The following is a 56,541-nucleotide window of genomic DNA, read 5'->3' on the forward strand; positions in this document are numbered from 1 at the left end:
GCCGCGGGCGTGAACACCCGCGGCGAAGCTCGTCCAGGTACCACGGCTGCCACTCCGGCGCAGCTGGCGGGCGATCTCGCCGCCCCTCGTCTTGGGCCGAGGCCACATGTTCTCGGTCGCGGTAGCGGGGTCCGCATCGACCGGATGTCCCTTTCGCATATCCGACCTCGGCCCAGACTCGAGGTGATCAGTGGTGGCTCTGTCGTCCACTAACGGACCGTCCTCGCGGATGTCTCGGGGGCGGAGCAACTTCGACCGTGTTCTCGAAACCGACGGAGTGCTCACGAGCATCTACGAGAATCTGATCGTCGTGGCGGCCGCCGACGAGCAGTCTCCACTGCTCGAACATGAGTCGGCTGCTTTGGCGGAACGGCGCTATATCGACCGCACATTGGCCAAGGACCTTGCGGAATTGCTGTCGGAAACTCGGCGGCTCGAGGATCAGGTTGGTTCCAAACTCGTTCTGCCGCTCGGAGTTCGGCAAACTCGGGTGGCCTCAGCGCTGGCCGTGGAGGCACGGCGGACGGCCCGCACCGATATGGTCGACGTTGCCGCTGGAGCGAATTACCGGGCTGGCCAGCAGCCGTTCGATGAGTCGACCAGCGAACCTGTGGTTCCTGACCGGGTCACGCGCAGCCGGAGTTGAGCTTGTACAGGTGGATCTTGCCGATGTAGTCGTGAACGAACAACAGCCACGGCGAATCTTCGCACGCGCGCGCCGACCGGTCCACGGCGAAAGGCAGCGGCCATCGCCGATCCGACGGCTGGGGACCGCCGTATCGCTCGACCAGACGTTGATACGGCTCGCTGCCCTCGGGCGCGGAATCGACTCGGCTGTAGGTGACGTCGTCGATGCGCGGGGGCGGTGTCAGCATCCAGGTCAGCGAATCGTAGCGGGATAGGAAGAACAGCCAATCCACGACGAGAGCTGCGACAAGAACGGCTATCACCACAACCGCGGCTGTAAGCCATCTCTTGGTGCGCGTGCGTGCTTCAGTCACCGGGATACTTCACCTTGATCATGTGATAGGTCAGCGGGAAAGAACTTCCACTGCCCTGCTGGAGCGACCAGGGCACCTGCTTGTTCTCTTTCGAATGGTAGTCGACGACATCTGCCATCACCGTCTCGCCGTTCGGCATCGTCACCGGCTTCTGACCGACGTAAATCGCAGTGTGGTTGATGGTTCCGGCATTGGCGCCGTCGTTCAACTCGTACTGGACGATGTCGCCGGGTTTCAAGCCAGCCTTGCTCAGGGCCAACGGGTCGACGGAAGCAGTCGTTGTGGTGATCGCCCCGGTTTGTACCTCGGCGCCGCTGGGGGTTCCCGGTTGCGGATTGTCCCTGAGCAGATATTCGTGCAGGTTGGGCGCGCCACCCCACGTGTACGACTTATCGACTTTGAGAGCGTCGTCGTCGTAGTACCACCGGCCGTTGTCGTCGCGATGTATCTGTGGGGCGCCGCCGTCGCCCTCATCCTGAAACTCACCGGCGCGCAGGCACTGCGAGACGAAGTTGGTGCAATCCGCGTCACCCAGGTCCTCATACGCGGGATTGCGACCCAATGCCCAGCGGTCGGCGTACTCGACTGCTGCGGCTCTTGCCGGAGACAGGGCAGTGCTGCCGACGCCGATGTCAACGTTGTTGGCGATGGGCGCCATTTGGCGGATTTCGTCGATCGCCTCTTGGATCTTCGGCTTCCACTGAGCGTCGGCCTCGGCGATGGTTGTGGCGAAGCCGACGAGGCTGCTGCTGAGGTTTGCTGCCTCGTTCTCGTCGGTCATGCCATGGACGGTCCATGCCTGATCGTTGCCGATGACGACCGGCTCGACCTCGTTCAGTTTGATGAGCTGCTTGATCTGCTCGACCGAGTATTCGATTGCCTGGTAGAGGTTTTCGGACGCGCTCTCGAGATCGTAGTAGGCCGTCGCCAAGGCTCGCATTTCGCGTTGCTCTCGGTCGGCTCGGTCCTCAGCAGCGTTCTTCGCAGCACCAGACCAGTGGAGGTCGTCGTGGAGTGTTGTGTGAACCGAGGTGGACGCCTGAGCGATGGCGTCACCGATCTTGGCCGCATTGGCGGCCACATCTTTCAGTGATGCCACGTTCCACGATGTCACCTGATCCCGCGTCGGGATTGATCCTGTTGGACTCACTGTTATCGGTCCTCATGCGGATTTCCCGAGTTCAGATCGCTGAACGCCGATAATTTGGCGGCAGCCGCGGTGTCGGTGTCGGTGTATTCGGCAGCGGAGATCTTGAGGAGGTTTCCGAGTTCCTTCATTCTGGCCTGAAGTACCGCCTTGGCCTGGCGGCTGGCGTTATCGGCATCGGTGAACAAGGCGGCGCAGCCCAGTCCGTTCAACTGGGTGACGACGTTTGCGCCCCCGAGCCGAGTCCATTGCTCGACGTTGCCAGACTCCGTGAACAATTTTGTCGCCGCTGCTCGCAGGCTGGCCGGATCAACTTCCACAAGGCACCCCCTCTGGAACCGAGACTATCCCAGCAGTCGGGGATGGGCTGCTGGGGTATGGCAGTGCGGGCAGGCGGCGCCACCTTGCACCGCAAACTCGTCGACATTTCCGCCCGGCTCGCGCGCCCGCAACGCCGTCCCGTCCCGCACCTGCCCGTCAAACTGGACCTGGGCGACATATCCTGGCTTGCCTTGTGGCACAACATGATCAGCTACGTGCCACCACAAGCGGTCTGCGCCTGACCGCCCGCCCCAACCGAGGCCCGAACCGACACCGAAGTGGAAAAGCTGAGCAGACCAGCGGCTACCCCTGCCCGCGAACAACCCATCAACATATGGTGTCGCGGCCGACCTGGCCGCGACTCCACCACCAAAGCCCGTCCACGGATCGAAGCTAAACGGACCGTCCTCGCGGATGTCTCGGGGGCGGAGCAACTTCCGTCCAATACGCGTGCCGAATCGCATCCCACAACCGCGATAGTTCGGGAAATTGCTCGCGCATCTGCACCAGGTCCGGAGCCGATGCTGCGGCGAATGAAACCAAAGGCTCCTCGGACCCGTTGCATACCAGAATCATCCGAATGCGGTGGCAGTCGATCCGCCATTCGGCAAGCCAGCCGTCTATCTCGGTGCGGTGTACCTCCATTCGCGGATGTGCGCTACCGGGTTCGCACATCGTCGGAGTCCCGCGCCAGCGACTCGAGCCGGTCCAACACTTCGCGTAATGTCCCCAGTGTGGGGCTGCCGTGTATCGGTGTGCCGATCCCCGGTGTTGGCGGGTAGTCGATACCTCGCGCCGCGCCGCGTTCACGTGGGGTCATCGACTGCGGAACCAGTCGACCGGCCAGGACAAGCGTGTGCTGCGCCGCTGCTTTCCACACGCACTGATGAATACGGCACGCCCGATGCCGCTGCGCCAGCTCATGCGCCAGCTCCACATCCGCGAAATCGCACAATGGCTGCGGCACAACGAATATCTGTCGCCTAGCCACGCTATTGCGGTTGTCGACGATTTCCGGGTCGACTTCCCATCCCTCGTCGTCAACGAAAGACCATGACCCGTCGGCGCGTTCGAGATATCGCGGACTGTTCTCAGGTGCCACCGCCAGTTTGCGGGCGTCCTCGTCATCGAGTCGTGCTGGTTCTTTCACGCCTGCCCCCTTACATCGTCCGAATGGTGAGCTCCCGCCGCCGAGGTGCCGATGAGGGCCATGGCAGCGGGGCAGGAAGCACGCTAAGTGCCCGTTTCTGCGTGGTCGGGTACGGTTCGTACCCCCGCCGATGTGCCCACGTCCGGTTACGCTGGAACCACTCGAACCAGCGGGGTGAAGGGGTGAGGCGATGTACAGCCCTGACGACAGCGCGCCAGTTGGCGAGCGGATCAAGTGGCAGCGTGAGCGCATCGGTATGTCGCGGCCCGTACTGTCAGGGCTGGTCGGCCGGTCGGCCGAGTGGCTGAAGGCGGTAGAGAACGGTCGCATCCAAACTCCCCGGCTGCCAATGCTCTTGCGGATCGCGCGAGCACTCGAGCTCGAAGACCTGGCCGAGCTGACCGGCAACGACCATGCCGTACCGGTATCGGTGTTCGCTGGTGAGCGACACTCCGCGCTGAACGAAGTGCAAGCGGCACTGACCGACTTCCGGCTCAGCCCAGCGCAACGCCCAATAAGCGCCGAGCACGTGGCCGAGCGACTGCGGCAGGCGTGGCGTGTGCGCCATGCCAGCCCGGATCATCGCAGTCAGCTCGGCGCGCTACTGCCGGGATTGATCAGGGATGCGCAGCGCGCGGCGCGCTCGACCGGGGACGAACGCCGGGCCGCCCGGAGGGTATTGGCCGGTGTCTATCAACTCGCTGACTTCTACGTCGCGTATCAGCCTGCGCCCGAGCTGGTTTGGCTCGTTGCCGACCGTGCGCTGAACGAGTCGTATGAAGCCGACGACCCGTACATCATCGCGTGTAGCGCATGGGCGATGGTGCAGGCACTGCGGGACTCGGGCCGCTGGTTCGAGGCAATAGTGTTGGCGCGCAACGCGATAGATAGAATCTCGCCGTACCTGGACGGGGACGAGGCCCCCGACGACTGGCGCGGTATCGCGGGTGCCCTCGAGGCCGAGATCGCCTACGTGCACGCGCGTCGAGGCCGCTACGGCGAAGCCTGGGAACATTGGGAACGCGCCGACCGGACTGCCCGCCAGCTAGGCCGTGGGTATAGGCACGTGCAGACCTCATTCTCGATGCCGGTGATGGCGGCACACGCGACCACCCTCGGTGTAGAGCTGGGCCGACCCGGTGAAGCGTTGCGTTCCGCCAACGAATTCGACGCCGACCGGATAGTCTCGCTGCCGCGTCGGAGCCGTCATTTCATCGAAGTAGCCCGCGCCCATTTCCAGCGCGGCGAGTCGACCGCCGTCCTCGCCATGCTCGACAAGTCGGAGCGCACCGCACCCGAAACGATCCGCTACAACGGCTACGCCCGCGAGATGCTGCACGCCCTAGCGAAGCGCCCTCCGTCAGGGATGCGCGACGACGTCCGGGACCTGTGTCAACGCGTCGGCGTTGCTGGCTAGACGCCAGCCGCTCAGCTACATATTCCGGCGCAGGTGTAGAACGTTCGATCCGATCGGCGCAGCTGTCGTTGCACCATTCGACGCGTCGTCCGGTTGGTGGCACCCGCCGCCGGGTACGGCATCGACCCGGCCGGGCTGCCGGAAGCGCTCTGCGATCAGCGGTTCGCGTCAACTGGTACATCGCAGAGTTGGCCTGCGCACTGGCCGGTGTCGGGGAACCCGAAGCCGCCTCTGAACGAGCCTCGGACGCACTGCGAGTCGGGGTTGCGACGCCAGGTTCCAGGCTGACCAAATTCATTCGAGTCCTCCACCACGAGATGTCGGCGAAATGGCCGACCAACGATGCCGTCGCCGCCCTGGGCGAGGAATTGCGTCAGACCCGCTCGAAACAGGCGAGAGGGTAATTCTCGAGGTCGGGCGAATTACCGGGCTGGCCAGAGACTTTCGAGCCAGCCTGCCGATGCGGACCGCCGAGACTCGAGCGCTCTCCGTCGTGCTCCTTGGGCGATGGCTGCGGCCGTTCAGGTTCTGCGCAAGATGACCATGATGTATTCGCAGGGAGCGTTCGTTCGGTTGGCGAAGCCGTGATCCGCGTCGGCCTGGAAGAACAGGGAGTCGCCTGCGTTCAGGGTCTCGCTGATCCCGCCGATCGCGACGGTGAGGGTGCCTTCGAGCACCACGAGTTGTTTCTCCGTACCCGGCGGATACGCGGGCAGCAGCCCGGTAGAGACCTGTGCGGGGAGGTAGTGGACGACCATCTCGGCTCCGCCCGCGCCCGGGGCCGCTGACACGATGTGCCGTTCGAAGCCGGTTTCCGGGTCACGGAAAACGGGGCGATCCTTCTTGCGCATAACAACGGCCACACCAGACGCGGTGGCAGCTGCCCCACCGATCAGGTCCGACAGCGACGCGTCGAGCGCGTGGGCGATCCTGGACGCGACGCCGATCGTCGGGCTCTTCTCACCGCGTTCGACCTTGGACAGCATCGCCCGGCTGACCGACGACTGTGTGGACAGCTGCTCCAGCGTCAGGCCCGCCTCCTCGCGGCGTCGCCGCACGTTGGCGCCGAACGCGCCGGCCAGGTCGTCACCGTGCTGTGGTTCAGCCGCGTTTCCGTCTTGCTCGACCACCATGCTCCTCGATCGATGAGTACTTTGCTGCCCACAGTGTAGATTTCTCCTAAAGAAGATGTATTCTTCTATCGGAGACGCGCGATATGCGCCAACACGATGGAGGTTCCATGCGTTTGATCTCGAGTGGCCGGCACCATGCCACGTTCGAATTCGGCGATCTGCAGGTGATCTCGTTGCGAGACGGGTACATCGACATGCCGCCGACACGGCTCCGCGACGAGGACGGGCGCACGCTCGATGAGCTGCCAGCCGCCGTGCCGCTGGCCGGCGACAACTTGCGGCTGTCGGTCAACGCCTTCTTCGTCACCGACGGCACTCGGTCGGTTCTCATCGACACCGGCGCGTCCAACGTCTGGCACGACCCCACCATGGGATTGATCTACGACGCGCTCGACGAAGCGGGGATCGACCGCGCGCATGTCACCGATGTGGCCATCACTCACAACCATGAAGACCATGTGAGCGGCCTGATTGCGCCGGACGGTTCAGAGGCGTTCAGCAAACTCGAGCGCGTGTGGATCGGCGCGGGCGACACCACGGTGTTCACCGGGCGGCTCGAGCCGATCCGCGACCGGGTGGTACCCGTGTCGGAGAAGGTCGCGATCAATGACTGGACCACCGCGATCCCGACACCGGGCCACACACCCGGTCACACCATCTACGACGTGAGGAGCGGCACTGGCCACCTGCTCGTGTGGGGCGACACCGTTCACGTTCCCACGCTCCAATTCGATCAGCCGAACGTGTCCTGGGAGTTCGACGGCAACCAGTCTCAGGCCCGCGCCGCGCGAGCGACCCTCCTCGAACAACTGACCCAGCCACACCACTTCGTAGCCGGAGCCCACCTCGACTCACCCGGCATCGCCCGGGTAACCCCCTCCGGCAATGGTTATGCGCTGGAATACCTCGCACCTCCGATCGGCTGATCGAGCCTGTCGGCTCGGGGCGGCGCTGGAGTCGGCAGGACCTGCGGTGGCAGCACCTCATCGCACGTGGCCGCACGAAGGGCTCCTAACGCTGTGAGGTGCGGCCGCACGACCGAGTAGGGTCCGAACGAGGGTGAGGTCGATCACATACCGGTCGAGGAGGTCTGTATGTCGATAGCTTTTCCAAACGAGTCGCGGGAGTATCGCGAAGCGCGTGACGCGCTGCTGGAACGGGAGATCGAACTCCGGCGGCAAATGGAGGCCGTCGTGGCGCAACGGAGATCATTACCGCCCGGCGGCGAGGTCCCCGAAGACTATGTGTTCGACCGAATCGGCGACGACGGTGCCGGCACGACGGTGCGCATGTCCGAGCTATTCGGCGATAGCGACACGCTGATGCTCTACCACTACATGTTCCCGCGCCACCCCATGGATGATCGCCCCAGACCGACGCGCGGTATCTTCTCGGAACTGCCCACGGCCGAAGGACCGTGCCCCTCGTGTACCGCGCTGATCGACACGTGGGACGGCACGACGCCCCATTTCGACGATTTGGGTGGCAATTTGGCGATCGTTGCAAAGGCCCCGATCGAGCGGGTAGCGGCGTTCGCGCAGGACAGGGGGTGGCGGAACACCCGGCTGCTGTCGGCGGCGCACTGCAATTTTCGCCGTGATTATGGCGGCGACGGTGCTGACGGTCACCCGGTACCGCTGCTGACCGTCTTCAAACTCTGGCCCGACAGCACAATACGGCTGCACTGGGCAAGCGAACTCATGTTCGCGCCACCGGATGGTCCGGGGCAGGCCCCAAGGCACCCGGACACAGTGGAGCCGCTCTGGACACTGTTCGATCTGGCCACAATGCCCCGGTTCCGGGAATGGCGAGTTCGACACCTGCCCGCGAATTGGTGACGACACTGATCCACAGGTTGTCCCATCCGCGTGATGCGGTGGGCGCGGTGTCGGTAGTCCGTTGCCACACAACAGTTTTGGTCAATCGGCAGAAGATGTCGTAGACCGTCATCGGCGGCGGGAGGTCGGTGGGCAGTGCCTGCCAGGCGATACCGCCGCGCACCAGGTAGCGGATTGCCTCTCACCGCGCCATCTTTGCCGCCGGTGTTGCCCGGTGCGGGGAGCAGCGGTCCGAGCAGCGCCCCACTGCTTGTCGCTACCCGAGGGCGGATACGCCGGACACGACGACTTCGGCGACACGCCGTGGGCGCCGGGCATGACCAACGCAGACAACTCGGCAATACTGGCGCACGAACTCCTGGCAGGACATGGTCTCGGCAACCGCTGATCTGCAGGACCTCGTTCAGTCGAAGAGCTCGATGCTCGGGAAAACCTGTCATGAGGTCGATCCTGCGGGTGGACTCGAGCAACGGAATCCCACCACCCCCACCGGGATTCACCGTCAGACGCGCCGCTCTCAACGCCGGGAGAAATCAGGCATCGCCCAAGAGTGTCCCTGCCAGGAACCAGGTTGGCGGCCACATCACGCCGCCAACCTCGATCCCTACCAACTGATCAGGAGGGAGACGAACATGAGCTCGGACAACACCGCACACCCCGCTAGGCCGGCACCCGACGAGTTGACTCAGTCGCGCTACGCGCTGCAGGTCGGCGAGATCGACGTGCTGGTGATCAGCGATGGGGTGTTGCCGCTGCCGGCCGAGGTTTTGTCCACCAACGCCGACCCGGGCGTCCGGGTGGCCTATCTGGACGACATGTACCTGCCGCGGGACCTGCTCGAGTTGCCGCTGAACGTGGTCGTGGTGCGTAGCGGCGGCCGGACCATACTCATCGACGCTGGGCTGGGGGTGGAGTTTCCGGACTTCTCGCGGGCCGGGCGGTTGGCCCAGCGACTGGACGACGCCGGCGTCGCTCCCGCGTCCGTGACCGACGTGGTGCTCACCCACTTGCACATGGACCACGTTGGCGGGCTGCTCGCCGACGGGCTGAGGGGCCGGCTGCGTCCGGACCTGCGCGTCCACCTGGCGGCCGCCGAGGCCGAGTTCTGGGAGTCGCCCGATTTCTCCCACACCTCCATGCCGCCGGAGGTGCCGGACGTGCTTCGGTCCGCCGCCTCGCGGTTCTTGGACGAGTACCGCGGCCAGCTGCGGCCGTTCGAGACGGAGTACGAGGTGGCGCCGGGGGTGGTCGTCGCTCGCACCGGCGGCCACACCCCCGGGCACAGCGTGGTCCGCCTGGCATCCGGCGGCGACCGGCTGACGTTCGCTGGCGACGCGGTGTTCTCGGTCGGGTTCGAACACCCCGACTGGTTCAACGGCTTCGAACACTATCCCGAGGAGGCGGCCCGCGTCCGGGTCGAACTTTTGCGGGAGCTGGCGGCGACCGGCGAGCCGCTGGTGGCCACGCACCTGTCGTTCCCGTCGGTCGGCCGGGTGGCGGTCGACGGCGACGTCTTTCGTTGGGTACCGGCCTGGTGGGGGTACTGACCGCTGCCGAGCCATATCTGCTGCAGCGAAAAGAAGGCGGGAAGTCCGAAGGACTTCCCGCCTTCTTGGCGGGCAGGCGAATCGTCCACCCGCCCAATAAGACTCAGTGGCCGCCGTTTTCCTGCAGGCGCTTGAAAGAGGCCTCGATCTCGGCTTCGGCCTCGGCGCGACCGACCCACTCCGAGCCCTTGACGAACTTGCCCGGTTCCAGGTCCTTGTAGCGCTCGAAGAAGTGCTTGATCGCGGCCAGTTCGAACTCCGGCACATCGGCCAGGTCCTGGATGTGATCCCAGCGCTTATCGCCCGCGGGCACGCACAGGACCTTATCGTCGCCGCCCTTCTCGTCGACCATCTTGTACATGGCGACCGGGCGTACCTCGATCAGGCAGCCGGGAAATACCGGCTCCGGCAGCAGGACCAGCGCGTCCAGCGGGTCGCCGTCCTCACCGAGGGTGTTCTCGATGTAGCCGTAGTCGGCCGGGTAGACCATGGACGTGTAAAGGAACCGGTCGAGCCGGACCCGGCCGGTCTCGTGATCGACCTCGTACTTGTTCCGAGAACCCTTGGGGATCTCGATGGTGACGTCGAACTCCACGCCATCTCCTTACTCGGTGCTTCTGTATGGACTGTCGCAAGCCGTCGTTGGAACGCCGACTCGACAGGTGTTCGGGGGGAACGGTGCCGCAACGAGGATAGTGTGGTCCGCGGGCACTTGGGTGCGGTAGGTGGGTGGCCCCGGCGACTGTTCGAGGTCACGGGAAACGACTACGACAGAGACGGCGGGCACGTGGTGGGTGGCAGCAGCAGGAATATCGGTGGCTTGGCCGCCAAGCGGCGCCGAAATATCTGGATCGGCGTCGCGCTCACGCTGGCTTTGCTGCTCGGTGCCGTGGCAGGCGTAGTGATTGCGCTGAAGCCGTGGACCGAGGAATTCCGGCACGGCGGGCTGAAGATCGCCGCGCCACCCGCACCCGTAAAGCCGATTCCGCAGGTAGCGCCCGCGCCGTCGAATGCGTCCGCACCCACCGCGGCCGGTATCGCCGCAGCGCTCGCCCCGGCGGTCGCCAATCCCGATCTCGGGGCATTCGCCGGTGAGGTCACCGACGCCGCCTCGGCGACGGTGCTGTGGAGTGCGACGCCCGATAAGCCGATGATCCCGTCCTCCACCGCCAAAGTTCTCACCACCGCGGCCGCCCTGCTCACGCTGCCGTCGGATCACCGGGTGAGCACCCGCGTCGTCACCGGATCGGCGCCCAATGAATTGGTGCTGGTCGGTGGTGGTGATCCGACGCTGACCGCGCAGCCCGACGGCAACGGGTACTACCCGAACGGGCCGCGGCTGTCGGATCTGGTGGCGCAGATCAGGTCCTCCGGCCACGCCGTCGACACCATCGTGGTCGACACCTCCGCATACGCCGGTGCGCCGATGGCTCCCGGCTGGGATCCGGTCGATATCGGCGAGGGCTCCATCGCGCCGATGGATCCGGTGATGCTCGACGGCGGCCGCCTCGATCCGCTGGTGGAGTACTCACCGCGCACCCCGACTCCGGCCCTGGCCACCGGCCAGCGCCTGGCCGTCGAACTCGGACTCGATCCGGCCAAGGTGCGGATCGGCAATGCCGCCGCCGATGCCACGGAAATCGCGAGTGTCCAGTCCGCGCCGCTGCGCGACCGGCTGCGCGACACGATGGTCCACTCCGACAATGTGCTCGCCGAGGCCATCGGCCGCGAGATCGCGGTGGCGAGCGGCAATGAGCCCTCGTTCACCGGAGCCGTCGCCGCACTCGAGACCGCCCTCGGCAAAGCCGGATTCGATATCACCGGCCTCTCGATGCGCGATGCCAGCGGCCTGTCCACCGAGGACCGGGTGCCACCGCGACTGCTCGACAAGATCATCGCCACCGCGGCGAAGCCCAGCGGCGCCAATGCCGTACAGCCGAGCAACACCATGGCAAGGCCGGAAACCGATCGGATCGCGGTCACCTTGGCGCCGATGCTCGACGATCTGCCGATCGCGGGTGCGACCGGGTCGCTGATCAGCCGTTATGTCACGCAGAACCGGGGTGGTGCGGGCTGGGTGCGGGCCAAGACCGGAACTCTGTCGGTGGCGAGCACGTTGGTCGGTTATGTGCTGGACAGCGACGGGCGGGTATTGACCTTCGCACTGATGTCGAACGATCGGCCACCGGAGCTGAGTCGTCCCGCATTGGACGCCATCGCTGGCACGCTGCGTAACTGTGGATGCTCGTGACGGGTGGTTGACCATGTTCGAAGGCACTGACAAACCTGGCGTTATGCCCGCCGTGGATTCGGGTGCGGATGCTCCGGCCGAGCGCAGGCGCTCCGGATTCTCGGGCGCGGTCGATTGGCGACTCGCGGCGCGCACCGGTGCGGCCCTGGTGCCGTCCGGCCCACGGACCTCACGGTATTCGGCCGAACAGGTGGTCAGCGAACTCGCCGATGCCTCGGTGCGCGCGGAGGGGCCGGTTCGTGAGGTGAGCGGACTGCTCGACAACAAACCGGTGCCCTCGGCCCGCGTCGTCGATCGGCCCGGCTGGATCACCGCCGCGGCCGACTCCATGTCCCAGCTGACCGGCACCGGCGCGCAGTCCTCGGATAAGGGCCTGCTGTCCGGCAAACCCGCCGGTGTGCAGGCAGGCGCGATGCTGGCCTTCCTCTCCACCGCGATCCTCGGCCAGTACGACCCGTTCACCGGACCCGATGGGACGCTGCTGCTGGTGGCGCCGAACATCATGGCCGTGGAGCGCGCACTCGGGGTTGCGCCCACCGACTTCCGCTTCTGGGTCTGCCTGCACGAGGTGACCCACCGGGTGCAGTTCTCCTCCGCGCCGTGGTTGACCGACTACATGCGCGCCAATGTCGACATCCTCGGCGAGGTCGGCGACGAACCGCTGGCCGATATGCTCGGCCGACTCGTCGACGAGGTGCGCGACCGTCGTCGCGGCACGGCTGCGGACGATCCGAATTCGCGCGGTGTGGTCGGGCTGCTGCGGGCCACCCAAGCTCCGGCGCAGCGCGAGGCGCTGGACCGGCTGCTGATGCTCGGCACGCTGTTGGAAGGCCATGCGGACCACGTCATGGACGCGGTCGGCCCGGCCGTCATCCCCACGGTCGAACACATCCGCGCTGCCTTCGACAAGCGCCGTAAACGCCCGTCCAACCCGCTGCAGCGGATACTTCGTGCACTGCTCGGGGTGGACGCGAAGGTCGCCCAGTACGTCCGCGGCAAGAAATTCGTGGACGCCGTGGTGGACCGCGTCGGCATGACCCAGTTCAACACCGTCTGGACCAACCCCGAAACCCTCCCTCGCCCAGACGAAATCGAAGACCCCCAACGCTGGATCACCCGCGTACTCGCCTGATCCGCGTCGTCGCCCCCTGGGCGGTTGCCGTATATAGGCTCCGATCGGTTCGGCGGTAGTCTCCGGGTATGACGCGTGCGGCTGGCGGGGCGCCGGGGAGTTCGCGGCGGCTGCCCGAGACCGGGGCGGTGCTCGAGGTTCGGCGCGCGGTGCGGGGGTGGCTGGCCGATTATGCGCCGGACGCGGGGCAGGGCGTGGCGGTCGCGTTGTCCGGCGGTGCGGATTCGCTGGCGCTGACCGCCGCTGCGGTGGTCGAGGCCGCCGCGGTTGACGCGCTCGTCGTCGATCATCAGCTGCAGTCCGGATCGGACAGGGTTGCGGCCGAGGCCGCGGCGAAGGCATTGTCGCTCGGATGTCGGTCGGCACATGTGCTCCCGGTTGCAGTGGGCAGTGCCGGGGGACTGGAGGCGGCGGCGCGCCGGGCTCGGTATGCGGCGCTCGATGCGGCACGCGGCGGGCTACCCGTCCTGCTCGGGCACACCCTCGATGACCAGGCCGAAACCGTATTGCTCGGACTCGCGCGGGGTTCGGGTGGGCGGTCGATTCAGGGGATGGCGGCATTCGCGGAGCCTTGGGGGCGGCCGCTGCTCGGGGTGCGGCGGGCGGTGACCAGGCAGTTGTGTGCCGATCTCGGGTTGACCCCGCACGAGGATCCGCACAATTCGGCGCCGGAATTCACCAGGGTGCGGTTGCGCCATGAGGTGTTGCCGTTATTGGAGGAGGTACTCGGCGGCGGGGTCGCGGGGGCGCTGGCCCGCACGGCCGAGCAGTTACGTGACGACGGTGCGGTACTCGACGCGCTGGCCGACGAACTGCTGCACGTCGCGAGTGCGGCTCCGGTGCGTGCGGGCGGGCCGAGCGGGGGTGACGGTCCTCACAATGACGGCGCGGACAGTGATTGCCCGACCCTCTCGATCGAGACACTCGCCACTGCCCCCGCGGCATTGCGCCGACGCGCGATTCGTGCATGGCTGCGGGTCGGTGGTGCTAAAGCGCTGACCAACAAGCATTTACAGGCGGTTGACGAATTGATTACCGCATGGCGCGGTCAGGGCGGCGTCGCCGTCGGCGGCGGAGCGCCGGGTAGCAGGTTGGTCGCGGCGCGCGAACATGGCAGGCTGACTTTGCGTTTGCATGCGAGCCGATGACACATAATGGATCGACCGGAAGCGACGCCCGCGGCGCGCACGACGGGCCCGGAGAGACAGGTACAGTCGGCCGCAGGCCGTCCGTTGAGGGTGGCGATGGGCGACGGGCGGGCCCACGAAGGGCCCTGGAACGCCGCCGACACAACACCGGAAGGGAAACCAACTGACGTGTACGAGGGCGATATCGCGTCGGTGCTGATCACCGAGGAAGAGATTGCGGCCAAGACCCAGGAGCTGGCCGAACTCATTGCCAAGCGCTATCCGGCCGATGCCCCCGAGGGTGATCTGCTGCTCGTCGGCGTCCTCAAGGGCGCGATCTTCTTCATGACCGACCTTGCCAAGGCATTGCCGATTCCCACGCAGATGGAATTCATGGCGGTCTCCTCTTATGGATCTTCGACCTCGTCCTCCGGCGTCGTGCGCATCATGAAGGATCTGGACAAGGACATCGCGGGCCGCAATGTGCTGATCGTCGAGGACATCATCGACTCCGGTCTCACGCTGTCCTGGCTCAAGCGCAATCTGTCCACCCGCAATCCGGCCTCACTCGAGGTCGTCACCCTGCTACGCAAACCGGACGCGCTACGCACCCATGTGGACGTCGCCCATGTCGGCTTCGATATCCCGAATGAATTCGTCGTCGGCTACGGCCTCGATTACGCGGAGCGCTACCGCGACCTGCCCTATATCGGCACCCTCGACCCGAAGGTCTACGGCGGCTGATTCAGCCCGCCGTCGCGGTGCACACCGCAACCGTCGCGGTTCGACCAGCACTCATGGCATGAGCGCGAATATCGTTGCGGGCGAACCCGACCCGCCCCGATAGAGCGCGCCGCCAACGAGCACCCAGGCCCCTGTCGCGGGCAGTTCGGCGAGATTTGCCAGACACTCCAGGCTGATCCGGTGCTCGCGATACAGCAGCTTCGATGCCGCATAGCTATCGTCGCTCCCCAGATCCGGGCCGAAGGTATCGATGCCGAGTGCCCCGCGCCGCCCGAGCCGCCCGGTCCGCAATAGCCATTCGACCGTCTGGACCGCGAATCCCGGCTGATGGTAGGCACTTTCGTCGGTGCCGATGAACTCCGGCGTCCCCCATTTCCCGTCCCACCCGGTCCACGCCACTACCGCCGACCCATCGGGAATGCGCCCGTGCCGACTTTCCCACTGCTTCAGGTCATCGACGCTGATCGCATAATCCCGATCGTGCGCACACTGATCCCGCACGTCGATTTTCACCGCGGGCAGCAATAAATCCTCGAGGTCGAGTTCGTCGGCGGCCAGCCCGTCGACATGGAAGTGAATCGGTGCGCCCCAATGGGTTCCGGTGTGCTCGCCCTGCTGGATATGGCGCAGGTAATAGCCGTCGTTCGCCACCGTCGCGGCGATATCGGTGCGGAATTCCGGATCACCGGGAAATAGCGGTGTCGTCGCCGGATCATGCACATGGGACAGACTGACCAGCCGCCCGAACGGCCGCGCGGTGGTCATCGCTGCCGTTGCGGAATCGCCCGCGCCAGGGCCAGCAGATCGGCCTCGAGCATGCGGAACAACCGATAGCTGAGCACGAACGCCAGGATGCCACCCACGCTGAGCACCCGCACTGGAAAGAGGACCAGATTCAGATCGGCGGCGTCGACGAAGGTCGCACTGGCCACGCTGAGCAGCGGGACCGACGCGGCCACACCCAGATAGAAATTGCCGCGCGCGGCGACCTTGCGCAATTGCCGTGCGTCCTTGGCGCCGATGCCGCCGCGCACCAGCAGCTGCGGATACACCGACCGCACCGCGAAGATCATGATCGGGAAGAACGGGTAGGCGAGTGCGATCGCGGCGCAAACCAGCTGTGCGGCAAAGAAATGAAAGAAGGTCTGCCGTGGCAGATCGACGCCGGAGAAGGCGAGTGCCAATGGCCATCCCACCCCGGAGACCAGCCAGAAGCCGAACGGCACCCAGACCGCCCAGTCACCCATGTGCAAGGTGTCACGCCGCGCCGCGGCCAGCAGGCGCGGGGAGTATTCGCGACCGCGCGAGAGTCGCAATCCGATGGTCAGCGGACGGCGGGTGAGGAACAGCAGCAGCAGTGCGGCGATCGGGAAGGTGATCAGATTATTGATCAGACCCACCGTGGCGAACCGTTCCTGATCGGCCACCGACATCCGATCGATGACCAGCGACTGGTTCAGGTTGATGTTGTACAGGCTGGCGAGCACATTCGGCACGCCGATGCACAGCCCGAGGATCGGCAGCAGCCAGCGGCGCGCCCGATAGGCCAGGCTGGTCGGTGCCGGATCGACCAACTCCCTGGCGCGGGCGTCGAGGCACAGATCGAGTTGCGCGGCGAGTTCGGCGCCATTGCCCCAGCGCCGTTGCGGATCCGCCTGCAGACATTCGAGCAGCACCCGGCGCAGGGCGCTCGGGGTGTCCGCGGGCAGTTGCGCCAGCGCCGCGTCGGTGACGCCGCGCTCGCGCAGGCGCACCATGGTCGCGAAGGTTTCGGCGCGGGCATCCGGATCGGCGGGCATCGGCGGATCGTCGAAGGGGGCCGCGCCGGTGAGCAGTTCCCACAGCAATGCGCCGAGGGAAAAGATATCGCTGCGCGGACCCGGTGCCGGGGCGGTCGGGTCGAGCAGTCCGGCCAGCTGTTCCGGGGAGCGGTACGGCAGTGAATCCGGTTCGACCGCTACCGAATTCGTCACCGCTCGCGGCGCGGCCGTACGCACCGCGAAATCGGCGAGTTTGGGTATGCCCTCGGCGGTGAACAGCACATTGGCCGGTTTGATATCGCGGTGCAATACGCCGCGCTGCTCGGCGTAATTGAGCGCGTCCGCCAGTCGCCTGCCGATCCAGGCGACCGTCTCCGGCCAACTGAGTGTGGCGATTTCGGCGCGCACACTCGAATCGGCCGGGCGGATTTCGCCTTTGGCTTCCATGGCCGTATCGATGGCGCGCAGTAGCAGGACGCCACCGTCGGTCTCCGCACCACGCCGACGCTGCTCGAGCACCCCGGCCGCCGTGCCACCGGGCAGGTACTGCATGTAGACCAGACGCGTCGATGCGGTTGTCTCCGGTTCTGCCTCCGGTGTGGCGGTGACCAGGCGCTGATCGAAAACCCGCACCAGATGCGGGTGGTCCAGTTGCGCCATGCTGTGCCCGCCAGCCGCCCGACCGGCCGAAAGCCGCACGGCGACGAGGCGCTGCATGGATCGCTGCCGGGCGAGGAAGACCCGGCCGAGTGTGCCGGTGCCCAGATCGGTGAGCAGATCGAAGTCGTCGATGCGGCGGCCCGGACGCAGGTCGGCGACCAGCGCGGCCCCGCGCTCGGTATCCGCCGCGGTATCGCCCGCGTCTGTGAATTCGGTCAGCCGCGCGCGGAGGTCCGGCGCCAGCTCCGGATATTCGGTGAGGAATTCTTCCAGTTCGAGCGGGCCGTACCGGCGCCGGGCCAGGAACTCCTCGCAGATCAGGTCGACTAATCCCGCACTGTCCTCGACCTCGGGAAATTCCTTGCGGTACTCGGTAATGCGTTTGCCGAGACCGGCCCGGTCCCAGCGATGACGCAGGTCTATCCGGACCAGATCGGTGAGTATCGCCAGCCGCACCTGGGTGCCGTCGGGGACGTATTCGGCGATCAGGGGCGGTTCGGTCCGGTCGCCACGAAGGCAGCGCTGCCAGTCTTCGGTGAATTGTCTGATGGGGTCGGTCTCGCCGCGATACGCGAAATCGGCAGATGTCACGATGGCTGCTCCAACGCGGCGCGTGTGCCGCGCTCCCGCCCTGCCGACACCAGTTCCCGGTCCAGGGTTTCCTGGGGCGCAACTACCCGCTCCAGTGCGCGCAGATCGGCCTCCAGCGCGCGGAAGAGCAGGTAGGAGCCGATGAAGGCGATAATGCCGCCCACACACAGCACACGCACCGCGGCGATCACCATCGGAATATCCTCCGGTGGTAGGAAGGTCACCCCGGCCACCGCGAGCAGCGGCACCGATGCCGCGACCGCCAGATACAGATTGGCACGGCGGTCCAGACCGCGCAGCCACACCGCGTCCTCGGTGCTGATCTCCCCGTGCCGCAGGAAGATCGGATAGATGCAGCGGACCATGTAGAAGCAAACCAGGAAGAACGGGTACGCCACCGCGATCGCACCACACACCACGATCGAGGTGAGGAAGTGCAGCAGCGCGCGTGCCGGCACATCCCCGGCCGCTGCATCCAGCGCGATCGGGAAGGTGAACCCGGCGATGACCCACAGCGAGAAGACGACCACGACAGCCCTATCGCCGAACAGTAGGGAATCCGCTCTGGCCAGCCGGAGCGTCTCCGAATCGTACCGTCGCCCTCGGCGCAGCCCGTACGGCACCGTCATCACTCTTCGGCCCATATAGAGGATCAGCGTCGCGCCCAGCGGGAAGAAGATGCCGTTCACCACGGTGGTGATGATCATGAACGTGCGCCCGGCATCGGCGGGCAGCCGGTCCACGATCAGATGCTGGTTGTGCTGGATGTTGTAGGCCGAGGCGAGGATATTCGGGATCCCGATGGCCAGCGTGACGATCACGAGTCGCCACATACGCATCCGCAGCCGCCAACTGCCAGGCGGCGGGTCGACCAGATCCCGGGCCCTGGCGTCCAAGCACAGATCGAACTGCTTGGCCAGCACCGCGCCATTGGACCAGCGCCGCGTCCGATCCGATTCCAGACAGGTCAGCAGCACCCGCCGCAGCGCCGCTGGGCAGTTCGCCGGAACGCGTTGCAGCGCAATCTCATCCACCCCGGAGGTGCGGCGTTCCAGCATGCCCTCCAGTGCCGTATCGTCGCCGTGTTCGGTCGCGGTCGCGGTGGAATCATCGAACGGTTTCGCGCCGGTCAGCAATTCCCAGAGCACCACACCGAGGGCGTAGATATCGGAGCGGGTGTCCAGATCCTCGGCGGTGCGCTCGCGGCCGGGATGGCAGGCCTCCAACTGCTCGGGTGACATATACGCCAGCGATCCGCCGAAATAGGCGACCGGACTGGTGCCAGCCACATTGCGGCTGAAGCTGATATTGAAATCGGCCAGTTTCGGTACCGCTTCGGCGGTGAGCAGGATATTGGCCGGTTTCACATCCCGGTGCAGCACGCCGTGCGCGGAGGCGTACTCCAGTGCCTCGGCCAGTCTGCGGCCCAGCCAGGCCACGGTTTCCGGCCAGCTCAGTCCAGCGATCTCGGTGCGCACGCTGGAATCGGTCGGCCGGATCTCGCCCTTCTCCTCCATGGCCGCGTCGACCGCGTCGAGCAGCAGCTGGCCGGTGCGTTCGGCGGGCGGGGTCGCGCGCAGCCAGCGCAGCACGCCGAGCAATGTGCCGCCGGGCAGAAATTGCATGTACAACAACCGGAGTCGGCGCATGGCCGGATCGCGGGCGTCCTCCGAGCCGAGCAGCCGCTGATCGAAGACGCGCACGATGTAGTCGTGATCCAACTGGGCCAGGGTCTGCGGTTCGGTGCCGCGGTCGGCGGAAATCTTCACCGCGACCAATCGCTGCAATGACCGCTGCCTGGCCAGGAAGACGCGGGCAAAGGCGCCGCTGCCGAGCCCGGTGAGCAGATCGAAATCGTCGATGCGCTGGCCGATCTGGATCTGGTCGAGCGCGTCGAAGGTCCCCGGACCGTTGCCGACCGTGGTCCGGGTGGCGGTCGAGGTCCCGATCGAATCGATGGCTGCCGTTTCGCTCGGGTCGATGGCTGCCGTCGCGTTCGGGTCGATGGCTGCGGTTGCGTTCGGGTCGATGGCTGCCGTTGCGTTCGAATCGACGGTTGCGCGGGTCACGTCATTAGCACGATCAGACCCCTTGCTTTGGTTCAGCTGGGTCGATTCGTTCAGTTCGTTGTATTGCGCGGTCCGGGTCTGCTCAGCGGCCGCGCGAGTTCTGGCCAACTCGGTCAGTACGGAATCCTCCAGCACCGCCCGTCGAGTGCTCTGATCGAAGTCGTCGGCATTGAGCAACACGCGCAATTCGGCCGCTTGTTCGGGATATTCCCGTAGACAATCCTTGGGGTCGACGCGCTCGCCGCTTTGCCTGCGGATGACGAACTCTTCATAGACCAAACCCGCTGGAATACCATCCGGTTCGAGTTCGGGGAACTCGGCGCAGTAGTCGAAAAGGCGCTTGCGTGCGGTGGGGTCGCTACTGGATTCGCGGCGTTCCTGGGGCGATGCTCGCTCGGTTACCGGCTGGGTATCCGTCGCGCGTGCCGCAGCGCTGCGCCGGATCCAGCGATGTCGCAGGTCGACGCGGATCAATTCGATCAGTGCCGCCTGGCGCAGGGACTCCGCATCGGGCAGAAACTCGGCGATCTCCGGCGGTCGGCTGGTGGATTCCCAGCTGGCCGATTCCCATGCGGCGGAGAACGCCCCGACAACGTCGTTATCGGTGTGCAGCAGCGGTCCACCCCAATCGCGGGTCGGATCGGAGTCGAGACCGGGTCGGTAAGTCTTTTCGGAATCTGCACTCATTTTCGGACCTAGCTGCTGAGCGGATCCAGAGAATCCGCAGTGTTCGGTCGGTGGATGTACCGATGAATTTTCCGCCACACCCGACGCCATCGTCCCCCGAGCAGTAATCGGAATGATAACTTGCGGCTCAACAGCGGATCACCCGATTTCGACAACCACGCGACGGGGAAGAACCAGCACATGCAAAAAGCAGCCACGGGCACGAAGGCGGTAGCCGAACGTGACCGCAAAGCCATGACTCCGGCAGCCGAGCCCCCGGAGGTGCAGACCGCCAACGGGGTGTCCGGTGCGGCGGCCGACGCCGTGCATACTTCGATGGAATCCAGCATGCCACGCGAATCCGGCATGGCACGAGGTCCGGCTTCGGCGATGGCCGCGAGCGTGCGCGACGGCTCGCTGACACCGACCCAGACGGTCGGCACCGCCCTGGACCGGATCGCCGCCGGAAATCGAAAGACGAACGCTTTCGCCGTCGTTCGCTCGGCCTCGGCGCGGGCCGAGGCGCTCGCGCTGGAACAGCGCTCCGATCTGGACGTACTGCCCTTGGCGGGTGTTCCCATCGCGATCGAACACAACATCGCGGTCGAGGGCGAGTCGACGTCGGCCGGTTCCGCGGCGACCGATACCCGTCCGGCCGCCGCCGACCATCCGGTGGTGCGCCGACTGCGGGCCGCCGGCGCGGTGGTGGTCGGGCAGACCGCGGTATCGGAGCTGGGGCTGTGGAGCACCACCGAGAGCGAGGGCCGGATCACCCGCAACCCGTGGAATTCCGCGCGCAGCACCGGTGGATCGTCGGGCGGCTCGGCCGCGGCGGTCGCCGCCGGGCTGGTACCGGTGGCACACGGCAGTGACGGGCTCGGTTCGGTGCGGATTCCCGCGGCCTGCTGTGGGGTGTTCGGGATCAAGCCGGGACGGCACACCGTGCCAGCCGAGTGTGGCGTCGATTCCTGGTCGGGGATGGTCGAAAGCGGTGTGCTCGCAACCACGGTCGGTGATGCGGCACTCGCGCTATCGGTATTGGCCGCGCGCCCGGACCTAGCCGAGCTAGATCCGCCGGGCCGACTACGCATCGGGCTGGCCGTTGCGCCGCCCTCACGTTTGTTCCGGGTCGATCGGCACTGGACCGTGGCGGCTCGCACCGCCGCCTCGGCCGCTGTCGCGGCCGGGCACCTGGTGGAGCCCGCGACCCTGCCGTATGGCGAATCGATCATCTCCGTTGGCCTGCGCTGGCTGGCATTCGCCGCCCGCGAGGCCGTGACACTCGTGCACCCCGAACGTTTGCAGCCGCGCACCCGCCGACACCTCGCACTCGGCCGGTTGGTCCAGCGCCTGCGGCTGATCCGCCCGGCTCAGGTGGACCGGGTGGAAGCGCGACTGCTGGAATTCTTCGAGCGCTACGACGTCGTGATCACCCCGACGCTCGCCGCGCCGCCGCCGCGGGCCCGGGCCTGGCACACCCTGGGCTGGTTGGCGAATGTCGTTACCAGCGCACGATATTCATCGTTCACACCGCTGTGGAATATGGTCGGCTGGCCCGCCGCCTCGATCCCGATGGGTATGCACCCCGGCTCGAAGACGCCGGTCGCCGCCCAGCTCGCGGCACCGCCCGGCGGTGAATCGACCCTGCTGCGCCTGTCGGCGCAGCTCGAGTCGATCCACCCCTGGAAGCGAACGGTGAGCGGCTAACTCGCGACGGCGGCCTGGTGCTGGACCGAGAAACCGCCCTCTACCGCGCGTGCGGCGAATTCGAGAATGGTCGGCCGGTTATCGTCGGCGCGCCAGGCGACGGCCAGTTCGCACGGGGCGAGCCCGTTGAGCGGGCGGGCGGTCAGTCCGGGCCAGCGGTACATCGGCACATTGTTCTCGGCGAGCAGGCAGACGCCGAGGCCGAGGCTCACCGCCTCCAGCTTGTCCTCGGGGGTCGCCGCCTCGGCGCCGATCTTGGGCTGACGGCCATTGCGCGCGTCGTTGCCGAGCCAGAAGTCGCGCACCGCACCGGCCTCGGTGGGCAGCGCGATGAACGGTTCGTCGAGCAGGTCGGCGAAGTCGATGGTCTCGTTATCGGCCAGCGGATGGTTCTCCGGCAGCAGCACCCAGCGTGGTTCGGTGCGCAGCACCTGCCAGCGGAACCGGTTCGGATCGGGCAGCGGAAGCCAGACCATCGCCAGATCGGCCTGCCGACCGGCCAGACCGCTGGACGGGTCGGTCCAGGAGGCGGCGTGCAGGGCGAGCCGGTGCCCGCTCGCGCTCTCCAGATCGTTGAGCAGACCGCGGCCGAGCGCGGACTGGATGCCGACGCGCAGCACCTCACCCGCCTCCTGCAGGGAGACGTTGGTGACTTCCCACAGCTCCAGGATCTTGCGGGCGCCCTCGAGCAGTTCCTTACCCGCGACGGTCAGCGCCACGCTGCGCTGGTTGCGGTCGAACAGGACCACGTCGAGCTGGCGTTCCAGCTGACGAATCTGACGCGACAGGGTGGGTTGAGCGATGTGCAGCCGCTGAGCGGCGTTGGTGAAGTGCAGTTCCTCAGCGACGGCGACGAAATACCGCAGGTCGCGCAAATGCGGGTCCATAGCCCCTTGCTATCAGAATCGGTCCTGAATTTCTAGCCTATTGAAGCCGGAAAGTCTGGATATGGCAGCTGAAACAGTCGACAGGTTTGTTAGAGACAGCATATGGCCTGTCATGGTCATTTGCACCATCGACTTGGCGAATCTCCGGCACTCATGGTGCATGCGACCTCGCCGAAGCTAATTGGGCAGATGACCAGCAATGATGCTGCGCGCGGCGGACTCCGAGCCTCGATTTCGGTGTGTCGAAGTGTGGCCGGTCACCCTCGGAGAAACCGGCCCGCAACGACGTCGGGGCCGTTACAACCGTGGATAGTGAGATTGGTCACAAATACGTTTGCGGTCGCCGAAGCGCGAGAGGGCGCCGTGGTCGCGACAACACGACCACGGCGCCCTCGATGCGCGATCAGAGGCCGCGCGCGCGATCCTCGTACGCCTTGCGCTCGACCGCGTCGACATCGTCGAGGAAGGCATTGCTGGACCCCAGCGCCCTGGCCAGTCCATCGGCCACCGGTTCGGGCAGCAGATTTACCAGCTGCGAGAGCAGACCGGCCACCGCGGTCACCCGGACCTTGGATCGGGGTGCGGCGATCAACGCGACGATGGCGTCGGCGATCTCCTCCGGCTCGGCCGGGCGCAGCAGCTTCGGGCCGCTCACGCCGGAGCCGAGTTCGGTATTGGTCAGCGTCGGCAGCACCGAGGAGAACGCGACACCGGAACCCCGGTACTCCTCCCGCAGCGTATCGGTGAAGCCCAGCACCGCGTGCTTGCTGGCGTTATAGGTCGCCAGGCCGGGGATATGGGTCTCACCCGCGAGCGAGGCGATATTGATGACGTGTCCGCGTTTGCGCGGCAGCATCCGGGCCAGGCCCAGTTTGGATCCGAGGATCACACCGTAGACGTTGATATCGAGGATGCGGCGGGTGATCTGGTCCGGCTCGTCGACGAATTTGCCGGTCGGCATGATGCCCGCGTTGTTGATCAGCACATCGATCGGACCGACGGTGCGCTCGACCTCGTCGAGGAAGCTCTCGAACGAGATGGCATCGGTGACATCGAGCCTGCCGTACAGCTCGAAATTCCGGGTGGTTCCGGACTCTTTGACCGTGGTCTCGTCGATATCGCCGATCGCGATCTTGGCACCGAGCGCTTGGAGTGCGGTCGCCGTGGCCAGTCCGATGCCGCGCGCACCGCCGGTGATCACGACGACCTTGCCACGAATCTTCGCTACGTCCGTGTTGGATTTGCGGCGCTCCCGGTGCCCTCCGTGGTCACGCTCCGCTGCCGCCTCCTGGCCCGTCGCTCGCACCGCGGTCACTTGTTGTCTCCCTTGAGCTTCAAGATGGCCGGAATATTGATCCGCCGCAGACCGCGAGCCCCTGCCGCGCGCATCGCGCCGAGCCCGAACAGCACCTTCGGCATCTGGTACGGGAACCAGAGCAGTTCCTTCTGCTGGGTCGGCAGGATCGGCGTGGTGATCGCCTTCTGCCTGCAGTACTTGCGCACCCCGTCCGGACCGCCCCAGCGGGCGCCGACCCCGGACTGCCCCCAGCCGCCCATCGGCAGCGCGAAGCTGAACAGGTTGACGAAGACATCGTTGATATTCACCGCGCCGACATCGAGTTCGCGGGCGACCCGCTCGCCGCGCTCCTTGTCCCCGGTCCACACCGAGGCCGACAGGCCGTAGATCGAATCATTGGCCAGCCGAACGGCTTCCGCCTCGTCGGCGACCTTGATCACCGGCAGGGTCGGGCCGAAGGTCTCCTCGGTGATGCAGGACATGCTCTGGTCGACATCGACCAGCACGGTCGGCTCGAACAGCGTGCCGACACCGGTCCGCTTGCCACCGGTGGTGACCCGGGCACCCGCCGCGATGGCCTCGTCGACATGGCGCTGCACGATCTGGACCTGGTTCTCGTTGGCGAGCGCGCCGACGTCATGTTCGGACTCGCGCCCGTCGAGGCCCTGACGCAGATTCTGGACCGCGTCGGTGAGTTTGGCGACGAACCTGTCATAGACCGGCGCCTCGACATACACCCGTTCGACCGAGATGCAGACCTGGCCCGAATTGAACATGCCGCCGAAGGCGATGCCGTGCGCGGCGCGATCCAGGTCGGCATCGGCCAGCACGATGGCCGGATCCTTACCGCCCAATTCCAGGCTGTAGGGAATCATCCGCTCGACGCAGGCGGCCGCGATCTTGCGCCCGGTCGCGGTCGAACCGGTGAACTGGATGTAGTCGGCGTTCTCGATCACCGCGGCGCCGGTCGCACCCGCACCGGTGACCACGGCGAAGACCGGCGGTGCGCCGATTTCGGCCCAGCCCCTTGCCAATTCGAGCGCAGAGAGCGGGGTCACCTCCGAGGGTTTGAGGATCACCGCGGCGCCAGCGGCCAGCGCCGGGATCACATCGATGACCGGCATGGCCAGCGGGAAGTTCCACGGTGTGATCACGCCGACCACCGGATACGGCTTGTACACCGTGGTCAGCTTCTTGACCCGGGCCAGCGGGCTGTGTGGCGAAGGATGGTCGTCGGCGAGGAATTTGGCGGCCCGGCGCGCGTAGTAGCCGATCAGATCGGTGGAGAAGGCCGGGTCGATCAGCGCGTCCACCCGTGGCTTGCCCGTCTCGGACTGCAGCACGTCGGCCAGGTGCTCGGTGTTGTCGATAATCCAGTCCTGCAGTTTCAACAGCCATTCCTTGCGGCCGTCGGGGCCGATGGCCTCCCACTCCGGCTGGTACAGGCGCAATTCACGGATCTTGGCCGCGACCGCCTCGGCGCTCTGTTCCGGCACGGTGCCGACCACCGCACCGGTACCCGGATTGCGCACCTCGATCAGCGTCGGATCCGTCGTTTTTGCCGCTGTCTTGCGTGCCGTCGCTTTCTTTGCCGCGCCGGGCACCGATTCGGTGTTGGTCACTGCTGTTCTCCCACTGACGTTGTGCTGTGAACCGCTGGCAGCCGACTACTGTGAATCAGCTCACTGACCTATGATCGTGACACAAGATTGTGGGACTTTCTTGGGCCTTTTTGTCAACCTACTCGGTTGATTTTGTATCGAAAGTACAACTCGGAGGAATCATGGTCGCTGCCTCGGCCGATCGTCCGGCGGCCACGGCGCCGCTGCGGACCGATTCGGATCCGAACGTCGAGGTCGTGCGCGACTGGCTGGCCGAATATGTCTACGAGACGATGCGGACCCAGACGCTCGAGCAGATCGTGGACCGGCTCGACAACGCGATCATCGCCCGCATCCCGGAGCTCGCCGACCGCGATATCCGCCGTGATCTCGCGGCCAGCACCAGGGCTCATGCCAGGGTCATGCTGAGCGGGTTGACCAGCGACACCTTCGATTTCACGCTGCCCGACGAGGTGCACGCCTTCGCGCGCACGATCGCCCGGCGCGGCTTCCAGTTGCGGCTGCTGTTGCGGACCTACCACGTCGGGCAGGAGGCCGTACTCGACTACATGAGCGAGGCGATCGAGGAGCGCCGTCCGCCACAGCAGATCGAGCGCGCGGTCATGCTGCGGCTGTTCGAGCGATCGATCAGATGGGTCAGCAATTCGGTGGAGGCGCTGACCGACACCTACATGGAGGAACGCGAACGGATCCTGCGCGCCGATCTCAACCGCCGCTCCGAAACCGTTCGCGCGCTATTGGCCGATGGCGACATGGATATCGACCAGGCCTCGATTCGGCTCGGATATCGCCTCGCCCAACAGCATTTGGCCTTCGTGCTCTGGGCCGACGAGTCGGGCGACGCCGAGATGAGCGGACAGCTGGATCGGGTCGCGGCGCGACTGGCGGCCGCGATCGGCAGCACACGGGTGCTGACGGTTCCATCCGGTGCGAGTGGCATGTGGGCCTGGGTCGGCTTGGATGATGAGGCGCATGCGGCGCACATGGCCGAACCCGGTCGGCTGGCACGACTGGTGGCCGGATCGGTGGAGCCGCCGATGCGGGTCGCCTTTGGTGTGCCAGCGGCGCACATGGCCGGATTCCGCAACAGTCATCGCGAAGCTGTCTCGGCCAGGCAGGTGGCCGAGCGCAGCGCGACGGGAGCGCGGATGACCGGCTATCGCGAGGTGGAGATCGCGTATCTGGTGGGCGCCGACGACGCGGCCATGCGCGGTCTGATCGGACGCGAATTGCGCGCGCTGGCGGGCCGTGATGCCAATGCCACACGCCTGCGCGAAACACTGCACGCGTATCTGAAGAGCCATCGCAGCCCGGAGGCCACGGCGAAACTACTGGGTGTGCACAAGAACACGGTCCGCTATCGGATCCAGCGGATCGAGGAACTGCTCGGCCATCCGATCGAAGCGCGCGGGCTGCCGCTCGAGATCGCGCTGGCCTGCGTCGCCACTTACGGCACGGACGCCCTACCTTGAACTGCTACGAACTATTCCGTCTCCGCACCCGCACGTTCGCGGCGTGGTGGCGGTTCGGTGGTCGGTGCCACTCGCGCATTCGGCAGATCCGCGAGCAATTGCGTTGTCGCGGACGCGATGGCGTTCACCGCCTTGTCCACCGCCGCCTTGGTTGTGGAGCTCAGGCCGGACACGCCACCGACCGTACGCACGTACTGCAGTGCGGCAGCATAGATTTCCTGCTCGGTAGGCGCAGGATCCAGGCCACGAAGGAGGGTGATGTTGCTACTCATGCGTGCACATTAGCCCTCAGTACTGCTGCTCGGCAGGACAAGAATCCAATCCGACAAAGCCAGACGATTACTCAGCCGCTTCCAAGATCGATGGGGAACAATCGGTGGCATGCCTGCCCGTGGTGTACCCACCCTGACCACCTTCCCCTACGAGGAACTCGACAAGCGGGAAGAGGATCATTGGTCCGGCGCGGCGATATCCGATGACGAACTGCGCGCCCTCGCGCTCGGCGGCTTCTATTCGGCGCGCTGGGACGCGTTCCACGATGCGCTGCTGCTGGGGCCCGAGCGCGACCATCCGCTCGGCGACCGCCGCGAACTCGCCATCGATACGCTGACCGGCGCATGGGGCATTACCGACGGCACCGAGGCGCAGGCCTCCATGGAGCAGTTGCTCAACGGTATGCACGCACCGCTGTACGCGATGGTGCATCCGCTGGTGATGGCATCGATCAATGCCAGTGAACGCGACCGGTTCGGTGAGCGGGCCGATCGGCATCGGGCCTTCCTGCGTCAGGTCGGTTCGTTCCGGGGGATGGACAATCCGGAGGCGCTGGTTCGCGATTACGACATCTGGTCGCAGGCGATCAAGATCGGCTTCACCGATCATCTGGCCCGGCCGCTGCCGAGCGATATCCATGCCTGGGATCTGGCCCGAGTGGTTGCGGTGGCCCGAATGGCTTTCACCGCAGGCTATCTCGATGCCGAAGTGGCCTGGGACTATCTGCTGCGGGCACTGCCGCTGGCCCAGCGCAAATATCAGAACTGGCGTCAATTCGGCGATGCCTACCTGACCGGCTGGACTTACTGGCAGGCCTGTGAGGATCTGGCCGAACTGAAAAACGGCGGCGTGGATCGGCGCATGGAGCTGTTGCGCCTGTGGCTGCGGCCGACGAGTCCCTGGCGGCGGATTACCTTGGCGGAGCCCAGCGCTGGGAAGTAACCACCACGTGCGAGTCCTACGAGCGGCGTTCGTGGCCCGTCTCGCGTCTGCGCGAAGGCACGGCCATCGAACTCAGCCGAGTGGTCGAAGCGCAGGCGATGCAGTCGCGAGTCTCGACGGCTCGGACGCGAGGCCCACCCGTCGCCCGAACACCACCCCTCATCGAATCGCTACGCGACGTTCGCGGATTGCACGACCCCGGCCGGTGTCGGTGGTCTGATCGGCGCGGCCGTCGCCAAGTCCGGCGCCACCATCACCCCCGGGCGCAGGGGCTGAATATCCGGGGCCGCCTACACGCAGCGCCGCAGGCGCGGCAAATCGAACACAGTCAGTTCCCGTCGGGGAGTGAGCGCAGGATTCCTCGGCCGTAGCGCTGGAACTGTCCGTCATCGACCATGCCGAGGGAATGCCGTTCCACCAGTAACTCCCACTCGGAATAGAGCTGGGCGACACCAGGATCGGCCGGACCCGCCGCGCCGTTCGCCGAATCGCGCCGAACGGCGAAATTCACGGCACAGGTGACGCGTTCGGTATCGGCTCGGTCGGTGCCGGTGAAACGCAGCGTGATATTCCCGTCGTGTACGTCGATACCGGTTTCGCCGCGCGCCGAACCGATCTCGCCCGGCGCCCCTGCGGCGCCCTCGGTGGTGCGTGCCCACAGGACGGCGGGGATGGGTAGCTCATGCGCGTATTTGTCGCCGGCGCCGATGGAAATGAACAGCAGTCGCCCAGTGGTCGCGGCCAGTAGGCCGGGGCCGCGGCCCGCGGGCGGATGTGCGATGGCGATCGCGGTCTCGAGCACATATTCGTCGGCGGTGACATAGCGATGCAGTGCGTCTATCGCCGACTTGGCATCGCGCTTGGGTGCCATCCGCCGCACGGCCCGATCGACATCGGCTCGGGTCGGCCCGTTCTTACCCCACTGCGGGGCGGGTGGTTGTAGATCGGGAGCGGCGACATCGACGCGCTGACCGGCCAGGATCTGGTCATTGATGCGCTCGACGATCTCGGCGGCCGCGGGGAAGTCGTGTTCGGCGATGAGGACGGGCAGCGGTGTGCGGTCGGCGGGCACGCCGGTCAGCACGGGAGTCGGATAGCGTAGGTAGATCTCGATGACGACCGCGTCGTCGGCACGTCGGTTGAGCCGGACCTTGAGTAGGTCGGTCACCGGCACATCCAGCACGCGCTCGCCGTCACTGCCCGGTCGCAGCACGATCAATCGCCCGCGTCCGTGCCGCAGTATCGCCGTGGGTGTCCGTAGCTCGACTATGTCCATACCCCCTGCGCTCTGTTTGTTTACGGTGCTCCCGGGGCCCACGTGGGGTACGCAAGCTACCGCCTTCGGGCCCGTCGCTCGCACCGCGGTGTTGTGTCGTCGCTCACGATAGGCCGAACATGACATGATTGTGACCACTTGGAGTAACCCCGACCGGAGACCTCGGGAACCACGAACGTTCCCCAGCCGTTTACCTGTCGAACTACACCAGCTGCCGAACTGCGCGATGTATCGACTAGACCGTACGCGGTAACGTGGCCTGTCCGCATCCGATCCACCGGACGGGACGCGCCCGACGCCACGCTAGGCATGCACCGGAGACACCGGAAAGGACTGGCCGACCGGCCTAAGCTCTATGAACCGCAAGACTGTGTTTCGCACTCTGGCCATAGTCGCGGGCATTGCGCTCGTGATCTATGCGTTCGGCTATTTCGGCAATGACACACGCGGCTGGAAGAGCGTCGATACCTCGGTGGCGTTGAGTCAGCTGACCGACAAGAGCAACGTCAAGAACGTCCAGATCGACGACCGCGAGCAGCAGCTGCGCATCGAGCTGAACAATGGGACCGACGCCACTTCCGGCTCGAAGAAGATCCTTGCCAAGTACCCGGGTGGCAGCGAGACCTCCAACCAGGTCTTCGACGCCGTGCAGAAGTCCGGCGCGCCCTTCAACACCGTGGTCAAACAGGAGAGCATATTCTCCCAGATCCTGCTGTTCGTGCTGCCGATGGTGATCTTGTTGGGGCTGTTCATCTTTGTGATGTCCCGCATGCAGGGCGGTGGCCGCGGCGGCATGATGGGCTTCGGCAAATCGAAGGCCAAACAACTGACCAAAGACATGCCGAAGACCACATTCGCGGATGTGGCCGGTGCCGACGAGGCCGTCGAAGAGCTCTACGAGATCAAGGACTTCCTGCAGAATCCGGTGCGCTACCAGGCGCTCGGCGCGAAGATCCCCAAGGGCGTGTTGCTCTACGGCCCGCCCGGTACCGGTAAGACCCTGCTTGCGCGTGCCGTCGCGGGTGAGGCCGGGGTGCCGTTCTTCACCATCTCCGGTTCGGACTTCGTCGAAATGTTCGTCGGTGTCGGTGCCTCCCGGGTGCGCGACCTGTTCGAACAGGCCAAGCAGAACAGCCCGTGCATCATCTTCGTCGACGAGATCGACGCGGTCGGCCGCCAGCGCGGCGCTGGCCTCGGCGGCGGTCACGACGAGCGCGAGCAGACCCTGAACCAGCTGCTGGTCGAGATGGACGGCTTCGGCGATCGCACCGGCATCATCCTGATCGCCGCGACCAACCGCCCCGACATCCTCGATCCGGCGCTGCTGCGTCCCGGTCGGTTCGACCGCCAGATCCCGGTCAGCAATCCGGACCTGGCCGGTCGGCGGGCCATCCTGCGCGTGCATTCGCAGGGCAAGCCGATCTCGCCGGAGGCCGATCTGGACGGCCTGGCCAAGCGCACCGTCGGCATGTCCGGCGCGGATCTGGCCAATGTCGTCAACGAGGCCGCCCTGCTCACCGCCCGCGAGAACGGCGCGGTGATCACCGGCGAGCAGCTCGAGGAATCGGTGGACCGCGTCATCGGTGGTCCACGTCGCAAGAGCCGCATCATCAGCGAGCACGAGAAGAAGATCACCGCCTACCACGAGGGTGGCCACACCCTGGCCGCGTGGGCGATGCCGGATATCGAGCCGGTCTACAAGGTCACCATCCTGGCCCGCGGTCGCACCGGCGGCCACGCCATGACGGTGCCCGAGGACGACAAGGGCCTGATGACCCGCTCGGAGATGATCGCCCGCCTGGTGATGGCAATGGGTGGCCGCGCGGCCGAGGAACTGGTGTTCCACGAGCCGACCACCGGTGCCTCCTCCGATATCGATCAGGCCACCAAGATCGCCCGCGCGATGGTCACCGAATACGGCATGAGCGCGCGCCTCGGCGCGGTGCGCTACGGCCAGGAACAGGGCGATCCATTCCTCGGTCGCTCGATGGGCATGGGTTCGGACTACTCACACGAGGTCGCTGGCGCCATCGACGAGGAGGTGCGCAATCTCATCGAGGCCGCGCACACCGAGGCGTGGGCCATCCTCAACGAATATCGCGATGTGCTCGACGTGCTGGCCACGGCGCTGCTCGAGCGCGAGACACTGCACCGCAAGGATCTCGAGGAGATTCTCACCGCGGTGGAGAAGCGGCCGCGGATCACCGCGTTCAACGATTTCGGCGAGCGCGTCCCGTCGGATAAGCCGCCGGTGAAGACCCCTGGTGAACTGGCCGCCGAACGCGGTGAGCCGTGGCCGCCGCAGGAGCCGGTCCAGCCGCGGCTGCCGCAGCGCGAAGCCGCCTCGGCCAATGGCTACCCGGACGCCGGCTACCAGGAACCGCGCTATGGCGGCTACGCACAGCAGCCCGCGACCGGTTATCCGCTGCCGCAGGCGCCGACCCAGGCCTACCCGCGGCCGGGATCGACGCACGGCTCGCGACCCGACTACGGCGCCCCGGCCGGTTGGTCGGCGCCGGGCTGGCCGCCGCGTGACGAGCCGCAGCAGCAGTCGGGTCAGCCGGGTCACGGCGGCTGGCAGGGTGAGCCGCAGCCGCGCCACGGATACCAGCAGCCGCAGCAGCAGTGGGGTCAGCAGGGGCACGGCAACGACCCCTACGACGAGCCCGCCACCGGCACCGGGAATAACGATGGCGAGAACCACGATTGGGATGGACCGAACGGTCGGCACTGACCAGTGGCGATTAGGCTCGACCATCTGGGTGCCGGGTGATTGCCGGTACCTGAGATTTTGGAGGTGTCTCGCTTGTCTGCCAACAATCACGTCGGTGGTCGCCGCACTGGCAATGCCGCCATCGACGAAGCGGATAAGGTCCAGCACAACGGTTCGGGGCCGGCCAAGCCGGAGCTGGTCGCACTCGAGACAGGCCGCTCGTTCGATCAGGCCCGCGCCGAGGCGGCGATCCGGGAGTTGCTGATCGCGGTCGGCGAGGACCCGGACCGTCCGGGCTTGATCGATACGCCCTCGCGGGTCGCCCGCTCCTACCGGGAGATGTTCGCCGGGCTCTACCTAGAGCCGGATTCGGTGCTGAACACGACCTTCGACGAAGGCCACCAGGAGCTCGTGCTGGTGCGCGATATCCCGCTGTACTCGACCTGCGAACACCACCTGGTGTCCTTCCATGGCGTCGCGCACGTCGGCTATATCCCCGGCCCGCACGGCCGGGTGACCGGACTGTCCAAGCTGGCCAGGCTGGTCGATCTGTACGCCAAGCGTCCGCAGGTGCAGGAGCGGCTGACCAGCCAGATCGTCGAAGCCGTCATGCGCAAGCTGGATCCGCGCGGCGCGATCGTCGTGATCGAGGCCGAGCACCTGTGTATGGCCATGCGCGGCATTCGCAAGCCCGGCGCGAGCACCACCACCTCCGCAGTGCGCGGCCTGCTACAGACCAGTGCCGCCTCGCGGGCCGAGGCCCTCGATCTGATCCTGCGCAAGTGAGGCAGGGCGCGGTGGAGCTGCACGGACTCGCGCGCGGCGGTCGCTCCTGTGTGGTGATGGGCGTGGTGAATGTCACCAGCGACTCATTCTCCGACGGCGGCCGCTACCTCGATCCGAGCCTGGCCATCGCGCACGGCATCGAGCTGCACCGGGCAGGTGCCGACATCATCGATATCGGTGGCGAGTCGACCCGGCCCGGTGCGGTGCGGATCGATCCCGAAACCGAGGCTGCGCGCGTGGTCCCGGTAATTCGCGGATTGGTCGCCGCGGGCGTGCCGACCAGCGTGGACACCATGCGGGCCGGTGTCGCGGCGGCGGCGATCGCCGCCGGTGCCGCGGTGGTCAACGATGTCTCCGGCGGCCGCGCCGATCCCGATATGGTGAAAGTCGTTGCGGCGGCGCAGGTCCCGTGGATTCTCATGCACTGGCGGGCGGGTGCGGACTATCGGCACACCGGTCCGGCCGACCACTACGACGATGTGGTCGCCGAGGTGCTCGCCGAATTGACGGCGCAGGTCGAGCTGGCCGTCGCGGCCGGCGTCGACCCGTCCCGGCTGGTACTCGATCCCGGTCTCGGTTTCGCCAAGAACGCCGAACACAATTGGGCGCTGCTCGGTGCGCTGCCCGAACTGGTCGGCCACGGGCTGCCGATATTGATCGGCGCCTCCCGCAAACGTTTCCTCGGCGCCCTGCTCGCCGATGCCGCTGGCCCGCGCCCACCGGATGGCCGGGAGACCGCCACCGCGACGGTGTCGGCGCTGGCCGCGCTGCACGGGGCCTGGGGTGTCCGCGTCCACGATGTGCGCGCCTCCCTGGACGCCATCGCCGTAACCGACGCCTGGCAGCGCGCCGCCCGGCACAGCACGCGAGGAGCCGCGACATGAAGGTAGGCCGGGAGACGGCCGGGCGTGAGCAGCTCGACCGGATCGAGCTGTGCGGGCTGCGTGCCTACGGCTATCACGGCTGCTTCGACCACGAACGCCGCGACGGCCAGGAGTTCGTGGTGGATCTGACGGTGTGGGCCGATTTCGCGGCCGCCGCGGCCACCGACGACCTGGCCGACACCATCGACTACGGCGGCCTCGCCGAGCGTGCGGTCCGGATCATCCAGGGCCCGCCGCGCAATCTCATCGAGAAGGTGGTCTCCGAGATCGCCGACGATGCGATGACCGATCCGCGCATCCAGGCCGTCGAGGTCGTGGTGCACAAGCCGTCCGCGCCGATCCCACACACCTTCGCCGATGTCCGCGTCGTCACCTCACGGCAGCGGGGGCACTGACATGAGCAGCGCCGTACTGTCGATCGGCTCGAATCTGGGCGACCGGCTCGCGCATCTGCGCGGCGTTGTCGACGGACTCGGGCGGCGGGCGGTCGCGGTATCGCCGGTGTACTCGACCGCGCCGTGGGGCGGTGTCGAACAGGACGACTACCTCAATGCCATTGTGCTGGTGGAAGATCCGGAATTCGGTGCGCGCGACTGGCTGCGCATCGGCCAGCAGCTGGAACAGGCCGCGGGGCGGCTGCGCGAGGTGCGCTGGGGGGCGCGAACCCTCGATGTCGATGTGGTCTGGTGCGCCGAGGGCGGACAGGTCTGCCACAGCGACGATCCGGAACTGACCCTGCCGCACCCGCAGGCCCACAACCGGGCCTTCGTACTGATTCCGTGGTTGGACGTGCAGCCGGATGCGGTGCTCGAGGTCGACGGGACCGCGCGGCCGGTGCGCGAGCTGCTCGCCGAACTCGACGCGGCCGAACGCTCGGGTGTCCGATCGACCGAATTCGCGCTGCCAGGCGCGACCGCGACGGGGGGATCGGCGTCGTGAAGCTGAAGCCGACCCGGATCCTGGACCTCGTCGCAAATGTCGTTATCGCGGCCCTCATCGCTTGGCTGCTCACCCGCATGGCCTACGGCAGCTTTCCGCCGATCTCGATCTATGCGGGTGCCTCGCTCTATCCGGTGGCCGCGATCGAGGTCGCGCTCGGCTTCGTGATCCGCTCGCGGGTCAATGAACATCAGATCGGTGACGGCACCCATGAGCTGCATCCGATCACCGCGGCTCGTGCGGTCGCGCTCGCCAAGGCCTCCGCACAGGTCGGCTCGCTCGCCGCCGGTGTCTGGCTGGGCTTCCTGTTCTGGGTTTTTCCGCAGCGCGGCACCTTGAATGCGGCGGGTGCGGACAGTCCGGGAGCCATCGTCGGGATGCTGGCGGGGGTGGCATTGGTTGCTGCAGCGCTCTGGCTGGAGTATTGCTGCCGCGCTCCCGAGGACCCTTCCGACGATCCGGCAACTACGTAGAAAATATTCTTGCTGTTATTCCCCTGTGAGAATCTGGGCGCGGCTGGCTGATCAAGCTACCCTGGCGTGCATGGTTTCGCCCTCCCGTACCAGCACCTCTCGTCGACGGCAGGACGACGCGGGAAAATTGTTCATTGGCGCCCTGATTCTTCTCGGTCTGGTTGCCAGCGTTTTCCTGGTTTTCAGCGATCGTCTGCAGTTCGTCCGGATCGGTTTGGTCGCGGCGCTGTGGGCTGCCGTCATCGGCGCTTTGGCCGCGACGCGGTACCGCAAGGAAGCCACGATCGATAAGGCCAAGGTTCGTGACCTGCAGACGGTGTACGAGCTCCAGTTGGAGCGCGAGGTCACCGCGCGACGAGAATACGAACTCGGCGTCGAGGCGCGAGTGCGCGAGGAGGTCGGCGCCGACGCAGCCGAAATGGCCTCCCTGCGCGCCGAACTCACCGTGCTCCGACAGAGTCTGCAGCGGCTCTTCGACGGCGATCTGCCGATGGATCGCCCCGCGCTGCGGGCCGATTCGACCCGGATTCAGGAGCTGCCGAGCGCATTTGGAAATTCGTCCAACAATAGCTCGACGAATGCCGACGGCTGGCCGGATACGGCCTCCCAGCAATCCCGCAGCAGTTTCACCCCGGTCTTCGAATTCGATCATCCGCAGGCCCCGCTGTTCGCCAGCCCCTTCGACGATCCGGTGACCGCGGAGACCGCCGTCGTACCGGTCGACAATGTCGACGACTCGGAAATCGCCGATGCCGATTTCGACGATGGGTACCACACCGGACCGATCGGCTGGGCGGACGCGTTCACCGAGGATCCGGAAAAGACCGGGGTCCCACCGCGACTGGATCCGCTCGAGCCGACCGTGCCGCCGCGCTTGGCGCCGCCGGAGCCGCCCCAGTATTCGTCGCTCGATTTCTCGACGCAGGAGCCGTCCACCCCGACGCCACATCCGGAGCCGCCCCCGCCCCCGACGACATCCGTCCCGTCCGTCGGCACCGCCACCTCCCGCAGACGGCGCCGGGTCGACCCAGACGCCGATTCCGGCAATTCCTCACGCCGACTTTCGGTGGCCGAGATCATGGCCAACCTGGCATCCGAAGAAAACGGCCGGGGCGGCCACTGACCTGTGCTGGGACGGTGACGCACCTGCCGTCTCGCGTCCGAGTCGTCGAAGCGCGTGCGCAGTCGTAAGTCTCGGCCACTGGGCGGCGTACCTTTGGCGCCGAATTCCCCGCCCGAGATGACTACGACGGAGCGAGTCTTACGAGCGACGTTCGCGGCCCGTCTCGCGTCCGAGGCTCGGCCATCGGACTCAGCCGAGTCGTCGAAGCGCATGCGCCGCAGGCGCGAGTCTCGACGGCTCGGACGCGAGGCCCACCCGTCGCCCGACCACCACCCCTCATCGAATCGCTACGCGATGCTGACATTCAGGGCCGCGAACACGCCGCGCCGCAGGCGCGGCAAATTCAACACTGCGTTGTAGATCACGCGGGTGCCCCGTGGCATCGGTGCAGCATCGGCCGATATCCTCGGGACGTAACGTCTGGTACCCGCTTGCCCGGGACTGGAACGACATCGAGAGGACAACGTTGACCTCGAGAAGCGTCAACCCTGACAACTCTGCCTCGGGTGACCCCGCGCCCGCACGCCTGACGGTGGGAATCGTCTCGGCGGGACGCGTCGGCTCTGCCCTTGGCGCGGCACTGGAGCGAGCCGGACACGTGGTGTTCGGCGTCGCTGCCATATCCGATGCCTCCGTGCACCGGGCGCGCACTCGACTTCCGGATTCGGAGATCCTGCCCGTCGAGGAGGTGGCCGCCCGCAGCGAACTGCTGCTGCTGGCCGTGCCCGATGCCGAATTGCCCGGTCTGGTGCGCGGTCTGGCCTCCGCTGGTGTGGTCCGGCCGGGCACGATCGTCGCGCACACCTCCGGCGCCAATGGCGTCGGCCTGCTGGCTCCGCTGGCCGAGCGCGGCGCACTGCCGCTGGCCATCCATCCGGCGATGACCTTTACCGGACACGATGAGGATGTCGCCCGGCTCGGCAACGCCTGCTTCGGCATTACCGCCGCCGACGAGATCGGTTTCGCCATCGCGCAATCGCTGGTGATCGAGATGGGCGGCGAGCCGGTCCGGGTGCAGGAAGAGAATCGCCAGCTCTATCACGCCGCACTCGCGCACGGCAGTAATCACCTGGTCACGGTGATCCTGGACGCGGTGGACACATTGCGCGCCGCGCTCGCGGGTCCCGGTCTGCTCGGCCAGCAGATCGTCGATGATCAGCCCAACGGTCTGGCCGAGCGATTGCTCGCCCCCTTGGCCTCGGCCGCACTCGACAACGCGCTGCGCCGCGGGCAGACCGCGCTGACCGGTCCGGTGGCGCGTGGCGACGCGGATGCCGTCGCGGCGCATCTGGCCGCTCTGGCGGCCGTCGATACCCGGCTGGCCGCGGGCTATCGTGCCATGTCGCTGCGCACGGCCGAGCGCGCGAAGACCAATCCGGCTCTGATCGAGCTGCTGGAAGGAGGCCGATAGTGGATCCGAAATTGCCCGGTGTGAGCGACGGGTCCGGAGGCGGCAGCGTGCGTAACCACGTAGGGCCCCGCGAGCGCCAAATCGGGCCCAGCGCCTACCGGCGCGGTGAGCTGACCGTGCACCACGATCCCGAGGTGATCGCCGCGGTCTCGAAGGCCTTGCGCGGTGTCGGACGCACGGTCGGACTGGTGCCGACGATGGGCGCGCTGCACGAAGGGCACCTCGAGATCGTGCGCCGGGCCAAGCGGACCAATCAGGTGGTCATCGTCTCGATCTTCGTCAATCCCCTGCAGTTCGGCGCGAACGAGGATCTGGACAAGTACCCGCGCACCCTCGACGCCGATGTGGAGCTCTTGCGCGCGGAGGGTGTGGAGCTGGTATTCGCGCCGAGCGCGTCCGATATGTACCCGGACGGCCCGCGCACTACCGTGCACCCCGGCCCGATCGGCGCCGAGCTCGAAGGCGCCAGCCGTCCAACGCATTTCGCGGGCATGCTGACCGTGGTCGCCAAGCTGCTGAATATCGCGCGCCCGACCGAGGCGTTCTTCGGTGAAAAGGACTATCAGCAGCTCACGCTGATCCGGCAGATGGTGCGCGATCTGAATATGGATGTGCGGATCGTCGCGCTGCCGACGGTTCGCGAACCCGACGGACTCGCGCTCTCCTCCCGAAATCGGTATCTGGATGCGGCGCAGCGCGAATCGGCGCTGGCCCTGTCCGCGGCGCTGGCCGCGGGGCGGCATGCGGGCGCACTCGGCGCGGATGCCGTGCTCACGGCCGCGCGTGCGGTGCTCGACGCCGCCCCCGGTGTCGATGTCGATTACCTCGAACTGCGCTCGTCCACACTCGGACCGGCGCCGGCGAACGGCAATGCGCGGCTGCTCGTCGCCGCCAAGGTCGGCGCCACCCGCCTGATCGACAACACCGCCGTCGCACTCGGCGCACCCGTCGATGGCGGCCATCCCACACTTCCCGATCCGCGCGCCGCCGCGACCGACTCCCAGCCTGCCAAGGCCAACATTTAGGAAAGGCGACAGCGATGTTGCGCACCATGATGAAGTCGAAGATCCATCGCGCCACGGTGACCCACGCCGATCTGCACTACGTCGGTTCGGTGACCGTCGACCAGGATCTGCTCGACGCCGCCGATCTGCTCGAGGGCGAGCAGGTGTGCATCGTCGATATCGACAATGGCGCCCGCCTGGAGACCTATGTGATCGCCGGTGAACGAGGTTCGGGTGTCATCGGGATCAATGGCGCCGCAGCACATCTCGTACATCCGGGCGATCTGGTCATTCTGATCGCCTACGGCATGATGGATGAGCAGGAGCTGAAGGAGTACGCGCCGAAGGTTGTCTTCGTCGACGAGCGCAATCGGCCGACCGACCTCGGCGCCGATCCGGCGCACGCGCCGGATGGTTCCGGTCTGGTCAGCCCGCGTTCGCTGACCACCGTCTGATGCTACTGACCATTGATGTCCGAAATACGAGCATCGAGCTCGGATTGTTCTCGGGCAGTGGTAGTCACGCGAAGCTGGTACGGCACTGGCGGATGCATACCAATCCGCTGCTGACCGCCGATGAATTCGCCATGCAGGTGCGCGGGTTGGTCGGTGCGCAGGTGGAAGAGATCATCGGAGTTTCGGCGCTGTCCACGGTGCCGCCGGTACTGCGCGAGATCCGATCGATGCTTACTCGCTATTGGGATCATGTACCGCATGTGGTGGTGGAACCCGGCGTGCGAACCGGTATTCCGCTGCTGGTCGACAATCCCAAGGAAATCGGCGCCGATCGCATCGTGAACACCCTTGCCGCACATCATCGTTTCGGCACGGCCGCGATTGTCGTGGATTTTGGCACCGCCACCACCGTTGACCTGGTATCGGCGAAGGGTGAGTTTCTCGGCGGGGTGCTCGCACCGGGTGTGGAGATCTCCAGTGAGGCGCTGATCGAGCGCGCCGCATTGCGCCGGGTCGAGTTGGCCCGGCCGCGTTCGGTGGTCGGCAAGAACACCGTCGAGGCCATCCAATCCGGGGCAATTTTCGGCTTCGCGGGTTTGGTGGACGGCCTGATCGATCGGATTCGCGATGAATTCGACGCGTTCGCCGGTGACGATGTCGCGGTGGTCGCGACCGGCACCGCCGCACCGTTGATCGTGCCGGAATCGGAGACCATCGACCACCATGAGCCGCATCTCACGTTGACCGGATTGCGCCTGGTCTATGAGCGCAATCAGCGCCGTAAGGGTGGTTGATATGCCCACCCGGGGTGCGCGCGCATGACCGGCCGCTTTGCCGCCGGTTTTTGCGCTGCTACACTCGCTCCCGTGTTTTCCCGCGTGCGCACCCAGGAGTGTTGTCGAGGCTGACCTGCCTCGACCGATCGAGGCTGACCAAGTCCCTCGACCGTTGACATACTCCTGGAGATTCGCTCATGCGTTCTTCTGTTCTTTCCATCAATTCCGCACGTAGCGCCCTGACGGCCACCCCGCCGCTCGATCGTGCTGTCTCTTCCGCATTACCCACCCGCCTGCGTCCCGCCGACTTGCTCCGACTGACCGACGAGGGCGCCGAAGACGTACTCGCGGGACGCTACGACCATCTGTTGCCAGCCAATGGAATTTGGCCCGTCGAGGAGCGCTGGGCCACCCGGCTGCTCGCCGATGACGAGGTCGATGTCTGGCTGATCAGTTGGACACCGGGCAAGTCCACCGAATTGCACGACCACGCCGGATCACTCGGCGCACTGACCGTGCTCAGTGGCGCGCTCTCGGAATTTCGCTGGAACGGAACGGAACTGCGCCGCCGCACGCTGACCGCGGGCGACCAGGCATCTTTTCCGATCGGCTGGGTGCACGACGTAATGCGCGCACCGGCCGCCGCCGGCGACTCCTTGCCGGCCGCCAGAAACGGCACGGCTGAATCGGTCGGGCCGCTCGATCCCACCCTCAGCGTGCACGCCTATTCGCCGCCGCTCACCGCCATGTCCTATTACGAGGTGACCGGTCACGGCACCTTGCGCCGCACCCGAACCGTCCTCACCGACCAGCCCGAAGGTGATATGTAATGACCCGTTTGACCATCGATCAGATGCTCGAGAACGCACGGGCCCGCCTGAACCGCGTCTATGCCTTCGAAACGCCAAAGGCGGTCGACCGGGGCGCGATTCTGGTGGATATCCGGCCGCAGGCCCAGCGGGCCCGTGAGGGCGCGCTGCCGGGTGCGCTGGTGATCGAACGGAATGTCCTGGAATGGCGCCTGGACCCGTCGAGTTCGGCCCGGTTGGCGCTGGCCACCGATCACGATGTGGAATGGATCATCGTCTGCTCGGAGGGCTATACCTCCAGTCTCGCCGCCGCAGCGCTACAGGAACTCGGGCTGCATCGGGCCACCGATGTGATCGGCGGCTATCAGGCTTTGAAGGCGGCCAGCCTGCTCGCGGTCGGCGTCCGTGCGCCGCACTTCGCCCGTGAGGTCGAGGCGCTGGCAACGCTCTAATTAGGGCGGAAACCACTTCCATCTCGAAACATAGCAGCGCGCAATGGCTTTCGGTCCGGCGCCGGTGCGCACCCGGTATTCGGCCTGCCGGACAACGCCGGAAAACGGGCCGTTGTGGCCCGTTCCTGGCGCTGTCGATTCGGCCCCGGCCGGTCATCCCCGGGCGGCCCGCAAATCGATTTCCGGTGCCCGCTAGGGTTGTTGAACGTGAGCACCCCGAACACGCCTTCATCCGGTCGCTCCGCGGGTTCGGTTCCTGCGGGGCAAACCAACCGTCCCGCGCCCACCGCGGACGACGTTCCGGAGCAGATGCGGATTCGGCGCGAGAAGCGCGAGCGACTGATCGCCGATGGCGGTGAGGCCTATCCGGTGGTGGTGCCGCGCACACATACCCTCGGCGAAATTCGGGCCGCCTATCCGGCGCTGGAGCCGGATACCCAGACCGGTTTGCAGGTCGGTGTGGTCGGCCGCGTCATATTCATGCGCAATACCGGCAAGCTATGTTTCGCGACGCTGCAGGAGGGGGACGGCACCAAACTGCAGGCGATGATCAGTCTCAACGGCGTCGGCGCCGATGCGCTCGCGGCCTGGAAGGCCGATGTCGACCTCGGTGACTTCGTTTTCGTGCACGGTGCGGTGATCTCCTCGAAGACCGGGGAATTGAGCGTTATGGCCGATTCCTGGTCGATGTCGGCCAAGGCCCTGCGGCCGCTGCCGGTGGCGCATAAGGAGATGAACGAGGAGTCGCGGGTACGGCAGCGCTATGTCGATCTGATCGTGCGTCCCGAGGCCAGGGAAATGGCCAGGACCAGGGTCGCGGTGGTGCGCGCGATGCGCAATGCGCTCGAGCGGCGCGGCTTCCTCGAGGTGGAGACACCGATGCTGCAGACGCTGCACGGCGGTGCGGCGGCGCGGCCGTTCAGCACCCATTCCAACGCCCTCGATATGGATCTCTACCTGCGAATTGCGCCGGAACTGTTCCTCAAGAGATGTGTGGTCGGCGGCCTGGAACAGGTCTTCGAGATCAACAGGAACTTCCGCAACGAGGGCGCGGACTCCACACATTCCCCGGAGTTCGCAATGCTCGAAACGTATCAGGCATACGGCACCTACGATGACTCCGCGCGGATGGTTCGGGAATTGGTGCAGGAAGTTGCCGAAGAGGTCTTCGGTACCCAGGTGGTGACACTTGCAGATGGCACCGAATACGATCTCCGCGGCGAGTGGGCAACGGTGGAGATGTACCCATCGCTCTCCGACGCACTTGGCGTATCAGTGACACCGGAAACGTCGATCGAGGAATTGCGAGCGCTTGCCGATCGGGTCGGTCTGGAAATTCCCGAGGACAAGGGCTATGGCCACGGCAAACTGGTCGAAGAACTGTGGGAGCACCAGTATGGTGACAAGCTCTACGCACCGACTTTCGTACGCGACTTCCCGGTGGAGACATCTCCGCTGACGAGGCAGCATCGCAGCAAGCCCGGAGTTACCGAGAAGTGGGATCTCTATGTGCGCGGCTTCGAGTTGGCAACTGGCTATTCGGAGTTGGTCGATCCGGTGATCCAACGTGAGCGGTTCGTGGATCAGGCGCGGTTGGCCGCACAGGGTGATGACGAAGCTATGGTGCTCGATGAGGACTTCCTTGCCGCGATGGAGCACGGCATGCCTCCGACAACGGGTACCGGTATGGGAATCGATCGCTTGTTGATGGCACTGACGGGATTGGGAATCCGGGAAACGATACTGTTCCCAATTGTGCGTCCAGTCACTCGCTGACGATCGGATTGCATAGCTCGGCCCTCGTCTTGGAATTTTCGGAATTCGGGGTATTCTTGCCTCGGGTAATCGGCCTAGTATGCGGGTCGCACGATTTCGAGAGGACGTTCATCTCATGGCAAAGAAGGTCACCGTTAGCCTGATCGACGATGTCGATGGTGAGTCCATCGCGGACGAGACCATTGAGTTTGCGATCGACGGTGTGTCGTACGAGATCGACCTGTCGTCGGCAAATGCGTCAAAGCTGCGCGACGGGCTGGAAGAGTGGGTTTCGAGTGCTCGGCGCGTCAGTGGTCGGCGCCGGGTCAAGGCCGCGGTCGCTGCTCCCGGTGCTGCGAAGAGCCGGGTCTCGATCGATCGTGAACAAAGCGCTGCAATTCGCGAGTGGGCGCGCCGGAATGGACACAAGGTGTCCGCGCGTGGGCGTATCTCGGCTGACATCACCGATGCGTACAACAAGGCCGCGAAGGGCTGAGTTCTTATTTATTGGGCCGCCGCCCGGGCGAATCGTGCGACGCCGGGGCGGTGGCTCGTTTGTGATAGGCCTTCGATATGAAGATGGCCGAGAGTCGATTCGATCTTGCTCGCGGTACCAGGACGCGGCACCATGGAACTGTGCATAGGGCGTCACTGGCGGTATGGAGAGATGAGGTATCGGCGCAGTGACTGGTTTCATCGGATCGTTGTTGCGATTCACTGATGACTCGGGTCGTCAGCAGGAGCTGATGCTCACCCCCGACCAGGAGCGCGTCACCATCGGGCGCTCCCCGCAGGCCGATCTGGCGCTGCGCTGGGACGCCGAGGTCTCGCGTCTGCATGCCGCGATCGAATACCTTGGCGCGCACTGGACAATCGTCGATGACGGCCTGTCTCGCAACGGCACCTTCGTCAACGGTGAACGACTCGTCGGCCGCCGCCGCCTGATGGCGGGCGATCGCATCCGGGTCGGCACCTCGCTGGTTTCGTTCCACGAATTCGGGGGCGTGGCCGATGACGCGACCCGAACCTCGACCGGCGCCATTCCCACGCTGCGCTCGCTGACCGATACCCAGCGGTCGGTGCTCATCGCACTGTGCCGCCCTTATAAGAACGGTGCGGGTTTCGCAACTCCGGCTTCCAATCAGCAGATCGCCGAGGAATTGTTCCTCAGTGTCGATGCGATCAAGACTCACCTGCGGGCACTGTTCGCCAAGTTCGGCGTGGAAAATCTGCCGCAGAATCAGAAAAGGGTCCGACTGGCCGGTTTGGCCATGCAGAGCGGATTGATCTCTGACCGAGACTTGTGAGCCCATTCCCCGCGGGGTGTGGACGCTCGCTTAGGTGGCCGAGCTTCTCAACCATGGATGGTCTCGACGGCAACCGGTGTACTTGACTCATCATCGGACCGAGTATTTGGGACCAGGTCCGGGCTATGAGGCAGGAGAAATTCATGTTCGCGCTACGACTCGCCGCGCTGGTGGCGGCCACGCTCGCAACCGGCCTGATCGCGGGCGTCTTCTACGCTTATGCGACGTCGGTGATGCCCGCGCTGAATCGCACCGATGACCGCGCGATGATCGACGTGATGCAGAAGATCAACGTGGTCATCATCAACCCGTGGTTCATGATCGGGTTCATGGGCACGGTCGGGTTCACCGTCCTGGCAGCCGCACTGCACCTGGGCAAGGAGCATCGCACCACGCTGATCTGGCTCGGTATTGCCCTGGCGCTCAATGTGATCGCCTTCGCGGTCACCTCCGGATCGAATGTGCCGCTCAATGATCAACTGGCGGCTGCGGGCGATCCGGCTCAGATCGCCGATCTGGCCAAGGTGCGCGCCGATTTCGAATCCGCTTGGGTGCGTTGGAATATCATTCGGGCGATCCTGCACACGCTTGCCTTCCTGGTGCTGAGCGGTGCGCTGTTCGTTGCCGGTATCCAGCACGGACGCGCACAGGCCTCGGGTTCGGCTGCTACCCAGCAGGTTTCGCAGGCACGGCCGGTGCCCGCCGGAGTGCAGACCGCAGGTCAGCCGTACCGCGCGCCGATTATGGCCCAGCAGTACGCATTTCGGTCGGCGTCCGGGCAGTACGCCGCGCACCCGGCGGGGGCGCAGCACCTCGGCTAGGACCGGGCTCGTACCCGACCGAGTCGCTCGCCCGGCCAACCGAATGCCCAAGGCAGTCCTCGCGGTCGCCGTACTCCTACTGGCTATCTGTACCGCCGCCGGTGGGTCGATCACTGATCGACCCACCGGCGGCGGTTTTTGCGATGACAACTGGCGAAACCGCGAGGGCGGAGCGCGTTCTCGCGGACCGATGCGCGGCGGGCACACCCGATTTCGGCATCCTGGTCAATGCGCCCGGTGCTGTGGGCAATGCAGCCGCCACGGCCGCGGGAACGCCCCTGACGGCCGATCTGCGGGCCGAAAACGGCTGTCGGGTGCCGCGGGAACCGGGACGGCAATCGCGCACGCACTGGTTCGGGTGTGACGATGCCGGTCACGCCGATGCCGCAGTCGGGCGCGGCCGGGAATCGCGCGAACACCGTGGTCACCACCGACCTGGCAGGCCGCCGAAATGGGCACGCAGCCGAACGCGACCAGCTGGAAGCCGGGAAACGCCGCAGTGCGCCGTAGCGCACGAACTTCTCCGATCCGGCCGCCCGCTCGTCTGCGCTTGGCACAATCAGATGACCAGGTAGTCGATCTTTGGCGACTTGACCGAAGTGCCTCCGTGACGGCTATAAGTTGCGCTACGTTCTGGAACAGGTTCCAGATTTTGGAGGTCTCCATGCGGCGTGTTCCAGGGTCCGCACTCGTTATCGCCGTACTCGCCGCGCTATGGGTCGGCGCGGCCGGTCCGGCGCAGGCGGAGTACCCGGTCGACTACAACTTTTTCGCGGGTATCCCGAATGAGCTGATCAATCATGGTGGGTCGCTGCCGGGGTCGAACGACTGGTCGTGCCAGCCGAGTGCCGAGCATCCGAATCCGGTGGTGCTCGCGCACGGCACCGGCGGTGGTGCGCAGACCAATTGGGGCCTCTACGCGCCGCTGCTCGCCAACGAAGGTTACTGCGTCTTCTCGCTGACCTATGGTGCCCACGACCTGCCGTGGCCGATCTCGGCGGTGGGCGGGATGCTGCCGATCGGGCAGAGCGCGGCGCAGTTCGGCGCATTCGTGGATCGGGTGCTCGCGGCGACCGGAGCGGCCAAGGTGGATGTGGTCGGACATTCGCAGGGCACGGTCATGCCGAACTACTACGCGAAGCGCCTCGGCGGTGCGGACAAGATCGATAAGTATGTATCGCTCGCGCCGGCCTGGCTCGGCTCCAATGCGGGCGGTAGCGCGGATATTGCGGCCTTCGCCGACCGGCTCGGGGCCGGACCCTTCTTCCGTGCGACGGTGGGCTCGCTGTGCCAGGCCTGTATCGAGCTGCTGCGCGACTCCGCATTCCTGACCGACCTCAATAGCGGCGGCGTATATGTCCCCGGCATCACCTATACCAACATCATGACCAGTCTCGACGAGGTCGTCGTTCCCTACACCGGGGGCTTCGTCACCGGGCCGAATGCCACGAACATCGTCGTGCAGGACGGCTGCGCCGCCGACTTCTCCGATCATCTGGCCATCGCGGGTAGCCCTCGCGCCGCCCGCTTCGTCCTGAATGCCCTCGATCCGGCGCATGCGCGCGAGGTGCCGTGCGAATACGTGCCGCCGTTCACCGGCTAACGCCACGCCTGGGAAGCTCGGAGGGCGATTTCGCTGAGGGCAAAACCTGAGCGGAAACGTATCCCGCAACGAGCACGTTATGAGTGAATGACCGTGCTGTCGCCGGTCCCCAATAGGGTGGACTGGAGGCGGCGTAATCCCCTGCCAACTAGAGTGGAGGCCGGGGCCGCAACCCCCGGGCTTCATGGCAGGCTGACGCCAAAGAAGCGTCGGACGCCAGAATGTCGGAGCAGGAGAGTGAGGGAGCGATGTTCGAGAGGTTCACCGACCGCGCGAGGCGCGTCGTTGTCCTGGCCCAAGAAGAGGCCCGGATGCTCAACCACAACTACATCGGCACCGAGCACATCCTGCTTGGGTTGATCCACGAGGGCGAGGGCGTAGCGGCGAAGTCGCTGGAATCCCTTGGTATTTCGCTGGAGGGTGTGCGCAGCCAGGTGGAGGAGATCATCGGCCAGGGCCAGCAGGCCCCGTCCGGTCACATCCCGTTCACCCCGCGTGCCAAGAAGGTGCTGGAACTGAGCCTGCGCGAGGCGCTGCAGCTCGGCCACAACTACATCGGCACCGAGCACATTCTGCTCGGCCTGATCCGTGAAGGTGAGGGTGTCGCGGCGCAGGTGCTGGTGAAATTGGGTGCCGATCTCAACCGGGTGCGCCAGCAGGTCATCCAGCTGCTGTCCGGATATCAGGGCAAGGAACCGGTGGAATCCGGTTCGCGCGGCGAGGCCGGGACCCCGTCCACCTCGCTGGTGCTCGACCAATTCGGTCGCAACCTGACCCAGGCCGCCCTCGAGGGCAAGCTCGACCCGGTCATCGGCCGCTCGAAGGAAATCGAGCGCGTCATGCAGGTGCTGAGCCGCCGCACCAAGAACAACCCGGTCCTCATCGGCGAGCCCGGTGTCGGTAAGACCGCCGTGGTCGAGGGTCTGGCACAGGCCATCGTCAACGGTGAGGTCCCGGAGACGCTCAAGGATAAGCAGCTCTACACCCTCGACCTGGGTTCCCTGGTCGCGGGCAGCCGCTACCGCGGTGACTTCGAAGAGCGCCTGAAGAAGGTGCTCAAGGAGATCAACACCCGCGGCGACATCATCCTGTTCATCGATGAGCTGCACACGCTCGTCGGCGCGGGTGCCGCCGAGGGCGCCATCGACGCGGCCTCGATCCTGAAGCCGAAGCTGGCCCGCGGCGAGCTGCAGACCATCGGTGCGACCACCCTCGACGAGTACCGCAAGTACATCGAGAAGGATGCCGCCCTGGAGCGCCGGTTCCAGCCGGTGCAGGTCGGTGAGCCGACGGTCGAGCACACCATCAATATCCTCAAGGGTCTGCGCGACCGCTACGAGGCACACCACCGGGTGTCCATCACCGACGGTGCGCTGGTGGCCGCCGCGACGCTGGCCGACCGCTACATCAACGACCGGTTCCTGCCGGACAAGGCGATCGACCTGATCGACGAGGCCGGTGCGCGCATGCGCATCCGTCGCATGACGGCTCCGCCGGACCTGCGCGAATTCGACGACAAGATCGCCGATGCGCGCCGGGAGAAGGAAAGCGCCATCGACGCGCAGGACTTCGAGAAGGCGGCGCGACTGCGCGATAAGGAAAAGCAGCTGGTCGCCAAGCGCGCCGAGCGCGAAAAGCAGTGGCGCTCCGGTGATCTTGATGTCGTGGCAGAGGTCGACGACGAGCAGATCGCGGAAGTGCTGGCCAACTGGACCGGTATTCCGGTGTTCAAGCTCACCGAGGAGGAGACCACCCGTCTGCTCCGCATGGAGGACGAGCTGCACAAGCGGATTATCGGCCAGGAGGATGCGGTCAAGGCCGTCTCCAAGGCGATCCGTCGCACGCGTGCCGGTCTGAAGGATCCCAAGCGTCCCTCGGGCTCGTTCATCTTCGCCGGTCCGTCCGGTGTCGGTAAGACCGAGCTGTCCAAGGCGCTGGCGAACTTCCTGTTCGGCGACGACGACGCGCTCATCCAGATCGATATGGGCGAGTTCCACGACCGCTTCACCGCATCTCGGCTCTTCGGTGCCCCGCCCGGGTACGTGGGCTACGAAGAGGGCGGCCAGCTCACCGAGAAGGTGCGCCGCAAGCCGTTCTCGGTCGTTTTGTTCGACGAGATCGAAAAGGCACATCAGGAGATCTACAACACCCTGTTGCAGGTCCTCGAGGACGGTCGTCTCACCGACGGTCAGGGTCGCACGGTCGACTTCAAGAACACCGTGCTGATCTTCACCTCGAACCTGGGTACCTCGGATATCTCCAAGGCCGTCGGCCTGGGCTTCACCCAGTCCAACGCCGAGGGTTCGAACTACGAGCGGATGAAGCTCAAGGTCAACGACGAGCTGAAGAAGCACTTCCGGCCCGAGTTCCTCAACCGCATCGACGATGTGATCGTCTTCCACCAGCTGACCACGGATCAGATCGTGGAGATGGTGGACCTGATGATCGGCCGCGTCGCCACGCAGCTGAAGAACAAGGACATGGAGATCGAGCTTTCCCCGCAGGGCAAGGCACTGCTCGCCAAGCGTGGCTTCGATCCGGTGCTCGGCGCCCGGCCGCTGCGCCGGACCATCCAGCGCGAGATCGAGGACCAGCTGTCGGAGAAGATCCTCTTCGGCGAGATCGGTCCGGGTCAGACCATCGTGGTCGACGTCGAGGGCTGGGACGGCGAGGGCTCCGGCGAGAACGCCAAGTTCACCTTCACCGGTAAGGCGAAGCTGACCAAGGCGCCCGCGACGGAGGAGAAGCCGGAGGTCGTGCTCACGGGTGCGGGCGAAGGCACCGTGGCCGAGGCCGCCAGCGAATAGGCTCGTACGGCTGGAAGATGCCGCCCACCGGATTTCCGGTGGGCGGCATTTTTTCTGGAATTCGCAGGTTTGCGCAGCGGCGTACCGTGGTGAGCGTTCATCGAATAACAATCACGGGGGTGCTGGATGACAAATTCAGATCTGACGCTGATCGCCGTACTGCTGGATCGCTCGGGTTCCATGCAATCGATCAAATCCGATACCGAGGGCGGCTTCGATGCCTACATCGAGGAACAGCGCAAGGTGCCGAAGACGACGCTGGTGACGCTCGCGCAATTCGATACCGAATACGAACTGGTCTATGCGAATCGGCTCATCGGCGAGGTGCCGCCACTGAGCCTGCAACCGCGCGGCGGTACCGCGCTCTATGACGCGCTGGGGCGGCTCGTGACCGACGTCGGCACCGAACTCGCCGCCCGGCCCGAGCATGAGCGTCCGGGCACGGTGATCGTCGTGGTGCTCACCGATGGGCACGAGAATTCCAGTCTGGAGTGGACGCATGCTGCGGTGCGGGCGCTGATCACCCAGCAGCAGGAGGTGTACGCCTGGGACTTCGTCTTCCTCGGCGCGAATATGGATGCGGTGGCCGTCGGCTCTGAACTGGGCTTCGATCCGCGTCGCTCGCTCACCTACGGTGCGACACCGGCTGGTACGGCCGGTGTATTCGCTTCAGCGGCAGCGTATTCGGCGCGGCGCAGTATGGCCGCGCCCGGACAGACGGTGGCCGGTTTCACCGATGCCGAACGGCGAGCGGCGAATCCGGACGGTCAGTAGTTTCCGGGTTGGTGCGGGCGCGCATATCAGCGCAACGCCGCGGCCGCGGGAATTGGCGACCGCGGCGTTGCGCACCAGCGGTTAGACAGTGGAATTCGCGAACCGGGCCAGTGCCGGGGCGAAGGCATCGGCCAGTTCGCCCGGGACGATCAGTTCATCGATTCCGTACTTCTCCCTGCGGTATTCGAGCACCTCGGCGACGGTCGCCGGATCGCGGTCCAGCACACTCGCCGATCCGGCCGCCCGCAGCCCAGCCGCGGAGAGACCGAGCCGCTTGCTCAGCCAGAACGGCAGCTCATCGCCGATGCCGACCAATTGGTGGGTGAAGCGTACATCGCGATCGGTGTTGTCGCGGACCACCCGGACCATCTCGGCGAGATCGGCCTCGGTGGCCTCCGGCCCGGCGGCCAGTAGTACCCGATCGGCGAAATCCGCTGCGACAGTGAGCATTCGAGGTCCGTTCGCGGCGACGATGATCGGCGGCGGCGGATCGACCTGTTCGCGTACCGTCCGCACGGTGGCGATGAGTTGCGCACGGCGCTCGGCCGCCGAACCCCAAGGCATACCGAGCTGCTCGGCCTCCGCACGCGCATCGGGACGCCCCGACCCGATGCCGAGTTCGAATCGCTGGTCCGAAAGCAGTTGCAATGCGGCGATTTCCCGCACCGTGACGGCTGGGGCGCGCAGCGGAGCGGCCAGCACGCTCGGACGCAGTCGGACCGTGGTGGTCACCGCCGCGGCGGCCGCGAGCGCGGGGAAGGGCGAAGGGGTGTTCAGTGTGTCCGGGAGCAGGATGGTGCGGTAGCCCTGCTGCTCGGCGCCGCGTGCCGCGCGGGCCCATTCGGCACCCGAACGGGGTGTGATGATGATTCCGAAGGTCATGCTCATGGTGCGGTCTCCCGTGAATCGGGTCGAATGATCATTGGTTCGAATGACGACGGTGTGCTGGCGGCCGATAGCTCAAGTCGTGGGACTTTCCCCGCGCGGCTTGCCTACGCGTTCGCGAAGTACCGCGAGCCGGGTCCGATATTGGTCCTCGGTGATCTCACCGCGGGCGAATGCGGTACGCAGCGCATCGATTCCGCTCCGGTGTCCCCAGAACGGGCGCCGCGCGAAGACGACAATCACAATGAAGGTGATCCAGAACAGCAATGGAAAGATCCAGAAGAACGGCCAGGGATGCCAGCGGTCGTCATAGTGATCGGCCAAAAAGGTCATGGCCTCGGGTTGTGTGAAAATGTTCATGCCCCAACCCTGCTCCGGACACTGCCTGCCGGACATCGGCCTGCCGACGATATTCGTCCTACGCCTGTACGCGTATGCGTTGGGTTGGGAAGCGCCGCCGACGCCGGATATGCCCATTGTTTGCGGGTCGATGGCACCGCGCGTAAGCCGCAGTTGGCCAGGATGTTGCTGGCGTCGTCCGGTGACAACGGTCAGCGATTCGACCGCGCACCGTTGGTCGCAGCAGCACCCCGCCATCCGGGGTGTTCGGCTGCCGCGAGGGGGATGCAGAATCGGCAAATGGTCGGCCTCGCATAGCCACTGGGCTCCTCGCACACCTTATGCGGTGTGCGAGGAGCCGGGAAGTCAGGCGAGGGCGGCGTCGAGGGTGATGTTGTCCACTCCGGCGAGGGCCTTGCTGACCGGGCAGCCCGCCTTGGCGGCGGCCGCGGCGGCGGCGAAACCGTCGGCGTCCAGGCCGGCGACCCTGCCGCGGACGGTCAGTTTGATGGCGTTGATGCGGAAACCGCCATCGGGATCCGGGCCGAGGGTCACGTCGGCGGTGACGTCAAGGGTCTCGGGAGTGCCACCCGCATTGGCGATCTGCGCCGAAAGGGCCATGGCGAAGCAGGAGGAGTGGGCGGCCGCGATCAGTTCCTCGGGGCTGGTGGTGCCGTCGGCATCGTCGGCAGCGCGCTTGGGGAAGGAGACGTCGTACTTACCGACACCGGAACTGGCCAGCTCGACCTGGCCGGAACCGTCCTGAAGGCCGCCGGTCCAAGCGGTGCGCGCGGTACGTGTGGGCATCACAGTCCTTTCGACAATGTGTGAATCACGATTCGCAGACGAACCTACCCTCGCCGCGCCTGCGACGGGTTCGAAGGCTCCAGCCCGGGTGGGCTTACCGCTCGACCGGCTCCGCGGTGCGCTGGTCGAGTTGTTCGAGAACCATCGGCCAGGCCTGTGCATGCCGGTCGCGGGCGGCCTCGTCGGCAAATCCCGCATGTGCCAGGCGAAGTCGGGTGCCGGAATCCTTCGGCGTGAATTCGATCGTCACCACGGTCTCGGTCCCCTCGGTGCCGCCGGCACCGGTCACCCAGGTCAGTTCGGCCAGGTGGTCCGGGACCAGGCGCAGGAACCGTCCGTAGTGCGGGCTGCGCATGCCCTCATATTCGGTTTCGAAGAAGAACGGCTCGTTCACGATGGGGCGCATGAGCACCGAGCCGGGGGCCGCGAACCACTGGTCGAACCGCTCGGTCCAGGCACGGTAGAGCACCGGCGGCGAGGCGGCCATCGCGCGCTCGACCTCGAGCCCATAGGGCCGCGAGGACAGATCGGGTACCCGCACCGGTTCGACCATGGTTCGGACTGTACCGCCGCGCGTCCTCATTCCGGATTGGTGACGCGCGCGAGCACGATGCCGCCGAGGATCAGCGATAGCGATAGCAGACGACCCGCGCTCAGCGGGTCCTTATTGACCACCACGCCGAGGCCGATGGCCCCGACCGCGCCGATTCCGGTGAAGATCGCATATGCGGTGCCGACCGGCAGCGTCTGCATGGCACGCGACAGCAGGTACACCGCGACGGCGCCGAGTACGAAGCAGATGACGGTGGGGACGAGGCGGGTGAAATTCTCGGTCGGCTTGATGCTCTGCGACCAGATGATCTCCACCAGTCCGGCGACGCCGAGAACAATCCAATTCATCGGTATTCCGATCCTTTCGAGCCGTCGCTAGCGGCCGGCCAACTTGCGCGCGGATTCCATTGCGGCGGACAGGGAATCGTCATGTTTGCCGCGCAAATGCGCCAGCGCCGGGTCCTGTCGGGCATTGGCGAGTTCCGCATTGACGAATACGGTGTCGGTGACGGCGAAATGGCCGGCGAAGAAGTCGCGCAGATAGCGCTCCTGATAGTCGAAGGCCGCCTTCGGTGCGCCGGGCGCGTAGGACCCGCCGCGTGCGGTGGTGACGACGAATCGTCTGTCGCCCAATGACATTCGCGGAAAGGTCACCTGGTCCAGCCAGGCCTTGAGCGCGGCCGGGATCGAGTAGTTGTACATCGGGGTGCCGATCAGGATCACGTCGGCGGCGAGCAGCTCGGCCAGCAGCGGTTGCACGATCGACCAGGCGGCGGACTGTTCCGGTGTGTGGACCAATTCGGCGAGGCGGTCCAGATCGGTCGCGGGCTGGGCGAGGACGGCGTCGCACAGTTCGGTCCATGCCTCGTCGATGAACGGCACGGGCTCGGCTGCCAGGTCGCGGTAGATATAGCCGCCGTCGGGATTCGCGGCGCGCCAAGCCTCGGCGAATTCGGCGCTGAGTTCCCGGCTGATGGAACGGCGCCGGGCGCTGGCATCCAGATGCAACAACGTGCTCATGATCGGCCTCTTCTGTGACGACGGAGTTAACTGGACATTGTGTCCAGTTGGTGACGAGATCGACCTTAGCCACAACTGGACATTCTGTCCAGTTACTTCGGATATCGAGTACAGTCGGGGTCATGACCAGCGATACGGACCTGCTCGGCGGGCATTCGACCGCGCCGCCGACCGAGCGGGCGGATGCGGCCCGCAACCGGGCCAAGGTGCTCGCCGCTGCCGCCGAACTGTTCGCCACTCGGGACCCGCGCACCGTGACGATGGATGACATCGCCAAGGCCGCCGGGGTCGGGCGTGGCACGCTGTATCGCCGCTATCCGGATAGGAATTCGATCGCGGTCGCACTGCTCGACGAACACGAACGTGCCCTGCAGGAGAAGTTGCTGCGCGGTGATCCGCCGCTCGGCCCTGGTGCCCCACCAGCTGAACGGCTCGCCGCGTTCTATGCCGCGATGGTCGAATTACTGGACGGGCATGCGGATTTGGTGCTCGGCGCGGAGACCGGTGGTGCACGATTCGCGACCGGTGCGTATGGCTTCTGGTTTCTGCATGTGCGGTCACTGCTAGTGGCCGGGGGCATCCAGGAACCGGATGCCATGGTCGATCCGCTGCTCGCGCCGCTGGCCGCCGAGGTCTACCAGCATCAGCGCGGACGTGGCCTCAGTGCCGCCCAGATCACCGCGGCACTGACCGAGCTGGCCCATTCCGTGCTGTCCAATCGCCCCGGAAACCGCGAAAACCGCTGACGAACTGTTGTCCGCCAACGGTTTCGGTGCCTGGTGGATCAGACCATATCGCGCCGGTGCACCAGCCACATCGTGGCCGCCGCGAAGAGTGCCACATACGCCACCAGTGCGATGAGCGACTGGGTCCGAGACAGGATGTCGAGCACCCCCGGTGTCGATGGCCCGTCCACGGTCCGCATCGCCCCGGCCATCGAACCCGCCGCGGTCCCGGGCAGATGATCGGTGAGCACCTCGAGCGGGCTGAAGATGGCCGCGACACCGCGCAGCAGGTTCTCCACCACCAGCACCCAGACCAGGCCGAGGCCGACGGCCAGCGCCGGACCGCGGGCGATCGCCCCGATCAGTGCGCCCGCCAACGTCCACATCCCGAGAATCGCTGTGCCGGTGATGATTCCGTTCACCGCCTGGCCGAGGTCCGGCAGTGCGAGCGACTGTGATCGGGTCGTCGCGATGATCGAGGCGATCCCGAGATCCACCACGAACGCGACGGATACCAGCGCGATAACCGTGAGCGCCAGGCCGATCAGCGTGCCGCTGATCGCATTGGTCCGCGACGGCCCCTGGGTGAGCACGGTTTTCCAAGTACCCCAGCCATATCCGCTGCCAATGGTCAGCGCGCCGAGAATGAGCATCAACGCACCACCGAACATCGCCATGCCCTGGGTGAATACCTCGGGTACCGCCGCGGGCAACATCTGGTGCAGCAGGACGTCTTTCGGCACACCATTCGACATTGTCCGCATATCGCCGGAGGTGTAGGCGAGATAATTGAACAGATAGGCGAACGTGAGATTCAGCAGAATCCAGGTGCCGAGAATGATCCAGAACGCTGGCCACTTGCGCAGTCGCAGCATTTCCGCCTTCGTGCTCGCCAGCAGATCTTTCATTGCCTGCCCGTTCATTTCACCGGCTCCAGTTGGGTCATTTCGAAGAACACTTCTTCCAGGGACTTTTCATCGGTCCGCAGTTCCAGCAGATCCGCGCCCGATTCGACGACCGCGCGCGCGACCGCAGGGGCGGTGGCCGCACCGGCCTCGATCCGAATACCGCCCGCGGTCAACAATGCCGAGCGCTCGCCGACCACCCGGCGCACCGCGGGGAATGCCACCTCCAGTGGTTCGGCTCGCAGCAAAAGTGAAGAGGCGCCGCGCAATTCGGTGACCGTGGACTCGGTGAGCAGCTTGCCGCCGGAGATCACCCCGACGCGATGGCAGATCTCCTGCACTTCGCTCAACATATGGCTGGACAGCAGGACGGTATGTCCGTCCCC

The 56,541-nt window shown here is 65.9% G+C and carries 56 protein-coding genes and 2 pseudogenes (1 of these 58 only partly in view); 35 read left to right on the top strand and 23 right to left on the bottom strand.

Annotated features, from left to right (window positions below):
* Positions 1 to 229 precede the first annotated feature (229 nt).
* Complete coding sequence (locus ABZ293_RS29255) at positions 230 to 646, top strand: hypothetical protein (RefSeq protein WP_355185848.1); 417 nt, start codon at positions 230 to 232, stop codon at positions 644 to 646.
* Here ABZ293_RS29255 and ABZ293_RS29260 read toward each other — a convergent pair.
* From ABZ293_RS29260 to ABZ293_RS29270, 3 genes are read right to left on the bottom strand one after another with little or no spacing between them, the layout of a single operon-like run.
* Positions 627 to 1,001: a hypothetical protein gene (locus ABZ293_RS29260; RefSeq protein WP_355185850.1), complete on the bottom strand. Its 375-nt coding sequence runs from the start codon at positions 999 to 1,001 to the stop codon at positions 627 to 629. The genes ABZ293_RS29255 and ABZ293_RS29260 overlap by 20 nt on opposite strands.
* Positions 994 to 2,100, bottom strand: coding sequence for an amidase domain-containing protein (locus ABZ293_RS29265; RefSeq protein ID WP_355185852.1), 1,107 nt, complete (start codon positions 2,098 to 2,100; stop codon positions 994 to 996). Before ABZ293_RS29265 ends, ABZ293_RS29260 begins: the two co-directional genes overlap by 8 nt.
* A gap of 53 nt (positions 2,101 to 2,153) precedes the next feature.
* A complete protein-coding gene (locus ABZ293_RS29270; protein ID WP_355185854.1) occupies positions 2,154 to 2,468 on the bottom strand; it encodes a type VII secretion target in 315 nt (104 codons plus the stop codon).
* A 66-nt stretch (positions 2,469 to 2,534) separates the two neighbouring features.
* Between ABZ293_RS29270 and ABZ293_RS29275 the strand changes: the two are divergent.
* Positions 2,535 to 2,711: pseudogene (locus tag ABZ293_RS29275) on the top strand (IS1380 family transposase); the annotation flags it as partial.
* Between the two features lie 416 nt (positions 2,712 to 3,127).
* Here the strand turns inward: ABZ293_RS29275 and ABZ293_RS29280 are convergent.
* Positions 3,128 to 3,619 carry a hypothetical protein gene (locus ABZ293_RS29280; RefSeq protein ID WP_355185856.1) on the bottom strand — a complete coding sequence of 164 codons (492 nt, stop codon included), beginning with the start codon at positions 3,617 to 3,619 and terminating at the stop codon, positions 3,128 to 3,130.
* 190 nt (positions 3,620 to 3,809) lie between these two features.
* On the opposite strand from ABZ293_RS29280, the gene ABZ293_RS29285 reads away from it, so the two are divergent.
* Positions 3,810 to 5,036, top strand: a complete 1,227-nt coding sequence (locus ABZ293_RS29285) for a helix-turn-helix transcriptional regulator (RefSeq protein WP_355185858.1) — start codon at positions 3,810 to 3,812, stop codon at positions 5,034 to 5,036.
* 521 nt (positions 5,037 to 5,557) lie between these two features.
* On the opposite strand, the gene ABZ293_RS29290 is transcribed toward ABZ293_RS29285, so the two are convergent.
* Positions 5,558 to 6,169, bottom strand: coding sequence for an XRE family transcriptional regulator (locus tag ABZ293_RS29290; RefSeq protein ID WP_355185860.1), 612 nt, complete (start codon positions 6,167 to 6,169; stop codon positions 5,558 to 5,560).
* 254 nt (positions 6,170 to 6,423) lie between these two features.
* Between ABZ293_RS29290 and ABZ293_RS29295 the strand changes: the two genes are divergently transcribed.
* A complete protein-coding gene (locus tag ABZ293_RS29295; RefSeq protein ID WP_355185862.1) occupies positions 6,424 to 7,095 on the top strand; it encodes an MBL fold metallo-hydrolase in 672 nt (223 codons plus the stop codon).
* A 168-nt stretch (positions 7,096 to 7,263) separates the two neighbouring features.
* The gene (locus ABZ293_RS29300; protein ID WP_355185864.1) at positions 7,264 to 8,007 is read left to right on the top strand and encodes a DUF899 family protein; all 744 of its coding nucleotides are present in this window, start codon (positions 7,264 to 7,266) and stop codon (positions 8,005 to 8,007) included.
* Between the two features lie 115 nt (positions 8,008 to 8,122).
* On the opposite strand, the pseudogene ABZ293_RS29305 reads toward ABZ293_RS29300, so the two are convergent.
* Positions 8,123 to 8,170 (bottom strand): annotated as a pseudogene (locus ABZ293_RS29305) (hypothetical protein); the annotation flags it as partial.
* 469 nt (positions 8,171 to 8,639) lie between these two features.
* Between ABZ293_RS29305 and ABZ293_RS29310 the strand changes: the two are divergent.
* Positions 8,640 to 9,554: an MBL fold metallo-hydrolase gene (locus tag ABZ293_RS29310; protein ID WP_355185866.1), complete on the top strand. Its 915-nt coding sequence runs from the start codon at positions 8,640 to 8,642 to the stop codon at positions 9,552 to 9,554.
* Between the two features lie 103 nt (positions 9,555 to 9,657).
* Here the strand turns inward: ABZ293_RS29310 and ABZ293_RS29315 are convergent, their stop codons facing one another.
* Positions 9,658 to 10,149, bottom strand: a complete 492-nt coding sequence (locus ABZ293_RS29315) for an inorganic diphosphatase (protein WP_355185868.1) — start codon at positions 10,147 to 10,149, stop codon at positions 9,658 to 9,660.
* A 216-nt stretch (positions 10,150 to 10,365) separates the two neighbouring features.
* Between ABZ293_RS29315 and dacB the strand changes: the two genes are divergently transcribed.
* The 4 genes from dacB (at position 10,366) to hpt (ending at position 14,808) form a co-directional block, all read left to right on the top strand.
* Complete coding sequence (gene dacB, locus ABZ293_RS29320) at positions 10,366 to 11,805, top strand: D-alanyl-D-alanine carboxypeptidase/D-alanyl-D-alanine-endopeptidase (protein ID WP_355186016.1); 1,440 nt, start codon at positions 10,366 to 10,368, stop codon at positions 11,803 to 11,805.
* Positions 11,806 to 11,848: 43 nt separating this feature from the next.
* Complete coding sequence (locus tag ABZ293_RS29325; RefSeq protein ID WP_355186018.1) at positions 11,849 to 12,937, top strand: zinc-dependent metalloprotease; 1,089 nt, start codon at positions 11,849 to 11,851, stop codon at positions 12,935 to 12,937.
* 68 nt (positions 12,938 to 13,005) lie between these two features.
* A complete protein-coding gene (tilS, locus tag ABZ293_RS29330) occupies positions 13,006 to 14,085 on the top strand; it encodes a tRNA lysidine(34) synthetase TilS (protein ID WP_355185870.1) in 1,080 nt (359 codons plus the stop codon).
* A 168-nt stretch (positions 14,086 to 14,253) separates the two neighbouring features.
* Positions 14,254 to 14,808 (top strand): hypoxanthine phosphoribosyltransferase, encoded by a 555-nt coding sequence (gene hpt, locus ABZ293_RS29335; RefSeq protein WP_354960871.1) that lies wholly within the window; start codon positions 14,254 to 14,256, stop codon positions 14,806 to 14,808.
* Positions 14,809 to 14,859: 51 nt separating this feature from the next.
* Here hpt and ABZ293_RS29340 read toward each other — a convergent pair whose 3' ends face one another.
* The 3 genes from ABZ293_RS29340 to ABZ293_RS29350 are packed head-to-tail and all read right to left on the bottom strand — an operon-like array spanning position 14,860 to position 20,575.
* Positions 14,860 to 15,573 (bottom strand): cyclase family protein, encoded by a 714-nt coding sequence (locus tag ABZ293_RS29340; protein WP_355185872.1) that lies wholly within the window; start codon positions 15,571 to 15,573, stop codon positions 14,860 to 14,862.
* The gene (locus ABZ293_RS29345; RefSeq protein ID WP_355185874.1) at positions 15,570 to 17,819 is read right to left on the bottom strand and encodes a serine/threonine-protein kinase; all 2,250 of its coding nucleotides are present in this window, start codon (positions 17,817 to 17,819) and stop codon (positions 15,570 to 15,572) included. The genes ABZ293_RS29340 and ABZ293_RS29345 overlap by 4 nt, the downstream gene beginning before the upstream one ends.
* Positions 17,816 to 20,575 (bottom strand): serine/threonine-protein kinase, encoded by a 2,760-nt coding sequence (locus tag ABZ293_RS29350; protein ID WP_355185875.1) that lies wholly within the window; start codon positions 20,573 to 20,575, stop codon positions 17,816 to 17,818. The genes ABZ293_RS29345 and ABZ293_RS29350 overlap by 4 nt, the downstream gene beginning before the upstream one ends.
* A gap of 345 nt (positions 20,576 to 20,920) precedes the next feature.
* Here ABZ293_RS29350 and ABZ293_RS29355 point away from each other — a divergent pair, with 345 nt between their 5' ends.
* A complete protein-coding gene (locus tag ABZ293_RS29355) occupies positions 20,921 to 22,261 on the top strand; it encodes an amidase family protein (protein ID WP_355186020.1) in 1,341 nt (446 codons plus the stop codon).
* On the opposite strand, the gene ABZ293_RS29360 is transcribed toward ABZ293_RS29355, so the two are convergent.
* The 3 genes from ABZ293_RS29360 to ABZ293_RS29370 form a co-directional block, all read right to left on the bottom strand.
* A complete protein-coding gene (locus ABZ293_RS29360) occupies positions 22,258 to 23,148 on the bottom strand; it encodes a LysR substrate-binding domain-containing protein (RefSeq protein WP_354960985.1) in 891 nt (296 codons plus the stop codon). The two genes, ABZ293_RS29355 and ABZ293_RS29360, sit on opposite strands and share 4 nt — an antisense overlap.
* A gap of 403 nt (positions 23,149 to 23,551) precedes the next feature.
* The gene (locus ABZ293_RS29365; RefSeq protein ID WP_355186022.1) at positions 23,552 to 24,367 is read right to left on the bottom strand and encodes an SDR family oxidoreductase; all 816 of its coding nucleotides are present in this window, start codon (positions 24,365 to 24,367) and stop codon (positions 23,552 to 23,554) included.
* Between the two features lie 92 nt (positions 24,368 to 24,459).
* A complete protein-coding gene (locus tag ABZ293_RS29370) occupies positions 24,460 to 26,067 on the bottom strand; it encodes an aldehyde dehydrogenase family protein (RefSeq protein WP_355185877.1) in 1,608 nt (535 codons plus the stop codon).
* A gap of 161 nt (positions 26,068 to 26,228) precedes the next feature.
* On the opposite strand from ABZ293_RS29370, the gene ABZ293_RS29375 reads away from it, so the two are divergent.
* Positions 26,229 to 27,539, top strand: a complete 1,311-nt coding sequence (locus tag ABZ293_RS29375; protein WP_355185879.1) for a helix-turn-helix domain-containing protein — start codon at positions 26,229 to 26,231, stop codon at positions 27,537 to 27,539.
* 11 nt (positions 27,540 to 27,550) lie between these two features.
* Here the strand turns inward: ABZ293_RS29375 and ABZ293_RS29380 are convergent, their stop codons facing one another.
* Positions 27,551 to 27,811, bottom strand: coding sequence for a DUF2277 domain-containing protein (locus tag ABZ293_RS29380; protein WP_355185881.1), 261 nt, complete (start codon positions 27,809 to 27,811; stop codon positions 27,551 to 27,553).
* Positions 27,812 to 27,920: 109 nt separating this feature from the next.
* Here ABZ293_RS29380 and ABZ293_RS29385 point away from each other — a divergent pair, with 109 nt between their 5' ends.
* Positions 27,921 to 28,754, top strand: coding sequence for a DUF1266 domain-containing protein (locus tag ABZ293_RS29385; protein ID WP_355185883.1), 834 nt, complete (start codon positions 27,921 to 27,923; stop codon positions 28,752 to 28,754).
* 328 nt (positions 28,755 to 29,082) lie between these two features.
* On the opposite strand, the gene ABZ293_RS29390 is transcribed toward ABZ293_RS29385, so the two are convergent.
* Positions 29,083 to 30,030: a hypothetical protein gene (locus ABZ293_RS29390; RefSeq protein ID WP_355185885.1), complete on the bottom strand. Its 948-nt coding sequence runs from the start codon at positions 30,028 to 30,030 to the stop codon at positions 29,083 to 29,085.
* Positions 30,031 to 30,385: 355 nt separating this feature from the next.
* Between ABZ293_RS29390 and ftsH the strand changes: the two genes are divergently transcribed.
* The 21 genes from ftsH (at position 30,386) to ABZ293_RS29495 (ending at position 50,922) form a co-directional block, all read left to right on the top strand.
* On the top strand, positions 30,386 to 32,764 hold the full coding sequence (ftsH, locus tag ABZ293_RS29395; protein WP_355185887.1) for an ATP-dependent zinc metalloprotease FtsH: 2,379 nt from the start codon (positions 30,386 to 30,388) through the stop codon (positions 32,762 to 32,764).
* Between the two features lie 120 nt (positions 32,765 to 32,884).
* On the top strand, positions 32,885 to 33,529 hold the full coding sequence (folE, locus tag ABZ293_RS29400; protein ID WP_355186024.1) for a GTP cyclohydrolase I FolE: 645 nt from the start codon (positions 32,885 to 32,887) through the stop codon (positions 33,527 to 33,529).
* Positions 33,530 to 33,585: 56 nt separating this feature from the next.
* Entirely contained in the window at positions 33,586 to 34,413 is an 828-nt protein-coding gene (gene folP / locus ABZ293_RS29405; protein ID WP_355186026.1) for a dihydropteroate synthase, read from the top strand.
* Complete coding sequence (folB, locus tag ABZ293_RS29410) at positions 34,410 to 34,808, top strand: dihydroneopterin aldolase (RefSeq protein ID WP_355185889.1); 399 nt, start codon at positions 34,410 to 34,412, stop codon at positions 34,806 to 34,808. The genes folP and folB overlap by 4 nt, the downstream gene beginning before the upstream one ends.
* Position 34,809: 1 nt before the next feature.
* A complete protein-coding gene (folK, locus tag ABZ293_RS29415; RefSeq protein WP_355185891.1) occupies positions 34,810 to 35,352 on the top strand; it encodes a 2-amino-4-hydroxy-6-hydroxymethyldihydropteridine diphosphokinase in 543 nt (180 codons plus the stop codon).
* Between the two features lie 2 nt (positions 35,353 to 35,354).
* Positions 35,355 to 35,825, top strand: coding sequence for a DUF3180 domain-containing protein (locus ABZ293_RS29420; RefSeq protein WP_355186028.1), 471 nt, complete (start codon positions 35,355 to 35,357; stop codon positions 35,823 to 35,825).
* A 70-nt stretch (positions 35,826 to 35,895) separates the two neighbouring features.
* Positions 35,896 to 36,948: a DUF6779 domain-containing protein gene (locus tag ABZ293_RS29425; protein WP_355185893.1), complete on the top strand. Its 1,053-nt coding sequence runs from the start codon at positions 35,896 to 35,898 to the stop codon at positions 36,946 to 36,948.
* A 466-nt stretch (positions 36,949 to 37,414) separates the two neighbouring features.
* Positions 37,415 to 38,359 carry a DUF2520 domain-containing protein gene (locus ABZ293_RS29430; RefSeq protein ID WP_355185895.1) on the top strand — a complete coding sequence of 315 codons (945 nt, stop codon included), beginning with the start codon at positions 37,415 to 37,417 and terminating at the stop codon, positions 38,357 to 38,359.
* A gap of 47 nt (positions 38,360 to 38,406) precedes the next feature.
* Complete coding sequence (panC, locus tag ABZ293_RS29435) at positions 38,407 to 39,384, top strand: pantoate--beta-alanine ligase (protein WP_355185897.1); 978 nt, start codon at positions 38,407 to 38,409, stop codon at positions 39,382 to 39,384.
* A gap of 14 nt (positions 39,385 to 39,398) precedes the next feature.
* A complete protein-coding gene (gene panD / locus ABZ293_RS29440; protein WP_354961706.1) occupies positions 39,399 to 39,818 on the top strand; it encodes an aspartate 1-decarboxylase in 420 nt (139 codons plus the stop codon).
* Positions 39,818 to 40,612, top strand: coding sequence for a type III pantothenate kinase (locus ABZ293_RS29445; RefSeq protein ID WP_355185898.1), 795 nt, complete (start codon positions 39,818 to 39,820; stop codon positions 40,610 to 40,612). The genes panD and ABZ293_RS29445 overlap by 1 nt, the downstream gene beginning before the upstream one ends.
* A gap of 179 nt (positions 40,613 to 40,791) precedes the next feature.
* The gene (locus ABZ293_RS29450) at positions 40,792 to 41,424 is read left to right on the top strand and encodes a cysteine dioxygenase family protein (protein ID WP_355185900.1); all 633 of its coding nucleotides are present in this window, start codon (positions 40,792 to 40,794) and stop codon (positions 41,422 to 41,424) included.
* An 8-nt stretch (positions 41,425 to 41,432) separates the two neighbouring features.
* Complete coding sequence (locus ABZ293_RS29455) at positions 41,433 to 41,855, top strand: rhodanese-like domain-containing protein (protein ID WP_354961711.1); 423 nt, start codon at positions 41,433 to 41,435, stop codon at positions 41,853 to 41,855.
* A 309-nt stretch (positions 41,856 to 42,164) separates the two neighbouring features.
* Positions 42,165 to 43,631, top strand: coding sequence for a lysine--tRNA ligase (gene lysS, locus ABZ293_RS29460; protein WP_355186030.1), 1,467 nt, complete (start codon positions 42,165 to 42,167; stop codon positions 43,629 to 43,631).
* 115 nt (positions 43,632 to 43,746) lie between these two features.
* On the top strand, positions 43,747 to 44,106 hold the full coding sequence (locus tag ABZ293_RS29465; RefSeq protein ID WP_354961709.1) for an Lsr2 family protein: 360 nt from the start codon (positions 43,747 to 43,749) through the stop codon (positions 44,104 to 44,106).
* A 250-nt stretch (positions 44,107 to 44,356) separates the two neighbouring features.
* Positions 44,357 to 44,917: an FHA domain-containing protein gene (locus tag ABZ293_RS29470; protein WP_354961713.1), complete on the top strand. Its 561-nt coding sequence runs from the start codon at positions 44,357 to 44,359 to the stop codon at positions 44,915 to 44,917.
* 143 nt (positions 44,918 to 45,060) lie between these two features.
* Entirely contained in the window at positions 45,061 to 45,738 is a 678-nt protein-coding gene (locus ABZ293_RS29475) for an anthrone oxygenase family protein (RefSeq protein WP_355185902.1), read from the top strand.
* A gap of 360 nt (positions 45,739 to 46,098) precedes the next feature.
* Positions 46,099 to 46,248, top strand: coding sequence for a hypothetical protein (locus ABZ293_RS29480; protein WP_355185904.1), 150 nt, complete (start codon positions 46,099 to 46,101; stop codon positions 46,246 to 46,248).
* Positions 46,249 to 46,402: 154 nt separating this feature from the next.
* Positions 46,403 to 47,341, top strand: a complete 939-nt coding sequence (locus ABZ293_RS29485; RefSeq protein WP_355185906.1) for an alpha/beta fold hydrolase — start codon at positions 46,403 to 46,405, stop codon at positions 47,339 to 47,341.
* Between the two features lie 248 nt (positions 47,342 to 47,589).
* On the top strand, positions 47,590 to 50,148 hold the full coding sequence (locus ABZ293_RS29490) for an ATP-dependent Clp protease ATP-binding subunit (RefSeq protein ID WP_355185907.1): 2,559 nt from the start codon (positions 47,590 to 47,592) through the stop codon (positions 50,146 to 50,148).
* Between the two features lie 126 nt (positions 50,149 to 50,274).
* A complete protein-coding gene (locus tag ABZ293_RS29495) occupies positions 50,275 to 50,922 on the top strand; it encodes a vWA domain-containing protein (RefSeq protein ID WP_355185909.1) in 648 nt (215 codons plus the stop codon).
* Positions 50,923 to 51,003: 81 nt separating this feature from the next.
* On the opposite strand, the gene ABZ293_RS29500 is transcribed toward ABZ293_RS29495, so the two are convergent.
* The 6 genes from ABZ293_RS29500 to ABZ293_RS29525 all read right to left on the bottom strand — a co-directional run bounded on the left by ABZ293_RS29500 (position 51,004) and on the right by ABZ293_RS29525 (position 54,525).
* The gene (locus ABZ293_RS29500; RefSeq protein ID WP_355185911.1) at positions 51,004 to 51,810 is read right to left on the bottom strand and encodes an LLM class flavin-dependent oxidoreductase; all 807 of its coding nucleotides are present in this window, start codon (positions 51,808 to 51,810) and stop codon (positions 51,004 to 51,006) included.
* A gap of 72 nt (positions 51,811 to 51,882) precedes the next feature.
* The gene (locus ABZ293_RS29505) at positions 51,883 to 52,167 is read right to left on the bottom strand and encodes a hypothetical protein (protein WP_355185913.1); all 285 of its coding nucleotides are present in this window, start codon (positions 52,165 to 52,167) and stop codon (positions 51,883 to 51,885) included.
* Between the two features lie 345 nt (positions 52,168 to 52,512).
* Complete coding sequence (locus ABZ293_RS29510; protein WP_355185915.1) at positions 52,513 to 52,953, bottom strand: OsmC family peroxiredoxin; 441 nt, start codon at positions 52,951 to 52,953, stop codon at positions 52,513 to 52,515.
* A gap of 94 nt (positions 52,954 to 53,047) precedes the next feature.
* Positions 53,048 to 53,506, bottom strand: a complete 459-nt coding sequence (locus ABZ293_RS29515; protein WP_355185917.1) for an SRPBCC domain-containing protein — start codon at positions 53,504 to 53,506, stop codon at positions 53,048 to 53,050.
* 26 nt (positions 53,507 to 53,532) lie between these two features.
* Positions 53,533 to 53,853, bottom strand: a complete 321-nt coding sequence (locus tag ABZ293_RS29520; protein ID WP_354959957.1) for a multidrug efflux SMR transporter — start codon at positions 53,851 to 53,853, stop codon at positions 53,533 to 53,535.
* 27 nt (positions 53,854 to 53,880) lie between these two features.
* Positions 53,881 to 54,525, bottom strand: coding sequence for an NAD(P)H-dependent oxidoreductase (locus ABZ293_RS29525; protein ID WP_355185919.1), 645 nt, complete (start codon positions 54,523 to 54,525; stop codon positions 53,881 to 53,883).
* Between the two features lie 122 nt (positions 54,526 to 54,647).
* Here ABZ293_RS29525 and ABZ293_RS29530 point away from each other — a divergent pair, with 122 nt between their 5' ends.
* Positions 54,648 to 55,271: a helix-turn-helix domain-containing protein gene (locus ABZ293_RS29530; protein WP_355185921.1), complete on the top strand. Its 624-nt coding sequence runs from the start codon at positions 54,648 to 54,650 to the stop codon at positions 55,269 to 55,271.
* A 38-nt stretch (positions 55,272 to 55,309) separates the two neighbouring features.
* Here the strand turns inward: ABZ293_RS29530 and ABZ293_RS29535 are convergent, their stop codons facing one another.
* On the bottom strand, positions 55,310 to 56,173 hold the full coding sequence (locus ABZ293_RS29535; protein WP_355185923.1) for an ABC transporter permease: 864 nt from the start codon (positions 56,171 to 56,173) through the stop codon (positions 55,310 to 55,312).
* Positions 56,170 to 56,541, bottom strand: partial view of an ABC transporter ATP-binding protein gene (locus ABZ293_RS29540; RefSeq protein WP_355185925.1) — the end only. 531 nt of this gene lie beyond the right edge of the window; only the last 372 of its 903 coding nucleotides appear in the window; its start codon lies off the right edge, out of view; it ends in the stop codon at positions 56,170 to 56,172. The genes ABZ293_RS29535 and ABZ293_RS29540 overlap by 4 nt, the downstream gene beginning before the upstream one ends.

This window comes from Nocardia sp. NPDC005998, assembly GCF_040614395.1.
Classification (GTDB): Bacteria; Actinomycetota; Actinomycetes; order Mycobacteriales; family Mycobacteriaceae; genus Nocardia.

Coding starts and splice junctions, on each gene's coding strand:
- ABZ293_RS29510 (WP_355185915.1), bottom strand. CDS start 52,953: ATGCCCACACGTACCGCGCGCACCGCTTGGACCGGCGGCCTTCAGGAC.
- folK (WP_355185891.1), top strand. CDS start 34,810: ATGAGCAGCGCCGTACTGTCGATCGGCTCGAATCTGGGCGACCGGCTC.
- ABZ293_RS29380 (WP_355185881.1), bottom strand. CDS start 27,811: ATGAGTAGCAACATCACCCTCCTTCGTGGCCTGGATCCTGCGCCTACC.
- ABZ293_RS29385 (WP_355185883.1), top strand. CDS start 27,921: ATGCCTGCCCGTGGTGTACCCACCCTGACCACCTTCCCCTACGAGGAA.
- ABZ293_RS29360 (WP_354960985.1), bottom strand. CDS start 23,148: ATGGACCCGCATTTGCGCGACCTGCGGTATTTCGTCGCCGTCGCTGAG.
- ABZ293_RS29290 (WP_355185860.1), bottom strand. CDS start 6,169: ATGGTGGTCGAGCAAGACGGAAACGCGGCTGAACCACAGCACGGTGAC.
- ABZ293_RS29355 (WP_355186020.1), top strand. CDS start 20,921: ATGGCACGAGGTCCGGCTTCGGCGATGGCCGCGAGCGTGCGCGACGGC.
- tilS (WP_355185870.1), top strand. CDS start 13,006: ATGACGCGTGCGGCTGGCGGGGCGCCGGGGAGTTCGCGGCGGCTGCCC.
- lysS (WP_355186030.1), top strand. CDS start 42,165: ATGCGGATTCGGCGCGAGAAGCGCGAGCGACTGATCGCCGATGGCGGT.
- ABZ293_RS29520 (WP_354959957.1), bottom strand. CDS start 53,853: ATGAATTGGATTGTTCTCGGCGTCGCCGGACTGGTGGAGATCATCTGG.
- ftsH (WP_355185887.1), top strand. CDS start 30,386: ATGAACCGCAAGACTGTGTTTCGCACTCTGGCCATAGTCGCGGGCATT.
- ABZ293_RS29470 (WP_354961713.1), top strand. CDS start 44,357: ATGCTCACCCCCGACCAGGAGCGCGTCACCATCGGGCGCTCCCCGCAG.
- ABZ293_RS29515 (WP_355185917.1), bottom strand. CDS start 53,506: ATGGTCGAACCGGTGCGGGTACCCGATCTGTCCTCGCGGCCCTATGGG.
- ABZ293_RS29500 (WP_355185911.1), bottom strand. CDS start 51,810: ATGAGCATGACCTTCGGAATCATCATCACACCCCGTTCGGGTGCCGAA.
- ABZ293_RS29340 (WP_355185872.1), bottom strand. CDS start 15,573: ATGACCACCGCGCGGCCGTTCGGGCGGCTGGTCAGTCTGTCCCATGTG.
- ABZ293_RS29425 (WP_355185893.1), top strand. CDS start 35,896: ATGGTTTCGCCCTCCCGTACCAGCACCTCTCGTCGACGGCAGGACGAC.
- folB (WP_355185889.1), top strand. CDS start 34,410: ATGAAGGTAGGCCGGGAGACGGCCGGGCGTGAGCAGCTCGACCGGATC.
- panD (WP_354961706.1), top strand. CDS start 39,399: ATGTTGCGCACCATGATGAAGTCGAAGATCCATCGCGCCACGGTGACC.
- ABZ293_RS29390 (WP_355185885.1), bottom strand. CDS start 30,030: ATGGACATAGTCGAGCTACGGACACCCACGGCGATACTGCGGCACGGA.
- ABZ293_RS29350 (WP_355185875.1), bottom strand. CDS start 20,575: ATGAGTGCAGATTCCGAAAAGACTTACCGACCCGGTCTCGACTCCGAT.
- ABZ293_RS29530 (WP_355185921.1), top strand. CDS start 54,648: ATGACCAGCGATACGGACCTGCTCGGCGGGCATTCGACCGCGCCGCCG.
- ABZ293_RS29525 (WP_355185919.1), bottom strand. CDS start 54,525: ATGAGCACGTTGTTGCATCTGGATGCCAGCGCCCGGCGCCGTTCCATC.
- ABZ293_RS29375 (WP_355185879.1), top strand. CDS start 26,229: ATGGTCGCTGCCTCGGCCGATCGTCCGGCGGCCACGGCGCCGCTGCGG.
- ABZ293_RS29450 (WP_355185900.1), top strand. CDS start 40,792: ATGCGTTCTTCTGTTCTTTCCATCAATTCCGCACGTAGCGCCCTGACG.
- ABZ293_RS29485 (WP_355185906.1), top strand. CDS start 46,403: ATGCGGCGTGTTCCAGGGTCCGCACTCGTTATCGCCGTACTCGCCGCG.
- ABZ293_RS29465 (WP_354961709.1), top strand. CDS start 43,747: ATGGCAAAGAAGGTCACCGTTAGCCTGATCGACGATGTCGATGGTGAG.
- ABZ293_RS29255 (WP_355185848.1), top strand. CDS start 230: ATGTCTCGGGGGCGGAGCAACTTCGACCGTGTTCTCGAAACCGACGGA.
- ABZ293_RS29490 (WP_355185907.1), top strand. CDS start 47,590: ATGTTCGAGAGGTTCACCGACCGCGCGAGGCGCGTCGTTGTCCTGGCC.
- ABZ293_RS29310 (WP_355185866.1), top strand. CDS start 8,640: ATGAGCTCGGACAACACCGCACACCCCGCTAGGCCGGCACCCGACGAG.
- ABZ293_RS29535 (WP_355185923.1), bottom strand. CDS start 56,173: ATGAACGGGCAGGCAATGAAAGATCTGCTGGCGAGCACGAAGGCGGAA.
- ABZ293_RS29495 (WP_355185909.1), top strand. CDS start 50,275: ATGACAAATTCAGATCTGACGCTGATCGCCGTACTGCTGGATCGCTCG.
- ABZ293_RS29505 (WP_355185913.1), bottom strand. CDS start 52,167: ATGAACATTTTCACACAACCCGAGGCCATGACCTTTTTGGCCGATCAC.
- ABZ293_RS29475 (WP_355185902.1), top strand. CDS start 45,061: ATGTTCGCGCTACGACTCGCCGCGCTGGTGGCGGCCACGCTCGCAACC.
- ABZ293_RS29285 (WP_355185858.1), top strand. CDS start 3,810: ATGTACAGCCCTGACGACAGCGCGCCAGTTGGCGAGCGGATCAAGTGG.
- ABZ293_RS29445 (WP_355185898.1), top strand. CDS start 39,818: ATGCTACTGACCATTGATGTCCGAAATACGAGCATCGAGCTCGGATTG.
- ABZ293_RS29300 (WP_355185864.1), top strand. CDS start 7,264: ATGTCGATAGCTTTTCCAAACGAGTCGCGGGAGTATCGCGAAGCGCGT.
- folP (WP_355186026.1), top strand. CDS start 33,586: ATGGGCGTGGTGAATGTCACCAGCGACTCATTCTCCGACGGCGGCCGC.
- ABZ293_RS29325 (WP_355186018.1), top strand. CDS start 11,849: ATGCCCGCCGTGGATTCGGGTGCGGATGCTCCGGCCGAGCGCAGGCGC.